The organism is Sphingobium rhizovicinum (assembly GCF_042647625.1).
GTDB lineage: Bacteria > Pseudomonadota > Alphaproteobacteria > Sphingomonadales > Sphingomonadaceae > Sphingobium > Sphingobium rhizovicinum.
This window is the reverse complement of sequence record NZ_JBHRVU010000004.1, coordinates 3,105,771-3,157,738: the sequence shown is the minus strand read 5'-3', so window position 1 is coordinate 3,157,738 and position 51,968 is coordinate 3,105,771. Positions and strand designations below refer to the sequence as shown.

The following is a 51,968-nucleotide window of genomic DNA, read 5'->3' as shown; positions in this document are numbered from 1 at the left end:
ACAGCGTCGGCCCTTGAATGGCCCGCTGGTACTGGTCGCCGTTACGGACGCCAAGGAATGTGGAAAAAGGCGTCGCGTCCGACAGGGCGTCATAGACCGGAGACGGCGCGGGCGTCCCGCCGGCGGCCAGCATCGCCGCCATGGCCACCCCAAAGCCAAAGCCGAACACCCTCATGCCGCCAGCACCGCGATCTTTTCATTCGAGCCGGTCGCCGCAAAGCTGCGGGTGCTGCCAGCCGGAAGGAAATGCGTGTCGCCATCGGTGGCGACAGGGGTCGCGCCGAACTTGACCCAAATCGCCGTATCCGTCGTGACGTGCCAGAAATCACCCGCGTTGGCGGTGATCGTGCTGACCTGATTGGAAGCGCCGGGCACCAGCTTTTCCTTCTTTGCCGGCTGCGACGGCTCGACCGGCATGGTTGCGCCGCTACTGGTGCGGGCGTTGACGGGGCCGCAGGTGACTTGAGTAATGGCCATGGGTCAATTCTCCAGTGTGAAGGGACAGATGCGCGCCACTGCCTGCGTCGCCACCAGCGCCGCCGCCCGCGCATTGGGGCAGGTGACGAGTTGATGTGCGCAGCCGGTCAGGGCGATGGGGAGGAGGAGGACGGCCAGCCGGATCATCGGGCGAACCACACAAAAATGGCCGCTGCCCCGGCGAACCACATCAGGGCGGAGATGGAGACGCCGATCAACAGACCTTTGATCATGACTTTTCCTCCGGGGGAGCCGTTGGCGGGATTTTGGCAATCAGTTGCTCGCTGACCGCTTCGACATTGTCCCGAGCCTTGAAGGTGCCGATGACGCCGATCAGGCCGGTGACGGCCGCCCCGATAAAGCCCAGCGCGGCCACGATCTGCGCCAGATGGGTGTCCGGCTCGACCACGACGCAGATGATGGCGGCTACGATCGTCATGACGACGATCGCGCCCAGCGTCGCCAGATAGGCGATGACGTTATGACGGTTGGTCATGCCGCCACCTTCCGCCGCGCATAGGCGTCCGCCAGCCGCGCGTCATATTTGTTCGCCCGATAGGCGGTGCCGTTATAGCCCTTGGCAAAGCCCGCCCAATCACCCCGCTGAAGCGCCCCTTTCAGGCCGCGCCCCTCCACGAACAGGGCGAAGGCTTCCAGTTGATCACCTTCCGTCTGCGCCTGTCGCCAGGCAAAGGACCACGGATCAGCCGCACCGCAGACCGCGAAATTCTCGCCTAATATCTGGAAACCACCATAGCTGGCCGACGCGAAGCCGGCGTCAACGTCCAGCGCGACGGCATCCACCAGCTGCCGATAGCGGGAAGCCTGCCCGCGCGGATAAAGCGCCTTGTTCCAGAAACGCGACGACAGGTGCGGATGGCTCTTGTCATAGCGATGGCTGGTCGCCTTGCTGAACCGGTGCGGTTCGAACAGGATCGCGGGCCGCCCGTCGATGAAGGCGGAACCGCTGCTTTCGACCTCATAGACGGCCCAGATTTTCGCCGGATGAACGCCAAGCCGATCAGCCGCGTGCTCGATGTCCAGCGAAGTCACCGGATAGTCCGGGCCGCTGGTCAGTGCGGCAATGACGGCGCTCTTGCTTTTCGGGCCGAACAAACCGTCGATCGCGCCGTCATAATGGCCCAGAACGGCTAGCCGCCTTTGCAGGTCGGTATGGTTCATTGCTCACTGTCCTTCTGGTGATAGCGCTCAAGCCGCGTGATACGGCGGTCGTAATCGGCAAATCGGCCGTCCTGCGCTTCGGTCTGGGCTTTCTGTCGCTCATCGATCCGCGCCAACGTCTGCTGCATGTCGGTCACGGATGACGCGACCCACAGCAGCGCCGCCATGATCAGGCCGCCGGTGACGGTCCCGGCAATTGCGCCGATCCACTTCAATGTCGGGCTGATAGCCGCGCTTCCTTCTTCCGGGATGGTTCCTTGCAGCCGGGCCAGCGCGCGTTCGATCTGCCCAATTTGCGGCGCATATTCGGCCAGCGCCATGTGCGCCGCCTGTTCGGCCATGATCTTGACCTGCGCGGCGGTCGCCGGGTCGGAGAAGGGCATGGCCTGCGCTCCGGTCAGACGGTCAGTGTCACGCCGACCATTTCAGCCAGCATGGCCATGATCGCGGTGCGCCGAAGCATGTTGGCATCCCCGCCAAGGTAGCGGTTGCTGACCACGATCGGCGCGAACTTGTGCGCCCCGCCACGATCCGAAGTGCCGCCGAAGAAGGCCATTCGCGTCTGCCCGTCATGCAAAGAGGAAGCGCGCCCGGTCGCCAGCATCGCGGGCGAGTTGAGGCCGATTTCCACCGTATTCGCGCCGCTGACCGGCACATTGTCCGCATTGAATGCGGTCCATGTGACATATTTGGTGTTGGGCAGGATCGTGCCGGCCGCCGTCGAAATGGTGTAGATGCCCTGCACGAGGCCAAAGCGGTCGCCGTTACGCGGGCCGACATACATGCGGTTCGTCTGCGCCTGATCGAACGAACTGACCACCGCGTCGTTGGTCCCGATCGTCGGCCCCGTTTCGAAGGCGGAAAAGATGGTATAGCTCGGACCCAGCTGCCAATCGGCATAGAGGTCGGATGCCGTCTCATAGCCCTGAATGGCCGGGCGATTGTTGAGCGTGGTCAGCGTCGGCGGCGTAGTGCCATGCGAGCGCAGCAAGCGGCCACGAACGCGATCGCGCAGCACCAGCGAGGAAAACTCCACCGCCCGTTCCGCCGGGTCCGCCATGAAGTCCATGTCGCCGCCGGAAAAGGCGCGCTGCTCAAGGTCGGACAGCGTGACCACATTCAGCCCAGACGGGCGGGCGAGCGAATAGAAGCTGTTGAGAACAGTGGACATTTTAGGACACTCCCCGCGCCTGAGAAATGGGATAGTTGAACAGCGGCAGGCCGGTGACAGGGCACCCCTCCGCGTCGTCGTCATGGATGGGCGACCGCAGGCCGGTGGTTGGCCCGGTCACAAGAATGGTTGTGGCCCATGGCGCCCAGTGGGCGAGGCCAAGACGCTTGTTCGCGCCCGTTGGTGTCGCGGATAGGCGCACCGCAAATTCGGTATCGCTGATCTGCTCGGCAGAAACGACCGCCGCCGACATCGCGTCGTCTGCATAAGCGTAGCCAAGCTGCCCCGGGTCGGTGACGCGGCGCGTATCGACGAACAACCGACCGCCATAGTCCAGCGTGCCGCCGGCCATGCGGGAGATCATCCAACGCCCATCAAGCAAGACCTGAGCCTGGTGCAGCGCTCGCATCCGCCTGCCCAGCAGATAGTTGCGCAGCATCTTGGCCGCATAGCTGCCAGACAGGGCGTAGCTTTCCGGCGTCATATGGTACGACCCGGTGAAGTCGCAGACATATTGCGGATGCGCCATCAGGAATCGCGGATCGTTCAGCGCCGCCATGGCCGCCGCTTCGCCGGGGCCGCAGATCGCATACATCCCGGTATCGTCGCGCCGGCGGGAGTAGTTGATCTGCTGGAGCAGCACGAGGGGCGGGACCGTCTGGCCAGCGCCAGCAGCGGCGGGAATGTCGATCTGGGCGGCGTCGGCGACGCTGGTCAGGTTTGCCAGATAGGACGCCGCGCTGTCCGCTTCGTTGTTTTCGCCTTGCCTCCAGTAGAGGACCGGGACCGAAAAATTCGGGTCGCCCGACAAGGCTTTGCCGCGCGCGATGGCGTACAGCATATTGTTCCATGCTTGCGTGCCCGGCCCGAGTTCATCGTAGGGCGTGCCGCCCTGGCCGGTAGCCGACAGAATGACAGGGGCACTGACAGCGCGCCGCAGAGTGACGGCCATCGCCACCAAGCCGGTTTCCCCGCGCGTCGACGGAGTGGGGTCATATTTCTCAAAAGCGGGCGTCAGGGATGTGAAATTAGCAGGAGGCGCGACAGCCAGATTGGCCCCTGCACGGATGCCGCCGTTGAACATCTGAATAGCGCTGTCGGGCGGGTAAGGCAGGCGGATCGCGGCAAGGAAGCCGCTGTCCACCGTGCCCAGCGCCAGCGACTGACCATGCAGCACGATCATGATGGTGCCAAGCGAGATTGTGTCGAGGAAGTAGCGAACCGTCGCCGCCCGACCGCCCCGTTTGCGATATTTGACAATGCCCGGCGCGATAATTTTCGGCTCGCCAACGCAGTCGATCATTCCAGCGGTCAGTCGAATATCCGCCGATCCGGTCGAAACGAAAACCTGCCTGACCGGCCCGCCACCGTCGTCAACGGTGTCGGCAAACGCCATCGGCGCATCGGCGCTGGCCGGCTCCATCATCGCGCCGTCCGGGCCGATATAAGCCGCGATGCCATTGTCCGCCACGACGGCCAGCACCGCGCCAGCCGGGCCACGCTGGGGCCGATTGTGCATGTCCCCGGCGCGGCGATGCATGGCGCGGCGATAGTCATACCATTCAGTCGGCTGACCATCGGCGTCGCGCGCCAACACGGTCACGCCGCCCCGGATCGTCAGCGGCTCCGGCTTGGCCCCCGCCGCAAACTCGGACGCCCCGATCCGGCCGCTGTCATCTATCCAGAGGCGGATATTGCCGTCGCTGTCCTCGATGATCGGCCAGACGCCGCCGCGACGGGCGATTGTCTTTGGCAGAGACGTCCGCAGTTCAATATCGTTGACATCCTTGCGCACCGACTGCTGCCAGGCGTCCATCGCCTCCTGCGACGCAAAGGTCCGCTCCGCGACGGCCACCCCGGCATTGTTGAGATACAGCGTCGCAAAGGCGAGGCCGGGGCCATAAGCGGTGAACCGCTGGCCGTTCGTCGTCTCGGCCAGGCCGGCGGTCACATTGGCATAGATCGACCCGGCAACCAGCGTGGCGGCAAAATCGGCGGAAACGGCGGCGCGGCCCGCTGCGCCATCGGCGGCGTTGGCCGACATCCCGGCCGCCAGCGCCGATGCGCTGGCCTCGCCCGCCTTGGCCAGGGCGACTTCCTCGCTCGCCGCAGCCGCCTCGGCAAAGGGGCGCGCGCCTTCCTCGCCCAGCCCGACAAAATAGGCCTCCATGGCCTCCGGCGTCGCCTCGCTGATCTTGCCGATCAGCAACAGCCGCTCTTCCGTCCCCGGCCCTATCGCCCCGCGCTCGATCACGACAAGCGCGCTGGGCAGCACCGTCGCCTCGCTATAGGGCAGGTCGATCCACACCGGCACTTCGTCGGTCGGGAACTCCGGGCCCACATCGACGGATACGCGCGCCGTCCAGCGGCTGACAGAGGCGTTGCCGCTCAGTTCGACAATGTCATAGCTGACCGCTTCGGCCGCCCCGATGCCGTGGATCAGAGACGCTTCCGTCGCCGTGATCGGCACCATCATCGACAGCGCGTCGCCGCTCAGCTCGGCCGCGACCGTCAGGAACGGCGTCGTGGTGCGGGACCGGCGGAAGGCGACGGCGAAGGTGCGCCCGGTCAGGTCCTGCGGCGTGCCGTCGGCCCGCGCCAGCGTGACGCGCAACACCATTGGCTCACCGGCGCGCACCAACAGCACACCGGCGGGAGAGAGTCCCGCAAGGGTCATTCGCTTTTCCTTATTTAGGAGACGTCAGTTCCAGTTGATCGCCGCGAACGCGGCCTGTTTGGCGGCGGTGCTGCCGGCGGCGCGGATCGCCCGCTTTCCCGCCACCGCTGCCGCTTCCACCTTTGCGATCTTCGCCCGCGATGCGGCCATGCCCGTTTCGAAGCGGGTGATGACGGCGGCCAGCGTTTCGCCGGTCGCCGTCGCCTCCGCCATGGCGAAGGGGAAGCGTGCCGTGCGCTGCGGCACGGTCATCCCGGCCAGCAGCGATCCGACGACATTGCGATAGTCGTAAACCTCGCCCGCTTTCTGGGCATAGGCATAGCTCTGGCCCGTGCCCTGCGTCATCACCGTGGCGCGCAGCTTTTCCCGCTGACGGTCGACCTTCGCCAGCAAAGCCGCCTCGATCGCCGCCAGGTCGCCCGCCGCATAATAGGTGGCGGGCAGCGCCTCGATGTCCGCAGGCGCATAGCCTTCAGGCCAGACCAGACTGCCATCGGCCTTCAGCCGATGCGTAGGCCGCCCGCTCATGCCGCCCACGCCACGGTCATGGTCGTCGCGCCCGACACCGGCGCCAGCGTGCCAGACCCATTCCAGCGGCGGGTCAGCAACTGAAACTCCCAGCTTTCCGCTGACACCGGCCCCGCGATCGATGCGGAGAAGGTCAGGGCCGATGACTCACTGGCGGTAGCGCCATAGGGGTCCTGCGTTTCCGCCGCCATATCGGCCCAGCTGCCGCTGCCCGGCGTGGTGCGATACTGCACCTTACCGGCCAGCTTGCCCGCGCCGCTAGTCGCCTGATAAGACAGGTTGACGTCGACCGTCACCATGCCGTCAGGCCCGACCGACACCGTCAGCGGCCCGCCATCCGCGCCGCCATAGCTGGCGCTGTTGGTGACGGTCAGGCTACTGTCGCTCGCCCCGCCCACCGCGCCGCCATCCTTTACCTTGGTCAGCTGCACCGGGGCCGTGGCGATGAACACGCCGTCATAAGTGATCGTCACATCCACCCGCGCCTCATCGGCCGACATCGCATCGATCGTCAGCACGCGGTTGTTGTCGCCACCCAGCGAGGCGACGCAGTTGACCGCGCTGATCGAATAGACGGTCAACGGGTCCTCACTGATGTCCAGCGCGCCCTGAAAGACGTAGAAGGTGGTCGACAGCGGAAACTGCCCGGCCCTAGGCACGCCGCCATTGGTCGCGCTGATCGCCTTGACCCAGCTGGACGGCGCTACCGAATATCCATCGGCCCCGCGAACCACTTCATTGGCGATGTCGTCCTTGTCCTCGCCCGTCGTCAGCGCCGGGGTCGGCGGCGCGGTGCCGGTCTGGCCCAGCGCATAGGGATGCTTGGCCGTCGTTTCGGTCGACAATGTGAAGACCACATTCATGCTGCCGGGGTCGGGCCGATGCGTCATGATCACCGCGTCCAGCCCCGCCATCCCATGTTCGGGCAGGTCCAGCGTCAGCATGTCGCCCGGCCCGAAATGGCGCATATGCGGCTTGCACGGCAGGATGATCGGCATTTCCCGGCTGTTGACCAGATGGTAGGCGGCGTGCTGCGCCACCGCATCCTTGTCCTGCACCAGGTCCCATTGCAGTTCGTCTATCTTCGGCTCGCCATCCTCATCGACATAGGTCGGCACGCTGACCAGTTCGGACTGCACATATTCCCATTTGTGCGCTTCCGACCTATATTTGGGGCGGATGCCATTCTTGCGGCTCGCCCATGGCTGCATCGCCGTCACTTCCACATCGCCATCGGCCAGATCGTCGGCCGTGACGGTGTAGATCGAGACGCGCGGCATGTTGATCTTCAGGCCCAGCCTGCCGCCGCGCCACAGCGGTTCCGCGCCGCCCGCTTCCAAAATGCGCTTCAGATTGGCCCAGCGGTCGCCGGGCTCATAGATGACACCGCCGACCTTCCAGTCATTGGCCGCGCAGACATTGGACAGGGTCGCGAAGTCGGGCAGGATAACCCCGTCAGCGGGCAGGCCCACGCCAAACACCTTCTTCCCGTTGCGGAACCGGCCCAGCACATAACTGGCCGCCTGCGAACCGGGGTCCTCATTATAGGTCCATGTCGATTCGTCATCGGCGCGGTGTGCGCCGGACCCTCCCGGCATCGTGCTGTCCAGGCGCGCATCATAGCCCATCACCCCCTGCCACACGGCCCCGGACGTCGGCCAGCCGGACGCGAAGCGCTTGCCATCCTTGTCAAACTTTCCGTTCCACAGGATCGCCGCCTTGCTCGACAGATTATAATCGCTGCCCCAGCGCGGCATGCCGGCGAAATGCGGCACCAGCGCCGTTTCGGTCCACAGGCCGCGCCGATAATCGCGATACAGGAAGCCGCTATAATAGCCCGTCGCCGCATTGCCCGTCACAGGGATTTGCGCATAGTCCATATAGATGCCTTCCAGCGCCTGACATGGACCGGCCACTGAATAGACAATCACCTGACCGCGATACGGGTTTTTCACCTTTTTCAATGTGGCGCCATAGCCGACATCATGGCGCAGCACCCCGCCCGAATAGGTGCGTCCCAATATGCACGGCGAAACAGCTTCGCGCGAAATCACCACCTGATTGATCGTGCCGCGTGCCGGCGGCTTCTTCGCCGTCATCTGCGCGCCGATCGTCGCAAGGGTGGAAGCCACTGAAGCGACCGTCGCCACGGTCGACAGGGTGGCGGCCGACACGCCTGCAACGGTGGCGGAGCCGGCCATACCCGCCGGCGCCAGCGCCACCGCCGCCGTGCCGGCCGTCGCCGCGATCAGTGCGACCGCCCCGGCAATGACGGCCACCGTGCGCAGCGTTTTAGACACGCCACGCCCCCAGCGGCACGGTCAGCGCCAGCAGCGGCTTGATCCCGCTGGCGTCATCCTCATGCCAGCCCAGCAGCTTGCCGCCCGCACTGACACAGATGCTGTCGAACGGCCCGTCGCCGTCGATCAGCGCCAGATCGCCGACCAGCATCTGAGCCGGGGCGATGCGCGGTAGCAAGCTATCAAGCAAATCATGCAGATCATCATGACCCTGCCGCAACAGCGCCTTTTGCGCACCCAACGCAGACCGGAAATCCGGGATCGAAGGCGGCTTATGGCCCATGTTGCGCAGATGATGCCGCGCCAGATGGATGCAGGTTGCGCGATCAGCCCAGCTGAACGGGCGCGAGCGATATTTGGCCAGCGTAAGCCGGGTCGCCTCTGCGCGCCTAACCAGGTCTATTCTCTGAGCCGGCGGCACTGGATCAAGCGCGCCGGGGCCCCAATGCTCATAAGAAAAGTCGTCAGACATTGTCGAACCTCGGGGCGTTGATCGCGTTGGTCGCGGACCCGCCATAGATGATGAAGGTGCCACTATTGGTGCCGGGCGCGGCTTCCGTGCCCCAGGCGACCGACACGCTGTCGACCGCATTTTCCTCGCCCCGTTCGCCGGGGTAGATATATTTGTGGAAAGTGTCGGACAGATTGTTGCCGTCATTCGCATCAAAGAAGCGCTCGCCGCGCGGCACGATCGACAGCCGCAATTCCCGCTTGCGCAGACCCGTTACAAGCGTCGCCTGATCCAGCTGACCGTCAAATTTCTGATCGGGGTCGCCAATGATCTGCCCGGTCAGATCATCAAGTTCAGCGATCCAAAGGCGCAGCCGTGATCCCTGCATGCCCGGCGCCACCAGATCGGCCGCTGCTGCGGTGCTGACCGGCAGAAAGGTCAGGGAAAAGGCGGGGACTTCATCGCCCACGCCTTCCTCGAAAGACTCCATCGACCCGATGATGCCGAAGGTCGCGTCGCGCGCGACGAACTTTTCCGCGCCCCATGGCACCCATCCGCCGTCGCACAGGCGCAGCGTGCGCCCGTCGCGCAGCTCCAGCTTGCACAGACCGGACAGGCGCAGCCGCCGCATCAGGCCATTTCCTCGACGGTAAACTGGATGCCTTCCAGACGGTTGCCGCGCTTCAACTGCCAGCTTTGTTCATTGCCGGCCACATCCCCCTCGATCATCGGCTGATCCAGATGCACCACCGCACCGTTGGCAAAGGGCACGCGCAGATGTTCTGCCAGCGTCACCGTCACCTTGCCGTCACCGCCCACTGTGCCGGCGACATGGATATTGTGCAGATAATGCTGGCCGCTCGCGTCCTCGATCGACAGCCAGAAACCCTTGCCGGCGACATAGCCGGGCGTCATCCCGCGCAGATGGATCAACCGCCCCGCCTGATCCGCCCCATCCATCACCGGCGCGCCCGATCCGCTCTGATCGACGCCTTGCAACGGATAGGGCAGGCGCAGACCTTCCTGCTTTCCCCGGACAAGATCGGCAATGAGCGCCGCGCGTGTTGCCGCCGTGCCGATGCCATAAGTCACCTGCGCACGATAATGGCCACCAGGCCGATCGATGCGCATGCTGACCGCGTTGGTCGCGCCGCGCACCGATCCGCCCACATCCACATAGGACGGCACAACGCCATTCGGCGCGGGCGTCGCGGGCAGGGTGATCATGCCAGACGCCGCCCGTTGCGCTTCGCCACCGCCTGCTGCGCGCCGTTGCTGGCGCCCACGGCGATCATCGGCGCGGCCGATGCGACCGTATCAACACTGACCCCGGCACTGATCCGCGTGACTTCGACGTCGAACATATCGCCCTTGATCACGCGGACCTGCAACCCATTGTCATTCGCCCCCATCACCCGGCGCGTCTCGCTCGCCGTCATCACCTTTGCGCCCTGCGGCAGTTCCACGATTTCCGGCCCATTTTCGCCCACCAGATGCGTGCCCGCCGACGTGTATTCATTGCCGATGGCGGACCCGCCGGCGCTCGCGCCGCTGCCCTTGAACAGGCCGAACAGACTGCCGATCGTCGGCAGGTTTCCGCCGCTGATTTTGTTCTGGATGGGGTTCACCACCGCCAGCTTCCAGAAAGCGCTGGTGACGTCCCCGATGGCGCTCAACGCGACATTCTTCCAGCTGGTCCAGTTTTCCGGGTTCAGCACATTGCCGGCGACGTCGACGCCGATGTCGCGCAGCGCCGTCATCTTGTCGACGCTGGCGTCAAGCGCCTGCGTAAAGGCGATCTGGCCCGCCTTGCGCGCAATCAGCGCCTGCGCCTCTGCGCTGGACAGGTCCAGACCCTGCCGTTGCAGGTCGATTTCATAGCGCTTCAATTCAACCGCGGCTTCGATTTCCAGCCGCGACTTGCCCCGCGTTTCCCATTCGACATTCAGCAACATGGTGCCGGCGCTGATGTCGTCGTTCATCGACTTGATCAGCTTTTGCTGATCGGCCAGCTTCTCGCCTTCCTTGGCCAGGCCCGCACGGGCAAAGGCGCTGGTGTCATAGTCATTGGCCCAGCGATTATTTTCCGTCTGGGTGCGCTGCGCCCGCTGCGCCTCTTCGCGGGCGGCCTTTTCCGCCTCGCGCTGGGCCTCCCGCTGGGCCGCCCGCGCGGCCGATGCGGCGGCGCGATCTTTCTTCGCATTTTCCTTGTCCGCCAGACCCAAGGCGTCGAGCTTCAGCCGATTGTTCCAGGCGATTTCCGCGCCGCCAACCGTTGCCTCTGCGGACGATAGTTGGTCGGCCAGCGTCCCGCGCCGTTCCTGCAACTCCAGCCGCCTCTGCGCTGCCGCGCGCGAACCTGTGCTGGCCGCGATTTCGGCATCAAGGCGGGTCAGCTGACCGCGCAATTCCTCGACCCGGACCTTGCCCATGCCCAGATCATTGGCCGTCACCTGCCCCTGCGCGCCAGCCAGCCGTCGCAGGGCGGCGGTGTAACCATCGACCTGCTTCGTCGCCTTGGTCGCACTGTCGCCGCTGGACAGGAACTCCGATCCCAGCACCGCCAGTACGCTGACCGCCGCCATGATCCCCGCGCCCCACGGGCCAGCCAGAAAACCGATGAAACCGCCCGCCGATCCGCGCATCAGGGCGATGGCGGAAACCACCTGCGGACCTTGCATGGCCAGCGCGGTCATCACGCCCTTCATCACATTGCCGCTGCCCGCCGCCATTGCCAGCTGCACGCCCAAATCCTGCATCTGGAAACCCAGCTGCTGCATGCCCGCCTTATATTGGCCTGCCGACACATTGCCGCCCCGATGCGCCAGCGTGACGACATCCAGCGCTTCTTTCAGCGCCAGCTCTTTCTGGCGCAACAGATCGGCTGACAGCGCCCCGGCGGCATGCGCTTCCCGCGCCTCCAGCAAGGCGGCATTATAACGCTGTTGCGCAGCCCACAGCGGGTCCAGTTCGGCGCGGATGCGCGCCGCAATCTGGATTTGCCGCTCCTGTTCATCCAGCAGCTCGCGAATCGCCGCCGCTGATATGCGGGCGGAACCTTCCTGCATGGAGGAGTAGGAGCCGGAGCCAAGCTGGCGCTCCATTCTTCCGCCCAGCGCAGTCGATCCGCTATTGCTCTCGATCTGCATCTGGATCGCGGTTTTCGGCATGATGGCCGCGATCTTCTGCGAAGCGGCTGACAGGCGCCGCTCGGATGCTTCGAAATCGCTGGCCGCCTTGTCGAAGCCACGCGACAGGCGATTGGCCGCCGCATCGCCGGCATCGCCGACGGCCTTGAAGTCGCGCACGACATCGTCCTTGCCCTCCGTCCCGAGACGGATGGCGACCTTTGGCTGGGCCATGCTCACTCCACGACGAAAAAGGGCGCCGACCGGCGGCGCCGTCAGCGATACGAAAATCAGATCAGGTCAGATGCGCAGTTAGTCGGTCGAACGCGCCAGCAACTGAACCGCGCGGCCGATGGCGAACAGGATCGTTCCCGACAGAAAACCGGCAGCCGACAAAAGCAGAATGATCATTTGCTGTTGTTGCAGGTCAAAATTGATCACTTCGCGCGGGCCGGACAGATAGCCGCTGGAGGCGATGGACGTATCCATAGTCAGGCCGATGAGAGCGCCGATCACGCCCGCCAGCGCCAGTAACAGGCCGATCGTCGCCATCCCGCCACCGGGACGCTGCAATACCGGCTTTTCCTCTGTCGCCATGATCGATTCCCTTTTCGGTCAGGACGGATCATCCCCTCCCGTATTGATCTCGTCCAGCAAAATCCGCTCGATGCCGGGAAGCACCTGCGCCAGCAGGTCCGTATCCACCCGCCGCGCCGACCCCATGTCTATCACCGCCCCGAAATCCAGCCCAAAAGGCCCGCCCGTGGCGGCGCGAAGCTGGCGGCCGCAGCCGGCTATGACGTCCCAGACGCCTAGGCCGTCGTCGCTGCGGAGTTCATGTTCGATGTACGGGCAGGCCGGGCGGCCTTCTTCCGGCTTCGCTTGGCACCGGCCTTGGCGCTGCGCCTGGCAGACCGATTGGCAGTAGCCTTTTCCTGCGTCGCCCCCGCCGAAATGCCATTCGGCGAGAGCGATGATGCGTTTTTTTCCAGTTCCCTCAGCACGAAGGGTCGGACATAGACCGCATCCAGCTTTTCGAAACGACCCGGTCTGGCCAAAAAGATGCGTAAATTGGCCTCAGTTACAGGGGCGATGTTACCGTGACGATCACCCACCCCCTTCCATGCGCGGATACCGGTCAGCAGGAGTGCTTCGGAAAGGGCGTCGCCAGCCTGCTCGATCAGTTCAGTCGGCAAAGTGGCCATTGGATCGTCAGGGAGGTCTATCCCTTGCCAGACTTGGGCCGCAGCGCGACGCGCCGCACGCAAGGCGATGCGACCGATCGGGTCGAACAACACCTCAACAGCCGGGAGACAATCCTTTTTCCGCTTGGCGGTGACAGCCTCTTCTACCGTGAACCACCACGGCTCCAAGGCATCCTTTTCAGCGTCGATATTTACCGCTGTATTGGACATCAGAAGCTATTCCTCTTCTTCAGACCCAGCCATTCGATGCGCACCGCGCGGCTTTCCTCGATCACCCTGTATCGGTCGCCCTCGCGCACCAGCGCCCCATTCTGCACGTCATAGCGGCGCACCGTGCCGGCATCCGCATCGGCGGCGAGCACCTTGTCAATCCGCTCGCCAGTGTCCGCATCCACCACGCGGATGCGCGCCAGCACATCGGCAGGCGTCACGCCCAGTTCCACCGACTGCGGCGGAGCCGCCTCGATCGCGTCGGTGGCCGCGCTGTCCTGTACGTCGTCCATATCGACCTCCATCAGTAGCTGGCGACGGCGTTGACCAGCGTCGCGATGATCTTGTGCCCGCCGGGCGCCGCAGCCGCCTGACAGTTGAATTCGGCCAGGATGCCGCCGGGACCGGTGACGGTGCGCTTCGTGCGGGGCAGGAAAACGCGGGGCAGGGCGAATTTCAGGCTGTTAGGCCCATTGGTCCACCCGATTTCGTCCAGATTGACCGGCGTGCCGTCACTCGCGGCATTGAGCAGGTCCAGACTGTTGAACCGCGCCGTGATGCGCAGCGCCGCCTGCACCACGCCGGGCACCACGCCGCCGATACGGCCATCGGGGCGAATGACCTCGATCTTGTCCAGGCTGTTCGACAGGGACAGGTCAGCCGACACGATATTGCCCAGCGCCACTCCGTCCCGCTTGATGACGCCGGTCGCCTGCGCAAAGCGCGGCCCCTGCTGGGCTGTGGGCGTTCCGGCGACGGAAGACGTCGTTTGCGCGCTTTCGCCCTGCGCAATCAGCGAAATGGTCGCGTTCAGCATACCGCTGCGCGCCATCGCAATCCTGATCTGGTTAACCACCGCGCCATAATGGACAGAGAAGGCGGGAACATCGGGGTGTCCGGTTTCCAGCGAGAAGCTGGGCAAGGCAGCCCCGCCCGACGTGAAGACATGCGAGTATGGGCCGCTGCCCGTCACCGCCGCCGCGCCGAAAAACCCCTTCAGCCAGTTGCCGAAGGCGGCGATGTCGACGGGCACGACGATGTCGCCATCATTGGTTGCCACGTCATAAGACGGTTCCAGACCTTCACGCCCGAAGCCAAGCTGGTCATCCTCGATCAGCGGGCGTTCCTCGCCCATCGAATGGCTGACGAACGGCAGCTTCTTGAAGCCGCTCGCCGGCGTGATGCCATAGGTCGCCTCCGCGACCGCATGCAGCACGGCATTAATGCCTTGGCCAAAACCCATGTCGGAAACTCCTGATTAAAGGGGGCTGTTGGTCGAATAGGTGGCGACGATGTCGAACATCCCGCCCTTTTGCGTCTGGCCGCCGACGATGGCGGTGTTGAGGTTGACCAGTTCGAGCGCGGTGACGTCGATGTAATTGACGAGGTCGCCCAGAAAGCGGTCGGCGGTGATGGCGTCCCCGATCCTGCCGGCCATCCGCGCCAGCACAACGCGAAGCGGCTCCGACGATGTGTAAGCGGCGATCTCGATCGGGATACGGTGCGTATAGTGATAGGACGGCGGCGACAGATCGATGTCGGGGTCCGCCAACTCGCCGTCGCGTATCCAGACCGTCCCGCGCGGATCGATGCGGCGCGGCCGATCTGCGCTGTCATCGTCCAGTGCGACGACAAGAAATTCCGGCACGGCCCTTTTGATCAGATCGGACACGGCCTTGTCGACATCATAGCTCTTCGACATGTCAGCTCCATCTGGCGGCTATGCGGCGGGCGACATTGGCCCCGCGCGCCTGAGCCGGACCGTCAAGATCGAACAGCCTGGGCATCCGCACGCCGCGCACCAGATTGAACATCAGAACCGGCTTTGCCTTGCGCGGCGCCAGCCCCCGGCGCCCATGCAGCCGGCCAGACGTCGCCTGCCGGTGTCCGCCGGAAAGGCCAGCCACCACATCGATGAAGGCCGATCCCTTGCCGCCTTCGATCACGACTTGCAGTTCGGCATTGAAATGCAGCTCAACCTCTTCGGGCGACATGCGCGTGCCGTTTGAGCGCTTGACCGATGAGGCATATGATCCACCGCGGCGGCGGGCAGGGACGTTGCGCGTCGGTATCCACAGCCATTTCGCGCCGTTGACCGGGCGGATGTGCGCGCCGCGCGCGAAGGCGTCTATGATGGCAGGGGCCGCCGACCAAATATATCCCGCAGGGTTCAGCGATCGGCCGCCCTTGGGATAGACCTCTGCCCGCCATGTATTGGCGAGGCGATTGCCCATGCCGGCGTCGCGAACCTGTTTGCGATAATCCAGCGTCAGTTCGCGCGTTTCCTCGCGCATGATCTGGGTGATATCGTCAGCGATCTCGCCTTCGATCACCTGCATCAGTTTCGTGAGCGATCCCTCCCGAAACTCCGCCTTGATCCTCATCGCGACACATCGACCGATTCAGCGCCGATCGTCCACGTCAGGTTCTCATCGTCCCCGATCGGTTCGCCGGTAAGGGCAAGCTCTTCTTTGGCCACAAACGCGTCATCGTCGCCGATTACACCGATCATGAGGGTGTCACCGTGGCACAGGTCCGGGACCTGCGACTTGCGGATCTCGACGCGGTGCGTCCCGGTGATGATCTGGCTTTCTCCCAGCCGGACCATCTGATCGTTGCGACCGCGAATGACGCGGATATTCGGGGTGCGGACCCCATAGATCGAAACATGTTCCGCCGCTTCGGAGCCGGGCGCATTGAAAATGGCGTCCAGCGCCGAAGCGAACGGGTCGAACATCACACGATCGGGACGAGCTTGACGGCGATCGTGGCGTCTCCGCTAAGGCCGGCAGCGCGGAAGATGCCGATCTTGGTGTTGCTGCCAACGACGTTGGTGACAACCTTGTTGGTGTTGTCCCAATAGGCGATCGTCTTGCGCGCCGGTGCGACGGCTGCCTTGGGCAGGGTGAAGATGCCCTCGGTGACGCCGATCACCTGCTCGCCCGACTTCGCGTCGGTCGATGCGATGCCGAACTCGACGCCGTCGAGCATGCCATCGCCGCTCTTCACGTCGTACGGCGCGACGAAGGGGACATTTACCCCGGGCTGAATGAAATTCTTCATCGGATCAGGTCCTTATTCTTCGGGGTTGGCCGCGCGATGAGCGCGGATGGCGGCGATGATGTCCGCCTTCTTGGAAGCGTCGCCCAGGTCGACACCCTCCAGTTCGGCCAGCGCCTTGAGGTCGTTGACCTTTTCGTCATCAAGCCCGTCATCCTCGTCATCGAGATCGAGAAAACCGCCATCGTGCAGGCGCTGGGCCTCCTTCTCGGTCACGGGAATCAGTCCCTCGATCGGATAGCGGATCGCGCCGTTGACGACGGCGGGGCCGTTCAATTTGATTTCCGGCATTTCGTGTCTCCAGGCCGCGTTGCGGCACCGTTCATTGTGGAAGGCATGAGGGCCGGATGCTGCCGGCCCTCACTATGCTCAGGCCGGGGCGGCGCCGGGGTTCCGGTAGAGGCCGCGATAGTCGATCGCAGCCGCGCCGACGTCCAGCCGCGCCTTCTCCTCCACGCCGTCGACGTCGAAGCCGACACGGGTTTCGGTGAAAAGCTCTTCCTGCCCATCCAGATGGGCCAGCACGATCGTTTCGAACGCATCGGGCGAAGTGGCCATGAACCACTGATATCCCGTGATGCGCGGCTCCACGACCAGTTGCAGGTTGCCGGGGTAGGGATTGACGTCGGAAGTCTTGGCGGCATTGACAGCCGTCAGGAAGACCTGCGCTGCAACCTTCTGGAGTGGGCCGACGATCAGGAATTCGGGGCGCAGGCTCAGAATATTGCCGTCGTCATTCTTCTGCTGAAGCATGGCGACTTCACCGGCCGAAACCGACAGGACGCTGATCGCGCTGCCGACCGATGCGAGGTTGCCGTGATCGGCATGGAACAGCGCCTTGCCATCGCCCATCAGGGGATTGGACAGCAGCGTGCCATAGACAAGATCGCTTTCGAGGTCCGCCGCCTTGCGGCCGAACATCGTCGGGATGCGGCCAAACAGGCCCTTGTCGTCATTGACGATCGCCTGACGGCTGATCGCAATGACGCGGCCATAGGTCTGCAAGCGATAGTTCAGACCCGTGTCGGTGATGGCACCGCGCTGGAATTCGCCCATTTCTGGGACCAGCAGCAGCGCCGGGGCATCGCCCAGGCTGATGATCTGGTTCGGCTTGAAGTCCGGAAGGGTGTCGGTGCTGATCCAGCTACGGAAGGTCTGCGGGGCCGCGGCAAACGCCTGACGAACGCGACGGTTTGCCGCCGCCGCGAGCGCATATGCGAAGTCGCTCGTGGTCAGGGCACCGAAACGCTGCATGCCAAGAGCCGCGCCGGCAATTTCGAGGCGTCCCATACCCCGGGTATCGGAACCCTCGCGACCCAGATGGAAGCGCGCCAGCTCCATCAGCGTCATGCCGCGGAAATCTCGGGCGGCAGCCATGCGCTGGGCAGCCGGGCGGCTTGCGTCGTCGTCCAGTGCGTCCGACGGGTGCGCGCGCAGCGTGACCGCGTCGGCAATCGCCTGACGGTAGCTGGCATCGTCGGTTCCGTGGGCGGCGGCGCGTGCGTCGATGCTGGGGCGCTGGCGGGATTCGATCAGCTGATTGGCGATGCGTTCCTGCATCGACGCCTCGGTCAGCGTACCCGCTTCACTGTCGCGGATCAGGTCGCGCTGAAAATCCCCGCCCAGTTCAGCCGAACGGCCGCAAAGTTCGAGAATGCGCGAAGCTGCGATCGTCGGGGTTGCCCGCTGCTGGGGCGCATCAGCATGCGGCTCTGCGCGGGTGGAGCCGTTCGGTTCCACGACGATCGTCGTGTCGCCGGCCGGCTGCGCGCCAGGCGCGGCACCGCGATTGGCATTGGGATGGGCGACACCGCCGCCCGGAGCACTCCGGATCATATCTTCTTCCTCCTGGGTGGCGCCGTGAACATTCTGCCCTTGTGCGGATCGAACCACGGCGTTCGGATCGGCGGGAACGGGGACGAGGCTCGCTTCGAGAAGCTCCCAGGCGACAGCGCGCCATGTCTCGTGTCCGGAATCGTCGGTGGCGGTGATCTGCCATTTCGTGACGCGGTATCCGATGGAGATGGCCCGCAGTTCGCCAGCGGCGACGCGGGCTTCGACCGCACGACCGGCGTCGGTGTCGTTGAACAGCAGCGTGCCGACCAACTGACCGTCTTCGATCGTAACATCGGTGATGCGACCGAGCTGCGCGTCGACAGTGTACTGGTTGTGGGTATCGAGGAGCGGACAAATCCCGGCGGAAACGCGATTGAGGTCGATCGCCTCCGCGCTGATCTCCAGTTCCTCAGTGAAATAGTAGCGGCGGACGGGTGTGCCGGCCGACAAAATGGCGCGCACGGTCCGCGCCGCCGCATCATAGCTTTCGGGCGTGACTGTGAGCGACCGGATGCCGCGACCGCCGACCTGCGGCTGACGCTGCTCAGCGCCATCGCCGTCCGGCGGGCCTTGGCGGGTCATGATGCCGGGAGGGCCGCCGGCAGGACGTTCCGGCGTGCGGACGGGCGTTTCCGGAACGCGAGGTTCAGGCGCCGCGCTCGGTTCCAGTGGAGGAGCATTGCGGCGATGGCGCGCGTCGTCGCCCCGCGGAGCGGGCTGGGATTGCTTCATGATTTAGGCTCCTGTCAGGCGGCGCGAGCGCGCGATCGTTCCATCATGCGTGTGAGGACGCGCACCAGCGCATTAAGCGAGCGGCTATCGTCGGCGGCGGGGATGGCTGCACCCTCATCTTGGGCGACCATGTCACCCTTGAAGCTCATACCGTCCGCCTTGTCTCGACCGGACTTTATCTGGGCGAGAAGTTCGTCCTGATCATATCCGCGACCGGAAAGCAGGTTTTCCCGGCTTTCCAGTCCGGCTTCCATTTCGAGAATGTCGGCTTCGACGTCACCCAGGCGATCGATCGATTCGATGGGTGGCGGGGTCCATGTGATCGGCGCAGTCTTGTCCGGCCACCGGCCGACCTCCACGCCCCAGCCGTGAAACCACGCCCATACCCGATCAAGGCAGACGGGGATGAAAGTCAGGAACTGGACACGGCCGATGGTCCGGTTGAACTCCAGCCGACCCGCCTTGTAGCTGGAGAAATTGACGTTGGAGAGGTCGCCGGTCATCTGCTCATAGGTGGTTCCGACGCCGGCGGCGGATGCGAGCAGAGCGATGCGCGCCAGATCGGTGATGCCGCCAGATCGGGGCGGATTAGAGAAGGTGATCTGCTCGCCGTCTTCCAGCTGCTCGATCATGCCCGGCACAAATTCTTCGACCGGCGCGCGTTCCCCGGCGCTCTGATCGACCGGGAGGCCGATCGTTTCGTCGTCGTCGCCATCCTTGAGCGGCGGCCGGTAACGAAAGCCCACCATGCATGCGGAAATATTGGCCTTCACGACCTCCGCTTCGATTCCCTCCTCAACATCGCCCAGACGCTTGATGACACTTTCATAGATCGAGACGCCATCGGTCTGGGCGGCATCTTCAGCGTGAAACAGGTCGATGACGTCGGCAGCGTCGAAGGCTACCGTTTCGCCGGTCCACCAGCGACCGCCGGGGCGGGTCCGGTAGAAATGATAGCGCAGAGGGTTCCAATCCTCATCATACTCGATCCCGCCCTCAATCCGCTCGCCGATCTTGCTGATCGCCAGCATGCCGCGATCGAAGGTTTGCAGTCGCAGGGCGTTTATGCCGCCACCCTTGCGGAAGCGCTTGACGATGAACACGCGACCGTCGCGGAACATGAGGCGCGCCCACAGTTCCTGCAAACCGTAAAGATCAAGGCGCCCGCGGAAGTCGCAAACCTTGATCCATTCAGCCCACGCCGTCTTAAGGGCCTTGGAGCCTTTTGGCACGCCCTTGATGCCCCAGCCGACGAAGCTATTCAGCAGCGCAGACATTGCCTTGCGGGCAAAGGGGTTTTCCGCGACGAGCTTGAGGATCGCCTGCCGGCTGACATAGCGCTTGGGCCTGGCATCATTCGGATTGCCGGTGTTGATGCCGAAGTCGCTATCCGCAAAGCGATTGCCTGCGCCGAATTTGCGCTTCGAAGTCGGGATAGCCCTGCGATCAGCGGAGGCGCGCTCAAGAACACGGCGGGCCTGTTGACGGCGCATGCCCGAGATAGGGTCGACAAAGCCGACGGCGCGATCGATCCAGTTCACAGGCGGCCGACCCTGCCAACGATAATGCGGCGCTGGCGGCGCGTGGATCGCGCCTGCGACCCCGCAAGTTCATTTGCGATGACGTCGCGAGCCTTCAGCATCTGATCGAGATTCTGATACTCGGTGCTTCGGCCGTCGGCAAAGGTGACTTTCCTGACGCCGGAACCAATCGCGGTATTGAGGCGATCGAGGTCGCTTTGCTGGAATGTCATTCGCGCCTCCTTTTCATCCATCCCCCACCCTTCCGGGCTGCGAACTTCGATGCTGGACGTTGCGGTTTCGGCGCTGCACCCTCGCGGGCAGCCGGTCCTTTGGGCGGGTGCGGATCCGACTTCTCGGGCGCAGCGGAGGTGGCATCCACGACCATGTTCAGCTTCATGCCGCGCTGGATCAGCCCCATGAGCGCGGCATAGGCATATACGCGGCAGTCCAGGGCCTCATTTGCCTTGCCCTTGGGAAGATCCCACACGGTGAAGCGGCGTCCGGCCACCACTTTGGTAATGAGCCGTTCGGCGACCATCTGGATATACCAGCCAAGGTCACGCTTTGCCTCGAAATGCATGTAGCCGGGGCCGGGCTCTTCTATTCCCAGACGCCAGCGGACCGAATCCTTCGCCGCGTTCGTGCCGACGATAACCGGCTTGAACTTGGATCGGTTGGCCGCGCTAGGTCGTGTCGTGGGCCAGACCGGCGACCGTTCGCCATTGCGCGCGCTCTGCCCCTTGACGGCCCAGACATTGCGACCCAGCCGGGCCTTGGCGAAGGCGTAGACCTTTTGGGTGTGATGACCGCCCGAATCGATGCAGGCCGCGGTGACAGTGAACTCGCGGCCATCTGCGCGCTTGAACCTGCGCAGTAATTCCTTGTCGACCCGCTTCCATAGATCTTCGGTTGCTGGATCGCCTTCCACAACCACATGATCAAGCGACCAGCTTTCCTCGCCGTGGCCCCATCCGACAAATTCAAGCTCGACACGATCGTCTTGGGTGTCGCCGCCCACGGTGATGATGCCGACCCCGTCGGGCACTTCGCCGGGCCATTGTTCGGCACGCCGCATCAACGATTCGGCGGCGATGTCCTTTGCTGCCTGCCTTTTGTGCGGGCGACCGAGCTGGGTATTGTCGAACGTAACCCGCTTATCCGGGTCATCTTTGGCTGCGATCCACTTGGCCGCAATCTTCGGCGGGGCGTCTTTCGGCCACGGACTGAACAGCTTGGATGCGGTGAATGACGCATGCTCATTATCGACGGCGCGCCGCCCGCAATCCGGGCAGATTGCTCGATACACAGCCCATCGGTCAGATGCCCACCATTCCCATGCAATATCGATCGGCTCTCGACTGGACACCGCATCCGGCTCGCGCCAGGCGCGTTCATACACCTCAAGCGGTTCGTGGCGTTTGCCGCAGCAATGGAAGGCGCGCGTCTGATGCCATCGGGTCGTCCGCAGCGACAGAAGGCGCTGCCCTTCCGACCATTCTGCGCCACAGGCTTCACAGTGGATCGCGGCGCCCGCGGTGTGATGCTCGCCCGATTCCTCGTCTTTCTCCCAGTGAACATGCTTGAAGAAGTCCAGGAATTGGCGGTGTTGGCAGTGGGGACACTCCACCGACGCCTGACGCTGATCGCCTTCGTTGTAGCTCGCCTCGATAAGACATTCGTCGGCGATTGTCGGCGATGATGTGCGGATCGAAAGCCAGTTTGCGAACGTCGCCATGCGCTCGTCCACCAGGTCGCCGGGATTGCCTTCGCGCGTGATCGGGTACTTGGAAAACTCATCCATCAACGCGACGCGCAGCGGTCGCCGCGCCAGGTTATCTGGGCTCCCGGCACCCTCCAGCGCGAGAAAGCCGCCGGGGAACGCCTTGTAGAGCAGCGTCTCGTCCGCATTGCGCGTCTTCGACTTGCCGTACCCGAAAATCGCCCGGAGAGAGGGTGTCGCGCGAATGAGCGGTGTGATGCGCTCCTTAGAGAATTTCTCGGCAGCGTCCTCCTTCGGCTGCACGATCATCATGGGGCAGGGGTCAAGCTCTGCGAAATAGCCGACCGTATTCTCAATGAAGGCGGTCTTCATGAGCTGCGTGCAGACCATGAGACTGATTTTATGCACGCCAGGCTCTGTCACGGCGAGCATGGCGCCACGCGCTACCTCGACCGTACTGGTGCGCCAGCGCCCAGAAGTACTGCCCGCTTCCTTCGCAAGCATGCGGCCCGGGCGATCGTCCGAACCATCCGCCCAGTCAGGAACGCTGATGCGCGGCGGCGGCGCCCACCCTCTATGGGCGGCGGCTCGTAATCGGTCAGCTTTCGCGTTTTGCGGTGAAATCGGCCTGCGGGTTTCCAAGGTCTGCGAGCTGCTGATGGACATGGACTGTCAGGGCCTCCACGACCTTGTCCGCATCCACACCAAGCTCCGCCGCCAGCAAAGGTCCGATCCGAGAGGGAAAGTTAATCCATGCGTCGCGCTGGCCGCGCTGCGTTTCAAAGAGCACTGTTTCGGCCTGCTCAACTTCAACGAGATGGCCCGCCGCATGGCGTGCGGCCAGCAGATGCTTGGCCGCCAATGCGTTTTCCTTTACCCGCTCAGCAGTCGCGGTGTCAGCGTAGTTCCCGGCCAGGACATTATCGAGGAAGCTTTCGACCTCCTCCGAAAACATCTCTTCACTGGCAGCTTCAACAGCTTCCGCGCTCGGTGCGGACATTTTCTTGGCCGCGCGCCCGGTGCGGACAGTTGGTGCGGACATTTTGCCAGTGTCCGCACTGTCCGCAGCGCGGCGATTCTGTTTTCGCCATCCTGTGCCGGCTAAGGCGGGATCTAGCTTCCCATCAGCCGAAATTGGCAGTTTTCCGGCTTTTATCGCGCGTCTGACCAGCTTGTCATCGCATCCATCAAGGCGCGCAAACTCGCGGACGCTGACTAAATCGGCATGTTTCTGAGGTGCGGACATATTGGGTGCGGACACCTTTCACACCTTGGAGCTGGGAATTGAATGCGCCTTCGCCCCCCGTACTTGCCGATTGGCCGGGAAGGACCCAAGGCATGGCCGTTTCGTTGCGTCGTTGCGCAACTTTGTTGCGTGTCAGCCCCGACCCCGGACCAATGCGCGGACCTCGGCGCTGATCCGCTCCCCTTCCGCGATGATGCGCTCGACGCGGCCGATCGATCGGGATGGCTCGCGCATGTCGAAGGCCAGGCTGTGCAGTTCGCCGGCCAAACGCTCCATCTGATCGGCGGGGCAGGTGCGCTGGCTCATGCCAGCCGCTCGACCGATGCCATGGCCTTGTCAAACCCAGCCACGATCAGCGCCTCGGCCTTGTAGCAATCGGTGCCGCCGTAGGGCGACGGGTTGTGCCTGACGCTATGCTTGGTGCCGTCAACCATGTGAATGGTCATCGCGGTGTAGCTGTGGCCGCGATCCCATGTGATGGAGGCGACATGCATGGGATTAACGATCAGATCGTCATTCACCTTGATCATGCCGCCTCCGGTATCGCCCGGCGATATACGCTGGCGCGCTGGTTATCTGACGATGCGATGGGAAACTGGTTGCCACAGCGGGATTTGAACCCGCGACCTTCAGGTTATGAGCCTGACGAGCTACCGGACTGCTCTATGCGGCTATGGAGCTAGGGGCGGGACTTGAACCCGCAACCTCCTCATTACGAGTGAGTGGCTCTGCCATTGAGCTACCCCAGCGGAAAGGTGTGACGCGGGCCGGGTTGGTTACCGGCTAGGACTGGTGGATTGTGCGAAGGCGCCAGTCTCACCGTAGTTCGACCAACTAACCCCGCGATGAACCGCCCCTATGGGCTTGCGGCCAGTCCGCTCCATCTTGCTTCGCCGCGTGTCTATCCACGCCGCCGCGTCACCAATCCCGATAACTGGAACCGTGCGGACACGGGGACAAACCAGCCAGAGCGGGAACTGAATTTTGAACATTGCGCTGCATGCCTATCGAACGCCCATCGGCGCCCGATAGTTTGGTCGGGGAGCGCAAGGGTCAATGCCCCAGATCGTCTAGCCCCGTCGGCTGCTATGGCAGCGGCACCCAATTAAGGTTGATCGATGCGTAACACAACCGGCAGGATGCGCCAAGCCTCTACGGTCATGGTATGAATTCCACCAAAGTCGATCACTGCGCTTGTGCCATGGCTCTCCGTGATAGAGCCCTCCAGTCCGGCCAGCGCAGAAACGTCGGACACCGTGACCCTATCGCCAGGTGCGAACGACTTGCGCACTTGCCGCAGCGCTTTGCGCCGTGCCCGTTCGGTCCCTAGGCGTTCAGCGCGGGCGCGAACAGCTTCTTCCCGCGTCTCGGCATCACGCTCCGCCTGCGTCTCGGCATCCGCGATGCTCTGGGCCTCCCGCAGCCCGGCGACGCTGCGCTCGCTCACAAGTGCGGCGTGCCCGCAGCGCTGCATCACCCGGAATGGCAGATGCGATGTCCTTGGGCTGCACGCGAAGCGGGCCAGATCATCCTCCGAGCCTTCCCGCACAAACACGAAACCGGAGAGGATCGGCACCGGCACTTCGATCTTCCGCCGCGTCTGTCCCATCACCAGCCGGCGACCTTGCCCCGGCGCTGGGCGACGCACTATGCGCCGGGGCGTCCAGGCTTCGAACCCTTCGCTCGTCAACATGTCCAGCAGCGGCAGCGTTTTCTGGCCGTTCGTCCGCAAGATACACCATCGATCCGTCACCGCTTCATCCTTCCAATATCGTCAATCACGTCATCGATGCGCTCGCAGGCATCCCTGCGCATTTCGGCCGCCAGCGTGGGCATGGCACCGTTCATTCCCTTGATCAGGAGCTTTACCGCCGTCAGGGATGCAACGACGTCGGCCGGGGTGGTGCGGCGGTTCCTCATGCCGGGATTACCCTGATCTGCACCCGCTTCCCGCGCTTCGTGATCCGGCCTCGCGCGACCTTCCGGCATGTCTCGCAACGCCGTCGCGGAAAGCGGCCCGTCAGTCCCGTCAGATCTTCGAAGGCTTCACCGCACCTCGCGCACTCCGCCTCCCAATGCACAATGTAGGAAGCTGAGCCGTCCTTGCGGGTGTAAGGCTCCAGAGCCGTCAGGAAGAACTTTTGCCGATCAATTTCCAGCACGGTGCCGGGCGTTGCCATCTCGCGAATGTCGAATTTGAGCATCTGCCTATCCTTCCCCCTCGTCGGGGTTGACATGGCGGGGAGGTCGGGGGTAAGCGCTTAGCGCGCTACCCCCGCCCGCCATCCCGACTGCCCCGCTGGTGGTAGCCCAATCCCAAAACGGAACTCCCCCCACGGCGATGAGCGCGCGGTGAAATGTCAGCGTGTCGCGCGGCGTAGCCCGGATCAGCGCCGTGTCCCGGTCAATGGCCTCTACGGGGCGACCCCGAAGCATCACAACAAGTCCTGCGACATCGATGCGACGATGTTGCGGCTGGAGCGGTGCGCCAAACACATCCAGCGTGGACCAGCCGAGCGTAATCAGGTCTGATCCCCAGTTCTGCACCGTCATCCGGGCATCCATCAGAAGCCCCCGCCATGCTGCGTCCGCCATGGCTGGCGGGCAGCCGCGCCGTGCCGCGCGGTCTATGGCTGCGGTCCAATTTGCGACACTTGCGACATCTGCGACCGGCGGAGCCATTTCCTTGCGAACACCTAGGAAATCCGCCGTTTCAGGTGTCGCAACAGGTGTCGCAGGCGGCGGATCGCCAAATTGCGACATGCCGGTGCCATCTTGATCGTCTGCGACACTTGCGACACCTGCGACAGTACCGTCGGACCAGCCGAAATCCCCGGAAAATGACTGGGCCTCTGCCGTCGCAATGGGTGTCGCAGCCGTTTGCGACACGATGCGCGCCGATGCGGCGCGATACTGCCCTTCATGTGTCGCAACATGTGTCGCATCGTCCGCGACATCGTCCCAGGCGAAGCCGGCGCTAAAGAGGTCTTCGGCCATCATTCGGCTCCCACGGGAACGACGGTGAAGGCTTCGGCATAGAATTTGGGCTTGCCCTCCAAATCGAGCATCGCGCCATCCTTGATCGGAACCAGATGGCGGTATTCGACCAAGTTATCGACCGCGCGCTTGAGCTTGGCGGCGCTGCGAACCTGCGTCGGCCCGCGCCGGTTAAGGAAGCGAAGTCCTACGGCTGGTAGATCGCGTTTTCTGATCCATTCGATCAAGGTCGCGGCATTGGCCATATCATCATCCAGCGCGGACGTGCCGTAGAGGCGCGCAGCTTCGCTGGCGTAGAACTCCATCAGCGCAATGCCTGCCTGTGTCGCCTGAACGCTAAGGCCGGCATCCAGCGCCTTTGAACCGCCTTCGAAATAGCTGATCGTCGCCGCCAGGCGCGTCGCATTCTCGGTCATCTTTGAGGCAAAATCGGCAATCTGCTCATATGGCCCGCCATGGCCGAGCTGGCGCTCGCAATGGTCGCTGAACTCAATCAGCTTCGCCTTTGCCTCTGGCGTAAGGTTGATGATCTGGAGGTCCAGGGCGCGAGTTTGCGGGTCGCGGAAGGTGAACTCGGTAGACAGTAGGCGGCCTAGCCGCTGGTGGTATTTCGCCAAGTCGGCGCGGTGCTTGTCGCTCGGCTCCACCCAGAAGCGGCTACCCTTCAGGCTCTTTGGCGCGGCGACGAGGATGCGGCTCAACAGCCCCTGATTGCGCACGGCCGGATTGCCCAACAGTTTGCCTGCAATGTCCGGCTGCACCATCAGGTGAAGGCAAAGGCGGCGACCATAGAGGATCTGGGTTCCATTCTCCTTGTCGGCGCGCACGCGCTTGATCGGCGACCCATCCCATAACTTGGACAGCATGCCCCCGGTCGCCGCCTGATTTTCCTCCTGCATCGACCAGCCGCCAAGGAACGTCGCCCCTTCGTCAGAGAATAGCCCGAGCGCTGGCATAGCCTCGGCAAACAGGCGCTGCATGCCGGGGCCGGTAGGCTCATCCACCGTCAAGAGCGGCTGGATCGGCGGGATGGGCGGCTTGCCGACGGACTCCAGTTCCCGGCGGATGTCATCGCGGGATTTGTTCGCGCCGTTCTTGGCCTTCGTGGTCGCGGCTTTGTAGGCCGCGTCCTCGATCGTGTATTCGTGCTTGCTCTGCTCGAAGTGCATCGCGAGCTGCTCCTCGCGTTCCTTCACCGGCTTGATAGCGAAACCATCGGAAGTCGATTTCCGGTCGCCTGACGCGGCGATGCTCAACAGGAACAGCGACACCGGCACGATCTTGCCGGTGATAGTCTCCACGTTCACAAACCCTTGTGCTGCAAGCGAGGCAGCCGACAGGACGGATTGCGCAGCGAGGGACAGCGGAACTTGCGCCATCGCCTCGATCGCGAAGATGGCGTCCCGCAAAGTCGGACTGAGGGCGTTGATCGGATACTCGACGGCATCGGCCATCGCGCCGCGCAGGTCGAGCGGCTGGGGAGCGGCGGGCTCCGCCTCCGCGAATTGTACAGCGAAGCCATCAGCCATGTGCCGACACCCCGCGCAACTGGTCGTTCCAGTCGTCATAGCGGCGATCCGGCCAAACGAAGGAAACCTCCAGCCCACGCTCTGCCAGGGCTATTGCCGCCTTGTTCGCAGCGATGCGGCCAGCCGTATTGTTTTGGCCCGCGATAATGACGCGCCGTACCGACGCAGGGTAATCGACGGCGGGCATCATACTGGTTCCGAACGGAACCCAAACGGGCAGGCCCGGCCCTTCCTGCATGATGGACAGGCCATCCTCTGGCCCTTCGGCCAAGATGATGGTGCGTTCGCCATGAGCCAGCTGCAAAGCCGATCCCTTGATCGTGCCGAGGCTCAATTTGCAGTCCTTCTTCCCCAGCCGGGGATCGTCATTCTTGAAGAATATGCGCTGGATGCCGACGATCGCGCCGGTGCCGTCCTGCGCCCCGCAGATCACGGCGGGGCGCTTGCGGCCCCATTCCCCGGTTTCCTTGTTGCGCCACGACGGCACCATGCCGAACCGGACGCATGGAGGCGGCGCGATGGTTATGGCGCGGGCGCGAAAGTAGATTTCGCCCGGCGTGCCCGCGATCGGCTGGGCCTCCGCGTAAAAGCGCCTAGCGTCCTTCTCTTTCTCCAAGTCCTCCAGTTGCGCTTCTGCCTGCGCCTTGGCGCGCTCTGACGGCGTCCATGTCGGAAGATCATCGCTCGCCAGCCGTTGATAGGCTTCACGGAAGCCACAGCCCTCCCGATCCATGACAAAGCGGATGATGTCGCCGTGCGCGCCGCAGCCAAAGCAATGATAAAACTCTTTGGCGTCGTTCACCGTAAAGCTGGGGGATCTCTCCTGATGGAAAGGGCATAGGCCAACCAGATCATGACCAGCCTTGCGCAGCTTAACGGCCCGGCCGACCACACTCGACACCGGCACGCGCGATTTGAGTTCATCTACAAGGCGACGAAATTCAACGTCGCTTAGGCGGTCCCTTCGGCTACCGGCATGGCGCCGTTCCCCCGTCATGGCGATCACTCCGCCTCGGTTGAGGCGGGAATCAACTCCAGAGGATCAACAGCTACGTTTAGCCTGTCGGCCAAATCCAGCACTTCACGTTGGCGCCTAGGGTGCAGAATGTCGCGCTCACACCAACCTTGAACGGTGGTAACATTTTTATGGTTCAGTTCGCGCGCTACTGCACTGATGCCGCCGAGGCGGTCGATGACGGATCGGATGGACATAACGGTCTGTTTACGCTCGCACCGTAAAGAACGTCAACGTTTAAAGCGTAACGTCAATGAAGTAAGAGGGCGTATGAGCACGAAAACCACTGGCGAAATTCTCGGCGAACTCCGCGATCGGTCTGGGATGACACTTTCCGAGATTGCGAGGGCAGCGGGTTACAAAGGTCCGTCGAGTGTCCAGATGATGTTCAGTCCGGACTACTCAGTTAATCCGCTTAACGCATCGATCGCAGAGCGGTTGGCGAAAGCCATGGTCGGGAAGGGCGCCCCGCCGATACGAGTAGAAGAGTTGTTTGCACTGTCGCAGCCGCAGGCTTGGACTCATACGCAATACATAAACTGGGCTCGCGAACAAAAGGATGAGCCGCGGGTAATCCCAACCACCGATCCAAAGCCGCCGACTGCGGCCCAGATCATGTCACATGAAACAGATTTGTCAGATGTGCCGCGGGGCATGGCTGCATTTATGGCACGTGATATCGAGGTTTTTGGGTCTGCATTGGCCGCAGATATTGAGTTTGACGACAAGGGGAATGCAGCGTTTGTAGAGCAGACGCTGTTTGAGATGGGTGAGGTGATCACCTATGCGCGAAGGCCGCCAGGAGTATCTCTTAATGCGAAGATATATGCGCTTTACGTTTCTGGATCATCAATGGAGCCGCGATATCGGCCAGGCGATCCATTGTTCGTAGACACCCGCAGGCCTCCAGCGATAGGCGATGATGTCGTGGTGCAATTAGTCAATTCTGACGAAGAGCCGCATATCTCAACTGGGCTGATCAAAACGCTTGTCAGGCGGACGGGATCGCATCTGGAGTTGGAGCAATATCGACCTGAAATCCGATTTTCAGTGCCGATGGAGCGTGTCGCCCACATCCATCGCGTAATACCGACGAAGGAATTGTTCGGCATATAACGTTTTAAACGTAATATTTACGTTTGACACGTAACAGGAGAGCATTTACGTAATGCCTCATCACCTGATCGCCTGCGGGCCGAAGACGGTGATGCAGGCAGGGCGTCCGCGTGGGCAACCCCTGTCATTTAGACACGGAGACCCCAGAAATGGCCGACGCCACCACGGCGCGGAGCGATGACGCTTCGCGGAACGAAGAACTGCGCCTATCAGACGTAAGCACGATATGTGGATTGATCGGCCAGGCTGATCGCTATTGCATGTCGGCAGAGCGCCACCAAAGCCGCGCTTTCCGTGGCTTCCGGTCGATCTACCAGAAATCATACGATGCTGTTCGTGAAGGACATCTGGGACTGCTCGATGCTGTTCCTGACGGTTCAGACCGTGACCTTGTGATCCTGGCTGGCCACGCCTGCCTGATGGCGGATCAGATCAAAGACATGGATGTGGGCGACAACGCCGATGCCGCGCGCCTGCTTTCCGCTGTCCACACCGCGCTTATCAGCATCAGCGGCTCGATCGCAGGTCGGTTTCCGGCCGAAGTGAAGGAGGTTGCCGCTCTTTGGCCCGAGTTGGGCCAGTCGATCCGGAACGACGTGGCCGTGATGCGCGACATGATCGCCGATCGGGAGGGCCGCTAACATGGCCCGCCCCCGTAAGCAGCCGCGCCAGCGGGACATCATCGACGTCAACCGTGCATGGTCGGTCTATCTCGGAAGACGGTCGGATGTCTCCTACTGGGTCGCCAATGTCCGTCACGCCACGGTCCACCTCGCATTTCTAGCGGCGCGCGTGATCCAGCCGACGGGGCCGATTTATCTGATTGAAGATGAGGGCCGCTGACATGGCGATCCGCGCGCAAATCCACCACGTCCTGCTGAACCGCCAGCAGATCGAAGACGAGATTGAACACCTGATCAGTCTTTTGGATGCCCATGACGGCGACTGCGATCTTGAGGACGATGATCCGGCCGGCGGGAACGTCGAAGACGAACGGCAGGATCCGATGCATTATCGGCTGCCGCCGAAGTACGGCGCCGACCAGACCGCGATGATCAACGAGCGCGATATTCTGCGCGACTATCACCGTCAGATCATGGGGGAGGGCGCGCCTTATGCGTAGCCTCCGCAACTTCATCGCCGCCATCGAGCCTTGGTATGACTGGGGATATTGGGGCGGCACGTCGACCAAAGATGAGCGCGGCGGAGACGGATGGCGCTTCGAAATCGAATGGCTCGGCTTCCAGATTTTCATCGCTTTCACGCGCTTCCCCAAGGAGAAGTGACATGACCACTCGTCGTCAAGTTCTGGCAGCGGCCATTGCCGCGCCGATCGTCGCCACCCCCGCCGTGGGCGCGCCACCGATGTTTGCCTGCGGCCCGATCAACGATCCAGCCGCCGACTATTGGGAAATCGAAGCGCGTTTCAACGGCAGCGCGGTGTCTGAAGATCAGTTCAATTTCGCAATGGAGCGTCTCGACCGCTGGCAGCCAGCCGATGCGGAAGGCTTTTTGCGCAAATTCGCAGCCATGGTTGGCAGCAACCCTGCGTGGGATGGCTTTCCGGCCGAAGGCCGCATGCTTGCCCTGGCAGCTGACGCCAACCGCCTTGTCGGGAGGGCCTGAGCCATGGCCTTCGCATTCAAGCGCTGGGACAATCTCGACGTGGGAACTGAGGTTTTCGAGCTGCCGTCGATGCCGTTCGGCACCGATTTCCGCCTCATGAGCCTGATCAGAGATTATACGAACGCCATCACCGAAGACATGGAAAGCGAGCATTACAAGGTCGTGGCGAATGAAATCGCCGAATTCCCTGCTTCATCCATTTCAGACATCATCGCCAAGATGTTGATCCGGCTGCACGTAGAGCATGCCGGACTGGATGATACGACCTTGGTATTTGCCCCGATCGGGGAGGACGGCCTTCGCCGCCTCATGGAGGCCCAGCCAACACTAGCCGACCTATATCGGCAACTTCCGAAGGGCTGGACCGAGGCATTGGGCGCAGTGCGGGCTGCCCTACTCGTTGAGCGCGATTATGACCGCCGCGTATGGGGGCCTGCCAACGAGGTAGAGAAGGCCGGTGGCGCGCGGGTGCCTGACGCGATCAACGGCGAGGCCGAACGCCTGCAAGATATCCGCTGTAACGCTGAGGATTATCTAATCCGCATGCCGGCAAAAACTCTTGCTCAATTCGCGATCAAATATCTGATCGGGTTTAGCTGGGGCCGCGAGCGGGGCGATCATGTCGATCTCTGCAACGAGGCCCGCCGCCTCCTTGGGGTCGAAATTCCCGACGATATGGGTGAGTTGGACCTTCTCCTGAGCAATCTCAACTGGTCGGAGGGCTGAGGCGATGTCTTGGATCATCCTCAAGCAGCCGCATCCGCTTGATGCCATCTGGTCGCAGGCCATGGAGGCAGTTTCCGATGCCCAGCATGCTGTAGACGCCCAGCCTGAAGACTTCTCGGATGCTCAGAACGACGCGCTCTGCGCCGTGCTGCTCAAGGCTATCGCCGTGGTAATCGCGCTGCCGGCGCGGGATCTTTCGGACAGCTTGGTGAAGCTGGACCTGTCCGGGCTGGGCGAAGATGGGCCGCTATCGGACTTCGATCATCACGAAATCATGCGGGAAGCATGTGCGCTCGCCGACGCCGCGATCGTACGCGGCGGAAAGCTTCTCAAAGCCGTGCCCAACCTTCTGGAGGGCGTGACGCTATGACACAGGCTCTCAACTATACCACGAAGGCGATCGTGCAACTGATGGACTATCCCTGTCCAGGCGCGCCGGGAACGCGCGCCGGCATGCGCTACATCGCGGAGAAATTGCGGCAAGCGGAAGTCTTCATCCTTGGCGATAATGGCGAGCTGTTGGACCGGTCGAAAGCCCGGCCGGAAGTGCCCGGGATGCTCTTCAAGCCGCCGTTCCCGGTTGTCGCTCTCGAATATTCGTCGGCCACCAAAGAATGGGGTAGCAGCGAATATACTGCCGCGCCTTCGACTCGGCGGATAGCTCTGGCGTGGGAATGGCAGGACGACTTGCCGCCCATGTGCCAGGCGCTCGCACCCCGTATTGACCGGCCCGGCGTCGTCATCGCTTCGATCCCCTATTACGATGCTCAGCGGGCGTGGATGCCTGTCTCCGCTGCCGGGTTCGTGCCTTACGATGGAGACTATATCCAGCCGATCGCGACCAGCCCTTTTCGTGATGCGATGGTGAGCGAAGGGCGGATAACGACCAAGCAGGCGGCGCAACGCGCATTCGAGTGCGAGTCTGTCCCACTCTTACCCGAGGCAATCCTTGGGATGTTCGCGGAGCATGGCCGAGACGCAAGCATGGATTATCTGCGCGCCGACCTCATGGACGAGGCGAACGCCTATATCGACCTTTGCATGGCCCTTGCCTGCAAGAACGTCTCCGCCGTTCGTCACCCCGCATCCAGAGCGTTGAACCGCGCCCGGATCGGTTCAGGCAAGCCGAAGCTCAAAGACTTTCATGTGCTGGAGGTTCGGGGCGCTGGCGGACTACCGGGGGCCGGGTCGGGCGGTGGCGTTTCACCCCGTTCGCATCTGCGCCGAGGCCATATCCGCAGGCTGGATGCGAACCGGGTGACATGGGTCAACGCGACCATAGTCAATGGGCATGGTGGCTTTGTCGACAAGCAATATTCAGTGGGGAGCGCGCGATGACAGCCCTGCACGACTGCTCCAGCTGCGCATACTGGCGTGCGGGGGCGCCAGGTAACATGAGCCAGCCGGCTTTAGACGAGGCTTATGGAGAACTGGGTACATGCCAGAACTTCATGCCGCAGATCTTCCTTGTCAACGGCGTCCCGGAATCTCACCAGCCGGTGACGCACTCGACCCGCTGTTGCGGTGAATGGACCTCCGCATGGCCTGATGACGGCGATCCTGATGGCGATGGTGAGCCTGTGCCTAGGCCGGAACCCGACCTGAGCAAGGTCCGCCGTCTCTTCCCCAATCCTCCCAAGCCCGTTGCCGCATAGGAGCGCGAGTCATGCCGACCACCGAAACTGAAGCCCGGCGCGATTACACCGCCGAAGAGACGACGGCTTACGAAGCCTATCTGTCTGCGGTCGCTGAACACAACATCGTCTGCGCCCGGCCCGGTGCCACGACCCGCGACAAGATGGATGCGGCCTTTGCTGCCGGCCGGGCTTTCGACCGCTTTTGCCATGTTGCCGATCTGCCGTTGGCGTCTCGCTCGCTGCCAGACGTGCGCCGTATCGAGGTCCTTCAGGACGCGCTTGCGAAGCTGATCGAATCCTCCCGCAGCGCATGGTCCATGATCCGCGCCGCCGACATGATGGGCGTCATCGAGCACCACGCCGAAGGGGTGGACCACAACGACCATGACGCCTGCGTTTGCCTGATACAGGATGCGGAGGCCGTTCTTCGCCGCGCCATCGAGCAGGCGGACGCCGCATGAGCGCGCCGACGATCAAATCCCGTGAAGCCTATCCCTATGCCGTCGTTCGCGCCGGCGGGAAGTTGCCCCGGTTCCGCTATCAGGAAGTCGGGGAGGCGGGCGAGGAAGCCGAACGCCAGAGCAAGCAGCGGCCGGGCGCGACCTTCATCGTCATGAAGGAGATCGCGCGCGTCTCGACCAAGAACACAGATCCAGCCGCAATCCCCCCGGCGGCTGGCGGAGCCGGGCGGCATCGTGCCCCTAAGCCGTCCGGCTCCAAAGGTGGTGCATGATGCTGGTCCGGTCCGGCACTAAGCCGACGCCCGTCACCCCTGTCGCGGTAGTTGCCGAGCATGTGCCGGTGAAGATCGCCGCGCGCCCTGCCAAGAAATGGCCGGTCGCCAAGGGCAATCCGCCGTCTGTCGAGAACCGCAGCCCCACCGAACTGCGCCTTGACGACAGCTATCAGCGGTCGACGGACAACGGTGCCAGCCGGGCGCTGATCAAGCGAATTGCCACCGGCTGGGACTGGCGCATGTGCCTGCCGCTGGTGGTGTCAAAGCGCGACGACGGTTCGCTCTGGGTCATAGACGGGCAGCATCGGCTGGCGGCGGCGCTCCTGCGCGGCGACATTCCGTTCCTGCCCTGCGTCATTGGCGTCTATGGCAGTGTTGCCGACGAGGCGGCCATGTTCGTCGCCATGAACAGAGCGCGCAAGCCGATGAACCGTCTGGACGACTTCCACGCGGCGCTTGCCAGCGGCGACAGCGAGGCGATCGAGGTCGCGAAGCTCATCACCGACGCCGGCTTCACCGTCTCGCGTAAGACGGGTTCGCAAAGCTGGGTATCGGGCGAGGTCGCCTTCACCAGCGCCATCGCCAAGGTGCTGCGCAAGCACGGGCCGACGGTCTGCGCGCTGGCGCTCACCACAATGGCGGAGGCGTTTCCGGGCGAGGTGCTGAACGCCGGTTCGAGCATGTTCCTTGCCCTGACCAAGCTGTCCATCAGTCCGCCTGATGGCTTCGATCATGACCGCATGTTCCGGGCGCTTCTCAAGCGAAATCAGCGCGAATGGGCCAGCTTCCTAAATGAGGTGAAGGGTGGCGGTGACGAGCGCGGGCTTCAACTACGCAAGGTGTTGCTCATGGCTTATGAGGAAGAGCCGGAGGTGGCCGATGCCGAAGGTTAGGCACCGACCGCCATGGCGGCATCATGACGGAAGTCCCGCTATTCCGCTCGTGATCACAGACCGCATGGGTTTCGTACAGATCAGGGAAGATGGTGTTCGCGGGCGTTGCCGCTTTGCGCGAGCTATGGACGTGGACTGGGATCGAGTGACTCACTGGAGGCTCGGACGCCGATGATCATAGAAATCCCCGTCTACCACCATCCCGACGGCTCACGCACGATCGGCCAGCCGGACCCGCGCCACGGCGTCAGGCTGGGAGGGATCGCGATGGCGGTGCTGAACCTCAAAAATTGGGCACAGGATCCGAACATAGCGGAATCGCAAAGGAAATCGGCCCGAAACCCTCAGAAATCCAGGCTTTCAGAGGTGGATTTGGTCCGAAAGGAAATCAGTGGAATCGCCCCGCTGGCCCCACTGCTCAGCACCAGCCGAACGCCGCAGAAATCAGCCGTTTTTACCCGGCCGGTTGCCCTTGCCAGCACCACCCCCTGCGACTGCCTGTCCTGCCAGACGGGACGGCCTGATTACCCCTGTCTTCTGGAGGGCGACGATGCCTAAAGCTCGCGGTGGGCGGCCATGGACCAAACATTTTGGCCTCCCGCAGATCCCTGTTGTGATTACGAACCCTCGCGCGCTTGTGCAGGTTAAGGAGGACGGGATACGCGGCCGGTGCCGTGTGGCTCCGGCAAATGATGTGGACTGGGAGCGGGTCACTCAATGGAGATGGGAAGATGTCGATCCCGTCCGCGAAGATTGTCCTGTCAGCCTGGAAGCCATGTCTGTCCAAGAATGCGCCGCAGAAAGGCGGCAGATCGCGGCGGACCTAACTCGCGCAAAGGATGCTCTGATATTCACCAAACGCTCTAATGACAGGGACGCCATCCGCGATCTTGGGCGCGATATTCATTCGTTGGAGCAACGGGCTGCGGCTGCAAAAGTGCGCGAGTTTCAATTGATGGCGCAGGCGAAAGGTGACGCTCTCAGACGGGCAGTCAAGGAGATTCTACCGCCCGAACTCCGGCGCCAAGTGCGTGAACGAGCGAAGGAAATTGAGCAGGAGATGCTCAATGGCTGAGATCGTCTATTACCCCGACGGCCCTCCCGCCTCGCATGTCGAGATATGCAGCGGTGTGCAGCACGGACCGGCGAAATTGACTGGCGCACGCGGCACCTGGCTCGACGTGAAGGACTGGGGCTTCATGACCTTCTGGGTCGACGTTGTCGATACCGAGGGCAATCGCCTGACCATCCATGACGGCCGCAGCTACGAGCAGGCCATCATCGAAGCTGAACAGGCCGCCCAGGAGTGGAAGGTCGAAGTTAGGGATATGGTGGAAACGAAATGACCGACCTTCTCGATATCGCCGCCCGACTGGAGGCGGCCTGCGACATCACCGGCAAGCCGAGCGGTCGGCACATGGTGCCAAGCATGACGAAGCTGGCCGAAATGCAAACTGCCATGGGTGCCAAAACGGGCGATCGTGAGGCTGGCGAACTGGGCGAAGTTACCGCCTGCCTGACTGCCTGCATCGACAATGAGGCGAAACTGTTCGACGCGCTGGCGCTGGTGGCAAAGGAGGCGGTGGACGCTTTGCGATCGCATGGCGTTCCACGGCCCATCAGCGCAGCGCCGGATGATGACCGCTGGATTTTGGGCTACGATCCGACAGCTACCGTAGGCCCGCCGTGGTTGCTTGTGGCTCGCTGCGATGGCGGCTGGCATGATGAAGCGTTCCATGAGGCCAATCCGACCATGTGGGCGCCGCTGCCCGATCCCCAGCCGGAGCCGACAGGATGGCGCCGGGCGGAGGGGACGATCCGCATCATCAAGGCGTGGTCGACGGATATCCCATGGCTCACCCACTTGGTTGAGGTTATCAAGCCAGACGGCACGCCCGATGGTGAGCGCGAGCCTGATATGGCTACCGGGATAGAGGATGCGCGCCGTCGCGCCACGGCGTGGGCAGCAAAGCTGGGGCTCCCGGTTGACGAAGTGGATGACGGGAATGTCGTCCCGTTCAAACGGGCGGAGCCGAACCAATGATGACCATCCTCCGCCGCCTAGATGCCTGGCTTGCCAAGACGCTGTTCCACCCGCCGATCATCCTCGCCTGCCAGCTTACGCGGCAGACGCAGCACGCTATGCACCGCGCGCTGTGGTTCTTGGTCGCCTGCCATCTGACCTATTACTCTCAGGGCGGATCATGGGGCCTGCTGGCGTTCGTCTGGTTCTACACTATCTGGATGTTCGTCTGGGCGGCTGCTTTCGCCGATCACCCATCATTCTCGTTTGGGGTCTTCCGTTTCGTGATCTGGCTTGGCTTCGGCATGGAAGCGCTGGGGACAATCGGCACGGGGGAGATACGCGCTATCCAGATCAGAGAGGTCATGATCCTGTTCGCTGAGTACGCGGCGACCATCCGATCCATTCCGCCGCGCCGGCCGCGCGAAAAGCGGACCAGCGCCAGGGAGGCGTTCAATGGCCAGTAATCCTGATCGCCTCATTTCGCTTGCAGAGGTCAAAGAGTTGACCGGGCTGGGAAAGACGATGATCTATCGTTTGATCAGGCGGGGCAGTTTCCCACAACAATATAAACCAGGGGGCTTTGCAAGTCGCTGGAGTGAGTGCGAGATAATCGCATGGCGCGAATCCCAACGCGCGGCAGGTTGAGGAGCGACGACGAGTGTCAGATCCAAGCGATTTGGAAGAAAAAATTGAATCCGCCTCTGAGGCTTTCGCCGCGGAAATAGGCGGGTTGGCGACGAGGTCGTTCGTGCGCGAAGGCATACTTAAGCAGGCGGTAGTTTCGGTCATTTGGGCGCTGTTCCGTGAAATGCCAGAAGAGCGTGACGCTTTGGCAGATATTCTTGATGATTGGCCGTCAATCATTCGCGACGCGAATGTCGAAGATAAGCGGCAGCAAAACGCTCGCTCAGGGGAGGATGGCCAATGAAATTTTTTCAGGACACTAAGGGTCGGTGGTATCCGGTTGAGCGAATCAAGCGCATTCTCCCGCCACGGCAGGCGGAGGGTGCGAAGCCCGAAACATCGAGGGTTGAGCTTGATGGAGACGACACTGTCGAAATCTATCCGTATGATCTTGATAGAATCCAGCAGGGCGCTTTTCAAATCATGCCGGCGGCAGCAGGGACCTATTATCTATACGCTGGAGATACTCGGGACGAAGAAGTTTATCGCGTAGCTATCATCGCATGGGCGCTGTGTTATGATGGTCAAGTTCGGCCAGTTACTATTGATGGAGTAAATGATAATTTCATTGGTAACGCCGATACAGTGCTATTGCCTGACGGCAGGGTCCATGTTTTCGAGCAAGAGTTCGCCAATCAATCGCGCTGGGCTGATTGGAAATTCAAACAAAGCTAAACTCGTCCCGGCCCGGTCGCCGCATAGCGGATGGGTTGTCCCAGATGGATTTCAGGCTCCCAGAATCCGTCCATCAGAAGGTCCGCCCATTCCTGCGCCAGCTCGCGGCGCCGGGGCATGTAGGCAGCGCGATTATAGGCACCCTCAGACTCTGATGCGCCCTTCGGGATATGCGCCAGCATCAGGTCGATGATGGCACGGTCGGGCGATGCCCCGACCTGCCCGGCCTCACGCCAGACGCGATCGGCCCGCTCGTTCATTATGGTTGAGAAAGCTGCGCGGAACCCATGGGGAACGTGCCGGCCGGCATAGCCGGAGCGAATCAGCAACTCGCGAAGCGTATTCTCTGACATCGGCCTGTGCGGGTTTCGCTCGCCAGGGAATATCAGCGGCATTGCGCCGGTCACCCGCCTTGCCGTCTCCAGCACGGACACAGCCTGATGGGGCAGGGGGACGACATGGTCGCCATCCACCTCTGCTTTTCGATCCTCGTCGCCCTTCATGCGGGCGGCCGGGATGATCCATGTGGGATTAGGCCCATCCAGATCGTGCAGCTCATCCCAGCGCGCGCCGTGGACTTCATTCGGCCGGACTGCCGTCAGGGCGATGAACCGCATGGCCAGCTTCGTCGTGGCCCGGCATCGCTCGCCCTCGCAGTCAACGAGCAACTGCCGGACGGCGATGATTCGGGCGTCGTTGTCGCGCTTGCCGTCCACGATCGATGGTTGTTTGCGGGCCTTGGGCTTGTCCTTCAGGTTCGCACCCAGCCCGGCCGCCGGATTATGCTCGCACAGGCCGCCGCCGATGCCATAGGCGAAGATCCCGGCGCAGCGCTGGCGCAGCCGGTGCGCCGTCTCGATCGCGCCGCGACGCTCGATCTTTTGCAGAACGTCGAGCAGCTTCGGCGCGCGAATCGAGGTGATAGGAAGATCACCGATTTCCGGGAAAATATCGCGCTCCAGGCTGGTGATGACGTCCGCGCTGTGAACAGGGGACCATGGCGCCGCCGCTGTCGTCCAGAAACGGGCGGTGCGGTGCGACCATTTGCCATCATGGGCGGCGCGATACTCGCGCAGCTTGTCCATTGACCAGCCGCTATTGAGTTCGAACCAGCGTTCCCCGACCAACTGGAAGGTGTTGGCGCTTTCTTCGGCGCGAACCTTGGTGGCGATGCGCTTTTCGACGGCCGGGTCTTTGCCGTCGCGGAGCATCGCCTTTGCCGCGTCCCGCTTGCCCCGTGCCTCAACCAGCGTGACGCCGGGATAGGAGCCGAAGGCCAGCGTCTTCTGGGCAGGCTTGCCGTTGCCGTTCAGGCCATAGGTGTAATTCATGCGCCAGTGCTTCCCGCCGGCGCGCGACACCTGAAGGTAGAGCTGTCCCGAATCCGAAAGCCGGTAATCCTTGTCCCGCGCCTTGGCTGCCTTGATCTTCGCGTCGTTCAGCATCTCGCCCTCGATACCATGGATGTCATGGTCCGATACCATGTCATCTACCATGCTGGCCGGTGAACGCCCATGAACGAAAGCGGAACGCCGGGTGAGGCGAATATGCGCAAAAACCCCGGAAAATCAAGGTTTGGTGAACGTATGCGAACCGTGGGGGATGCAGACTTGGCGGAGCGGGAGGGATTCGAACCCTCGATACGCTTTTGACGTATACTCACTTTCCAGGCGAGCGCCTTCGACCACTCGGCCACCGCTCCGCATATCGCTGGAGGCGGCTCCCTATCGCGGGCCGGGCGGCGAGGCAAGGGGCATTGCGCAGGGCTTTACATTATCCCGCGCGCCCTGTCTGATCGCGGCATGACCCATCGCCTTCGCGCCCTGCTGCTCGCCGCCCTTGTCGCAACGCCCGTCTTCGCCGCTGATCCGCCTGCAACGCCCGCCGGGGTCGTCGCACAGGCGCCGTCCAGCGCCTGGCAGGCGATCCCGGCGGAAGATCTGCTGATCATGACGATCGAAGGGGGCAAGCGCATCGTCATTCAGTTGGCGCCGGCCTTCTCACCCCGCCATGTCGCCAATATTCGCGCGCTGGCGCAGGCGCATTGGTGGGACGGCACCAGCATCAACCGGGTGCAGGACAATTATGTCGTGCAATGGGGCGATGCGACGGAAAAGAAGCCAATGCCGCCCGGCCTGTCGCCGACCAGTCCTGACGATTATGCGCTGTCGATCACGAACCGACGGCTCGCCGTCACGCCGCTGCCCTATGCCGATGCCTATGCGCCCACGACCGGCTTCGTCGGTGGCTGGCCGGTGGCGATGGATGGTTCCGCCGCCTGGCTGCCCCATTGCTATGGCTATGTCGGGGTGGGACGCAACCTGTCGCCCGATGCGGGGACAGGGGCGGAGCTTTACACGGTGATCGGACAGGCGCCGCGTCAGCTGGACCGCAATATCGCTGTTGTCGGCCGGATCATTGACGGGATGAGCAGCCTGTCCAGCCTGCCGCGCGGATCGGGCGACCTGGGCTTCTATACGCCGCAGGAGCATCAGGTGCCGATCCTGTCGCTGCGTCTGGCCAGCGACCTGCCCGAAGCGCAGCGGCCGCATTTCCAGCAGATGGACGTCGCCTCCCCCAGCTTCGCCGACTATCTGCGCCTGCGCGCCAACCGGAAGGATGATTTTTACGATCGTCCGGCGGGCGGCGTGGATCTGTGCAACGCGCCAGTCCCCGTCAGGCTCACGCCTTAAGCGGCGCGGACGGGTTTCGATCGGCCCGGAGTGGGCGATAAAGTGACAAAAGAGGCGCAAAATGCGTATGAAAATGTCACCTTATGTCACTTTTGCCCTGTGCGCATGGGCAACCCTGCATGGCTCAATGGCCAGCGCTTATTATACTGACGATTGAAGGAGCCGATCGCAGGATAGAAGAGGACGATCCCGTAGGACAGGTCATGGCCGTAGCGCCGGGATAGAGAGAGGTCGAGCGTCGCCGGCGCATGTGCCAGACGAATTGTCAGTTTCCGATTCCCCGCAGCCGATAGCCGCGCCAGTCGCGGATGCGGCGGATGGCGAAGCTGGTGCGGATGGCCGAGACGCCGGGCAACCGCGCGAGGCAGTCGCGATGCACCGCATCGAAGCCTTTGAGGTCGGCGGCCGCCACGCGCAGCAGATAGTCGGCCTGTCCCGCCATCAGATGACATTCCAGTATTTCGGGGAAGTCGGCGACGGCCGCCTCGAACCGATCCATCGTCTCATGGCTCTGGCTGGTCAGCGAAATTTCGACAAAGGCGTGGAGGTCAAGGCCCAGCGCGGTCGGATCGAGCCGGGCGGCATAGCCGGCGATCATCCCGCCATCCTCCAGCGCCTTGATCCGCCGGTGGCAGGCGGAGGCGGACAAGCCGATCAGCTCGCTCAGTTCCTGCATAGATCGTTGCGAATCCTTCTGCAACGCCTCCAGGATCGCGACATCAAATCGATCCATGCAACAAAATCCCGTAAAATTGCTTCTTTTCAGGATAGCATCCTGATCCCGTCGGTCCAATGTCCAAAATCAGGGAACATTCGCAGCCCGGCCCGCGCTATGATGTGCGGCATAAGGGCGTGCCGTGCGCACGCCTGACTTTTCGGAGAGTCATGATGATCGTCGGCACTGTCAAAGAGATCAAGAATCACGAATATCGCGTTGGCCTGACGCCTGAGAGCGTCCACGAACTGACCGCCCATGGCCATCGCGTGCTGGTGGAAACGGGCGCTGGCGAAGGCATTGGCGCCAGCGATGCGTTTTATGAAAAAGCGGGCGCGGACATCGTCGCCACCGCCGCCGAAATCTTCGCCACGGCGGAGATGGTCGTGAAGGTGAAGGAACCGCAAGCCGCCGAGCGCGCCATGCTGCGCCCCGGACAGATTCTCTACACCTATCTGCATCTCGCGCCCGATCCCGATCAGACGCGCGATCTGATCGCCAGCGGCGCGACCTGCATCGCTTATGAAACCGTGACCGACGCATCAGGCGGCCTGCCGTTGCTGAAGCCCATGAGCCAGGTTGCCGGCCGCATGGCGATTCAGGCGGGCGCGACCGCGCTTGAAAAGGCGCATGGCGGCCGCGGCGTGCTGCTGGGCGGCGTGCCGGGCGTGCTGCCCGCCAAGGTGGCGGTGATCGGCGGCGGCGTCGTCGGCTTCAACGCGGCGCAGATGGCGGCGGGTCTGGGCGCGGATGTCACCATCCTCGATCGCAGCCCCGAAGTGCTCGAAAAGCTGGGCATGTATTTCGAGGCGCGGGCCAAGACCCGCTTCTCCAATCGCGCGAACCTGGCCGAATGCGTGGCTGAGGCGGATCTGGTGGTCGGCGCGGTGCTGATCCCCGGTGCGGCCGCGCCCAAGTTGGTCAGCGCCGACATGCTCAAGACCATGAAGAAGGGCGCGGTGCTGGTCGATGTCGCGATCGACCAGGGCGGATGTTTCGAAACCAGCCATGCCACCACACATGCGGAACCGACCTATATCGTCGATGGCGTCGTGCATTATTGCGTCGCCAACATGCCGGGCGCGGTCGCGCGCACCAGCACCTATGCGCTCAACAATGTGACGCTGCCCCATGCGCTGCGCATCGCGGAACTGGGCTGGAAGGAAGCGCTGCGCCGCGACCCGCATCTGCGCGAAGGGCTGAACGTGTGGGACGGCAAGGTGACGTATCGCGCCGTCGCCGACGATCTGGGCCTGCCCTACACCCCTGCCGAAGAGGCGATCGCCTGATCGGCCCATTTCCGGTTTCCCGGCGTCCCGACAGGCGCCGGACAATAAAGGCGCCAGGGTCCCTTGATGCTGGCGCCTTTTATTTTGCGCCAATTTTTGCGCCATTTTTGCGGCTGTCGGCCCAGTGTTTCCCGACATTATTTCCTGGCATTGTTTCCCGATCGCGTCCGACTTTGGGAGAAGGGCTTGCGGGTTCCTGCCCCCCGTTCGTCTAGGTCGGCAAGGGGGACATGACCACATGCCCCCCATGCATCCTGGTTTCGCCGAAGAGAGGCATGGTTTAACGTCATGGTCGATATTCCCACATTCGCCGCCTTGATCCGCAAAGGCGATCGCCGCAACATGCGCGCTGGGCGCATTGTGCTGAAAGGGGCGTGCTGATGTCCGGTGATGTCATGACCTGGCTGGTGCCGCTCATCGCCATGCTGGCCGCTGGCCTGCTTGCCGGCTTTGCCGCTGGTATTTTCGGCATTGGCGGCGGTTTCGTCGTCGTGCCGGCCCTGCTTGTCGTGCTGCCGCTGCTGGGCGGGACCAAGGACGCCATCGCCCATGTCGCGATCGGCACGTCGGCCGCGACCATCATCGTCACCTCGATCCGGTCGTTGCTGGCCCATGCCAAACGCGGCGCGGTGGAGTTTGAAGTGCTCAAAACCTGGGCGCCCTGGATCATATTGGGCTGCGGCGCGGGCGTGCTGCTCGCCAGCCATGTCGATGGCACCACGCTCAAGATGATCTTCGGCGGCGGCGTCATCCTCATGTCGCTCAACTTCCTGCTGCCCAAGGTCAGCGGCAAGGTGCTGAGCGACACCATGCCCTCGGGCATCGTGCGCATGGGCATTGCCGGCGGCCTTGGCACCTTCTCCTCGCTGCTGGGCATTGGCGGCGGCACCATCGCCATCATGGTGATGACGCTGTGCGGCCGCACCATCCACCGCGCCATTGCGACGGCTTCGGGCATCGGCACGCTGATCGCCATCCCGACCACCATCGGCTTTGCCATCATCGGCCTGAAGGAAGGCGGCCTGCCCTGGGGGTCGCTGGGCTATATCAACATCCCCGCCACGCTGGCGATCGCCTCCATGTCGATGCTCACCGCGCCGCTGGGCGTGGCCGCAGCGCACAGCCTGCCGGCCGGTCCGCTCAAGAAGATTTTCGGCGTCTATCTGCTGATCATCGGCGCACTGATGCTGCGGGCCGGCCTGAAGGTCTGAACTATTCCATAAATGGGTCGCAATCCTCCGGCGGCCGCCAGCGACGGGCTAACAGCCTTTGTCACTGGCGGCCTTTGTCGTTATGGCTAAGGCGGTGGAATTATGGGGCAGAGCGATCAGATTAGCGTCTTGCTGGTAGAGGATGATGATGCCGCGCGCGCCAACATTGCCGCTATCCTGACCGGCGCGGGCATCAATGTCGAACAGGCGGCGGATGGCGCGATCGGCCTGCAACGCGCGGGCGGGGGCAGCCATGATGTCATCATTCTGGATCGCATGCTGCCGCACCTGACCGGCATTGACATTGTCACCCGGTTGCGCGTCGCGGGGGTCGGCGCGCCGGTGCTGATGCTTTCTGCCCTTGGCCGCAGCGAACATCGGGTCGAGGGGCTGGAAAGCGGCGTCGACGATTATCTCGCCAAACCGTTCGAACCCGATGAACTGGTGGCGCGCGTCCGCGCCCTCTGGCGGCGCGCCAACCGCGGCGGCAATCATGATCCGGTGCTGCTGTTCGGCGATCTGGAATGCCATGTGAAGGCGCGCACCGCCTTTCGGCAGGGGCGGCACCTGCCGCTGTCGCCCAAGGAGTTTGAACTGTTCCGCTATCTGATGGACCATGCCGGCGAAGTGGTGACGCGCGAAATGCTGCTCCGCCATGTCTGGAAGCTCAGCTTCGATCCGCAGACCAACGTCGTCGACGTCAATGTCGGCCGCCTGCGCCGCAAGCTGGAGGAAGGGTTTGACAGCCCGGTGCTGGAAACCGTCTGGGGCACCGGCTATCGGCTGATTGCAGCAACTGGCGCCGGTCTTGCCTAGACCGGACCTGCTCCGGTCGGTCTTTGGACGGGTTACGCTTTCCGCGCTTCTTGTCAGCCTGTTGTCGACTCTGGCGCTGTTTCTGGTGGTGCAGAAGATTGTCGAGGATGACGGCCGGGCGATGCTCGGGCGGGAGGTCGATACCGATCTCGCCGGTCTGGCCGACATCTATGTCAGCGGCGGCGACGCCGAACTGAAGGACCGCATCGGCGATCGGCTCGCGGTCAGCCGCGAGGATGGCGAGCGCAGCTGGTACATGCTGGCCGACGCCAATGGCCGGCGGCTGGCGGGCAATCTCGAACAATGGCCTTCGATCGCGCCGGAAGTGTCCGAAGCCCGCTTTGTCGACCTGCCCGATGGTGATCGCATGTTCGGCCGCGCCACCCAATTGGGCCCGCGCGCAAAGCTGCTCGTGGGGCGCAGCAATTATCGGGGGGAGGCGTTGCTGACCCGGCTGGCGGTGGCGTTTTCCGTCGCTGGCGCAGGCATTGCGCTGCTCAGCCTGATTGCAGGCCATTTGGCGGCTCGTCGCCTGCGCGCACGGGTCGGCGTGGTCAACGCCACTTTCGATGCGGTGCGCGCAGGGCGGATCGCGGCGCGGGCGCCTGGCGCTGGGGACAGCGACGAACTGGCCGAACTGGCGGCCAACACCAACGCCATGCTCAACCAGCTGGAGCGGCTGGTGGAGGCGCAGCGCGCCGTGTCGGACCAGACCGCGCATGAGATTCGCACGCCGCTGATGCATCTCGACACGCGCATCCTCAAGGCGATGGAAAGCACAACCGACGATGCGCTGCTGCGCACGCTGGAACAGTCGCGCGGTGAAATTCGCGGCGTCGTGCGGTTGCTCGATTCGCTGCTCGATATTGCCAGCACGCAGGCGATGCGCGGCGATCCGCGCGGCCTGGCCGATGTCAACCTTAGCGATATTGCCGAAAGTCTGGCTGATCTCTACGGCGCCAGCGCGGAGGAACTGGGCATCGGCTTCCATGCGCGGATCGCACCGGGCGTACATTTTCGCGCCGATCCGATGCAGATGACGCGGGTCATGTCCAATCTGCTCGACAATGCGTTCAAATATGTGCCGAGCGGCGGGTCCGTCCTGCTGGAGCTGTCGCCCGGTCCCCGCATCGTCGTGCAGGATGATGGTCCGGGCATTCCATGCGTCGATCGGGAGCGCGTGTTCGAACGCTATGTCCGGCTTGACGGCGCGCGGGGCGGGGGGCATGGCCTTGGCCTGTCGCTTGCCAGGGCGATTGCGGAGCGCCATGCGCTTTCGTTGCATGTGGATGACGCCGCGCCCGGTGCGCGCTTCGTTATTCAGCCGGAGGACCGTGATGATTAGGCTGCTTGTGCCTGCATTGATGCTTGCCGCTGCGCCGGCTGCGCCCGGCGCTGATCATTTGCCCGACGATCCGGTGCTGCGGCTGCTGATGGCGGGGGACGCCGCCCGTGCGACCGGCAATGGCGCGTTGCTGCTGGACAGCGCGCAGCAGCTCAAGCTGCTGGGCGCGCAGCCGGCCGAAGGGCAGGAGGATCTGGCTGCGGTCTGGACGCGGGAAGCCGGCGCGCACGGCCGGACCGAGCCGGCCTTCGCCTTTCGCGGGCGGGCATTGGGACCGGCCTATCGCAAGGGATCGCTCGATGCCGGCGGCAGCGTCACCATGCGTCAGCTGTTTCTGGCCGGGCAGCGCGCGCAAATATCGCTCGCCCCGTCGGGGCATGCGCCCCGCCTGTCGATCCGGGTGCAGGATGCCGAAGGCAGCACCCTGTGCGCCAAGGCGGTCGGCGGCCCGCAGGCCGATTGCGCCTGGTTGCCTTTGTTCACGGATCGCTATGACATCGTCATCGCCAATGGCGGCCCGGAACCCGTGGCTTTCTACCTGATCGTGCGCTGATCCGGTAACCCTTTGCCTTGACTTTATAAAGTCGGGAATTTCGGGATTTTCTGCGGCTCGTTCCGTCGCTCTCCCCGTGCGCTTCGTCCATTCTGCACATCCGTTCAGGCGCAAAGCGCCGGGGTCGGCGCGTTGTGGAGGCATATGGTTCTTAAATAGCAGGAAGGAGAGAACCCATGATCCGTTCGAAGCTTCTGGCCGCCGCGCTTTTGAGTGCAGCCCCTGCGGCCGCTTTCGCCCAAGGCCCGGTCGTCAGCTATGAGGAACAACTTGCCAGGGTCGAGGATCAGCTGGTCTATCCCGCGCCGATCGCCGGGGTCGAAAACGACTATTGGTTCAATTATCAGACCGATCTTGCCGAAGCGCGCAAGGAACTGACCAAGGATTTGCGCCATTCGTCCGATGCGGAGGATAATCGCGACGCCTGGGACGAATATCGCGCCGAACTGGCCGACGCTCGCGGCGATTATGCCAAGGAAATGACCGAAAAGGGCTATCCGGTCGGGCAGGTGCGCGTCCTGACCGACAATGGCCGCTAGAGCATAATCCGTTCATTCTGAACCGGACCACGCTCTACTTATCTTTTGTTTTCCGCATTTTCCGAGCCAGCAGATGATGCCATCTGCTTCGAAAATGCTCTAAATCTGGATAGAGGGGAGGGGCTTGCCTTCCCCTCAGTCCGCATCGGGATCGCGGAAGTTCAGTCGCCGCGTCACCGTATAATCCAGCACGCCGACCAGCAGATAGCTGATCCCCTGTTTCAACAGGGTCAGGAAGGCGCGGCTGGCGCGATGCGCTTCCAGGCTGATCGCCCGGCTCCGCCCTGCCTCCTTCGTTATGAAGGCGCGCATGGCCGTCGCGAAATCCCGATCCTCCACCCGCAGCATCAGCTCCAGATTGAGGAACAGGCTGCGCATGTCGAAATTGGCTGAGCCGATGAACACCGCATCATCGATCACGATCAGCTTCATGTGCAGCTTGCATGGCTGATATTCGTAAATCTCCACGCCCCGCCGCAACAGGGGGCCATAGAGCAGCCGCGCCGCCGCGATCGTCGCGCCATTATCGGACTTTGCCGGCAGGATGATGCGCGCGCCCGATCGCCGCGCCGCCCGCGCGATCCGCTTCAGCATGCCGCGACCGGGCGAGAAATAGGCGGCGATCATGTCAACCCGCTGCGCCTGTTCCAGATCATGCTTCACCACCTGCGCCCAGGGACTTAGCCGTCGGGTAGGCCCGCCGATCAGCCAGCGAAAGGGTTCGGCAGGATCATGATGCGCCATGGGATGCCATTGCCGCACCATATGGCGCAACGTGCGGAACCGCTGGCCTTTGGTCGACACCCATCGCCATAGCTGGCCGTACCAGCGGCTCATCGCCTCCACCTGATCGCCCTCGATCCACAGGCCGATGTCGCGCCAGCAATCGTCGGCGGGTATGCCGAAATAGCCGTCCTCGACATTGAAGCCGCCGATCAGCAGCCGGGCGTCATCGGCGATCGCCATCTTCTGGTGGTTGCGAATCAGGTAGCGGGTCGATCGCCGCGTGCCAAAGCGGTTGAAATGCCCGCCCGCCTCGATCAGCGGGGCAAAGAAGCTGTCGGGCGTATCCGATGATCCAAACCCGTCGACCATCAGCGTCACGGCGACCCCGCGCGCGCGCGCCGCGATCAGCGCATCGCGAACCATCGTCCCGCTGCCATCGCCGGCAAAGATATAATAATAAAGTTTCAGGCTTAGCCGCGCCCCGTCGATCAAGGCGATCAGCGCCTCGCGCAGCGCCGGACCTTCGGTGATCAGGTGCAAGCGGTTACCCGCCAGCGTGACGCGCAAATCCTCTCCATGGGGGCGGGGCGGGGCGGGCTGGACGGTCGCCATGGCCCTTCATGCCCCGTTTAGCGGGCATGCGCCATGGCTTTATGGCCTTTTTATTGACTCTTTGCGGAGGCGCTGCTAGGCGGCGAGTTCACGACTTTCCTTCCGTTTTTGCAGGAGGCCCTGTTTGGCCCGCGTCACCGTCGAAGATTGCGTCGACAAGGTTACCAACCGTTTTGACCTCGTCCTGCTCGCCGCCCAGCGCGCGCGGGAAATTTCCGGCGGCGCCGAGCTGACGCTCGACCGCGATCGCGATAAGAATCCGGTCGTTGCGCTGCGTGAAATCGCTGAAGAAACCGTTCTGCCCGCCGATCTGCATGATTCGGTCGTCGCGTCGCTGCAAAAGGTGCAGATTGACGATGACGATACCCCGGACGAGATTGGTTCGATCGCCCAGTCGGCGGAGGCGCTGCGCCTGACCGCCGCCGCGCCGCCGCGCAACCAGAATATCGGTGGCGATTACGACGGCTGATCGACGAACAAGTTTGGAGAGGGAATGAGGCCCGGCCCGCGCAAGCGGGACCGGGCCTCGATCATTTCCGGTGCCATGGGTTCCGGGTACAGGGGATACCGGATCGGCCGGAAAGGAAAGGGGCGGCCCTGTCGGCAGGCCGCCCGTCCTTGATCAGTTTAGCACTTGCTGTTGCGGTCGATTGCCCGGCCCGCCAGTGCACCCGCGCCCGCGCCGATGATGGTGCCCGGCGCACGGTCGCCGCGCGTATCTACCGCCCGGCCCAGCAATGCGCCGGCGACGCCGCCCAGCAGCAGGCCGGTGGTGCCGCCAGACTTGCGGCAGCGATAGCCGCGATCGTCGCGATAGCCGCGGCGATAGTCACCGCGATAATGATCCCCGCGATAGTCGCGATGATAGCCACGGCGATCATGGTCGCGGGCATAGGATGCCGAAGGGATCACGGCGGTCAGCGTGGCGGCGGCCATGGCGGTGGCCAGAAAGGCTTTGCGAATGTTCATCTCACTGTCTCCTCAGACCCGGTTATCGATGTCGGGAGCAGATATGGCATCGCCTGCTTGTGCCGATCCTGAACCACGCTGTTATCCGCCGTTCAGGATCGCGATCGTCGGGCTATAGCGACAGGGCGCGCTGGCCCGCAGGTCCGGGCGGCAACGCCCAGTCGATCGCGCCCCGGCCCGTCTCCTCCAGAAAGGCGTTCGCCTTGGAAAAGGGCCGCGATCCCAGAAATCCGTTATGCGCCGACAGCGGTGAAGGATGGGCGGATTTGATCACCAGATGGCGGCTTTGATCGACGAAAGCGGCCTTGCGCTGGGCATAGGCGCCCCACAGCAGGAAGACGACCGGCTCCTCCTTCTGTGCGACCAGCCGGATCACCGCGTCGGTGAACAGCTCCCATCCCTTGCCCTGATGCGACGCTGCGCGCGCCATCTCCACCGTCAGCACGCTGTTCAGCAACAGCACGCCCTGCTGCGCCCAATGCTCCAGAAAACCGTGATTCGCGCGCGGGATGCCCAGGTCGGCCTCCATCTCCTTATAGATGTTGACCAGCGACGGGGGCGTGCGCACGCCCGGCTGCACCGAAAAGCACAGGCCATGCGCCTGTCCTTCGCCATGATAGGGGTCTTGCCCCAATATCACGACCTTCACCTGATCCAGGGGAGTCAGGTCCAGCGCGCGGAAATATTCGCTGCCCTTGGGGAAGATCCGCTTGCCCGCCGCCTTCTCCGCCTGAAGGAAGGATTTCAGCGCCTGCATATGCGGCGCGGCGAATTGATCGGCCAGCGGCGCGCGCCAGCTTTCGTGCAGCTTGATCGTCTCGGTCATGGCGCCCTGCATGGCCTGCGCCACAAAGCCCTGTCAACGCGCCCATAGGCGGTTAATGGCCTTGCCTCGTCCGCTGCAATCCGCGACTAGGGGGCATGTCGCTTCCCCGTTCGCTGTCTGTGCTTGCCGCCTTTGGCCTGTTCCTTGCCCCCTTGCCCGGCGCCGACGCCTTCGGTCCACCGCCCAAGCCGCTGCTTCAGCAAGGCGCGGAGGCCAAGCTGCTGGCCGAATTTGCCCGCTTCGCGACATTGTCGGACGGGACGGTCGGCATCGCCGTGCGCGATCTTCAGACTGGCGAGACGCAGTCCTATAATGGCGACACGCTCTTCCCCATGGCCAGCGCCTACAAGGTCGCGGTGGCCGGCCGCATTTTCTCCCTGATCGACGCAGGCGCATTGCGGTTGGACGACAAGCTCGCGCTCGATCCCGCGCTGGCCAGCGAGGGCGGCATCGCCTGGATGTTCTCCCGCCCCGGCGCCAGCCTTTCGGTCGACCGGCTGCTGGAACTGATGCTGCAAAAGAGCGACAATAATGCGACCGACGTTCTGGTCGCGCGCGCCGGCGGGCC

At 63.1% G+C, this 51,968-nt stretch carries 72 protein-coding genes and 3 tRNA genes (2 of these 75 cut by a window edge); 29 read left to right on the top strand and 46 right to left on the bottom strand.

What is annotated here, in order from left to right; genetic code table 11:
- The 40 genes from ACFOKF_RS16645 to ACFOKF_RS16455 all read right to left on the bottom strand — a co-directional run.
- Nucleotides 1-175 carry the 5' end (the start) of a hypothetical protein gene (locus tag ACFOKF_RS16645; protein WP_380797063.1) on the bottom strand. The gene continues 2,438 nt to the left of window position 1, outside the view, so the window shows 175 of its 2,613 coding nt (coding positions 1-175); its start codon is at nt 173-175; the stop codon falls past the left edge of the window.
- Complete coding sequence (locus ACFOKF_RS16640) at nt 172-477, bottom strand: hypothetical protein (protein ID WP_380797062.1); 306 nt, start codon at nt 475-477, stop codon at nt 172-174. Before ACFOKF_RS16640 ends, ACFOKF_RS16645 begins: the two co-directional genes overlap by 4 nt.
- 3 nt (nt 478-480) lie before the next feature.
- Nucleotides 481-624, bottom strand: coding sequence for a hypothetical protein (locus tag ACFOKF_RS16635; RefSeq protein ID WP_380797060.1), 144 nt, complete (start codon nt 622-624; stop codon nt 481-483).
- An 82-nt stretch (nt 625-706) separates the two neighbouring features.
- Nucleotides 707-973 (bottom strand): hypothetical protein, encoded by a 267-nt coding sequence (locus ACFOKF_RS16630; protein WP_380797058.1) that lies wholly within the window; start codon nt 971-973, stop codon nt 707-709.
- Nucleotides 970-1,659: an N-acetylmuramidase domain-containing protein gene (locus ACFOKF_RS16625; RefSeq protein WP_380797056.1), complete on the bottom strand. Its 690-nt coding sequence runs from the start codon at nt 1,657-1,659 to the stop codon at nt 970-972. Before ACFOKF_RS16625 ends, ACFOKF_RS16630 begins: the two co-directional genes overlap by 4 nt.
- Nucleotides 1,656-2,042 carry a hypothetical protein gene (locus ACFOKF_RS16620; RefSeq protein ID WP_380797055.1) on the bottom strand — a complete coding sequence of 129 codons (387 nt, stop codon included), beginning with the start codon at nt 2,040-2,042 and terminating at the stop codon, nt 1,656-1,658. The genes ACFOKF_RS16625 and ACFOKF_RS16620 overlap by 4 nt, the downstream gene beginning before the upstream one ends.
- A 14-nt stretch (nt 2,043-2,056) precedes the next feature.
- On the bottom strand, nt 2,057-2,830 hold the full coding sequence (locus ACFOKF_RS16615; protein ID WP_380797053.1) for a hypothetical protein: 774 nt from the start codon (nt 2,828-2,830) through the stop codon (nt 2,057-2,059).
- A gap of 1 nt (nt 2,831) precedes the next feature.
- Nucleotides 2,832-5,507, bottom strand: a complete 2,676-nt coding sequence (locus tag ACFOKF_RS16610; protein ID WP_380797051.1) for a hypothetical protein — start codon at nt 5,505-5,507, stop codon at nt 2,832-2,834.
- A 24-nt stretch (nt 5,508-5,531) separates the two neighbouring features.
- Nucleotides 5,532-6,035, bottom strand: coding sequence for a hypothetical protein (locus tag ACFOKF_RS16605; protein ID WP_380797048.1), 504 nt, complete (start codon nt 6,033-6,035; stop codon nt 5,532-5,534).
- Nucleotides 6,032-8,335, bottom strand: coding sequence for a hypothetical protein (locus ACFOKF_RS16600; RefSeq protein WP_380797046.1), 2,304 nt, complete (start codon nt 8,333-8,335; stop codon nt 6,032-6,034). Before ACFOKF_RS16600 ends, ACFOKF_RS16605 begins: the two co-directional genes overlap by 4 nt.
- Nucleotides 8,328-8,807: a DUF6950 family protein gene (locus ACFOKF_RS16595; RefSeq protein ID WP_380797045.1), complete on the bottom strand. Its 480-nt coding sequence runs from the start codon at nt 8,805-8,807 to the stop codon at nt 8,328-8,330. Before ACFOKF_RS16595 ends, ACFOKF_RS16600 begins: the two co-directional genes overlap by 8 nt.
- Complete coding sequence (locus ACFOKF_RS16590) at nt 8,800-9,417, bottom strand: hypothetical protein (protein WP_380797044.1); 618 nt, start codon at nt 9,415-9,417, stop codon at nt 8,800-8,802. Before ACFOKF_RS16590 ends, ACFOKF_RS16595 begins: the two co-directional genes overlap by 8 nt.
- Nucleotides 9,417-10,013 (bottom strand): hypothetical protein, encoded by a 597-nt coding sequence (locus ACFOKF_RS16585; RefSeq protein WP_380797043.1) that lies wholly within the window; start codon nt 10,011-10,013, stop codon nt 9,417-9,419. Before ACFOKF_RS16585 ends, ACFOKF_RS16590 begins: the two co-directional genes overlap by 1 nt.
- Nucleotides 10,010-12,148, bottom strand: a complete 2,139-nt coding sequence (locus ACFOKF_RS16580) for a hypothetical protein (protein ID WP_380797042.1) — start codon at nt 12,146-12,148, stop codon at nt 10,010-10,012. The genes ACFOKF_RS16585 and ACFOKF_RS16580 overlap by 4 nt, the downstream gene beginning before the upstream one ends.
- 78 nt (nt 12,149-12,226) lie before the next feature.
- A complete protein-coding gene (locus tag ACFOKF_RS16575; RefSeq protein ID WP_380797041.1) occupies nt 12,227-12,511 on the bottom strand; it encodes a hypothetical protein in 285 nt (94 codons plus the stop codon).
- 18 nt (nt 12,512-12,529) lie between these two features.
- Complete coding sequence (locus ACFOKF_RS25660) at nt 12,530-12,712, bottom strand: DUF7697 family protein (RefSeq protein ID WP_449325398.1); 183 nt, start codon at nt 12,710-12,712, stop codon at nt 12,530-12,532.
- Nucleotides 12,713-12,726: 14 nt separating this feature from the next.
- A complete protein-coding gene (locus tag ACFOKF_RS16570; RefSeq protein ID WP_380797040.1) occupies nt 12,727-13,329 on the bottom strand; it encodes a hypothetical protein in 603 nt (200 codons plus the stop codon).
- Nucleotides 13,329-13,622 (bottom strand): hypothetical protein, encoded by a 294-nt coding sequence (locus tag ACFOKF_RS16565; protein ID WP_380797038.1) that lies wholly within the window; start codon nt 13,620-13,622, stop codon nt 13,329-13,331. Before ACFOKF_RS16565 ends, ACFOKF_RS16570 begins: the two co-directional genes overlap by 1 nt.
- An 11-nt stretch (nt 13,623-13,633) precedes the next feature.
- The gene (locus tag ACFOKF_RS16560; RefSeq protein ID WP_380797036.1) at nt 13,634-14,572 is read right to left on the bottom strand and encodes a phage tail tube protein; all 939 of its coding nucleotides are present in this window, start codon (nt 14,570-14,572) and stop codon (nt 13,634-13,636) included.
- Nucleotides 14,573-14,587: 15 nt separating this feature from the next.
- Nucleotides 14,588-15,031: a hypothetical protein gene (locus tag ACFOKF_RS16555; protein ID WP_380797034.1), complete on the bottom strand. Its 444-nt coding sequence runs from the start codon at nt 15,029-15,031 to the stop codon at nt 14,588-14,590.
- A gap of 1 nt (nt 15,032) precedes the next feature.
- Nucleotides 15,033-15,713 carry a DUF6441 family protein gene (locus tag ACFOKF_RS16550; RefSeq protein WP_380797032.1) on the bottom strand — a complete coding sequence of 227 codons (681 nt, stop codon included), beginning with the start codon at nt 15,711-15,713 and terminating at the stop codon, nt 15,033-15,035.
- Nucleotides 15,710-16,066 (bottom strand): head-tail joining protein, encoded by a 357-nt coding sequence (locus tag ACFOKF_RS16545; RefSeq protein ID WP_380797031.1) that lies wholly within the window; start codon nt 16,064-16,066, stop codon nt 15,710-15,712. Before ACFOKF_RS16545 ends, ACFOKF_RS16550 begins: the two co-directional genes overlap by 4 nt.
- Nucleotides 16,066-16,392 (bottom strand): DUF2190 family protein, encoded by a 327-nt coding sequence (locus ACFOKF_RS16540; protein WP_380797030.1) that lies wholly within the window; start codon nt 16,390-16,392, stop codon nt 16,066-16,068. Before ACFOKF_RS16540 ends, ACFOKF_RS16545 begins: the two co-directional genes overlap by 1 nt.
- A gap of 12 nt (nt 16,393-16,404) precedes the next feature.
- Nucleotides 16,405-16,680 (bottom strand): hypothetical protein, encoded by a 276-nt coding sequence (locus ACFOKF_RS16535; RefSeq protein WP_380797029.1) that lies wholly within the window; start codon nt 16,678-16,680, stop codon nt 16,405-16,407.
- Nucleotides 16,681-16,758: 78 nt separating this feature from the next.
- Nucleotides 16,759-18,957, bottom strand: coding sequence for a prohead protease/major capsid protein fusion protein (locus ACFOKF_RS16530; RefSeq protein ID WP_380797027.1), 2,199 nt, complete (start codon nt 18,955-18,957; stop codon nt 16,759-16,761).
- A gap of 14 nt (nt 18,958-18,971) precedes the next feature.
- Nucleotides 18,972-20,498, bottom strand: coding sequence for a phage portal protein (locus ACFOKF_RS16525; RefSeq protein WP_380797025.1), 1,527 nt, complete (start codon nt 20,496-20,498; stop codon nt 18,972-18,974).
- Nucleotides 20,495-20,710 carry a phage head-tail joining protein gene (locus ACFOKF_RS16520; protein ID WP_380797023.1) on the bottom strand — a complete coding sequence of 72 codons (216 nt, stop codon included), beginning with the start codon at nt 20,708-20,710 and terminating at the stop codon, nt 20,495-20,497. The genes ACFOKF_RS16525 and ACFOKF_RS16520 overlap by 4 nt, the downstream gene beginning before the upstream one ends.
- A complete protein-coding gene (locus ACFOKF_RS16515; RefSeq protein ID WP_380797021.1) occupies nt 20,707-22,866 on the bottom strand; it encodes a phage terminase large subunit family protein in 2,160 nt (719 codons plus the stop codon). The genes ACFOKF_RS16520 and ACFOKF_RS16515 overlap by 4 nt, the downstream gene beginning before the upstream one ends.
- Entirely contained in the window at nt 22,799-23,461 is a 663-nt protein-coding gene (locus tag ACFOKF_RS16510; RefSeq protein WP_380797020.1) for a hypothetical protein, read from the bottom strand. The genes ACFOKF_RS16515 and ACFOKF_RS16510 overlap by 68 nt, the downstream gene beginning before the upstream one ends.
- A 117-nt stretch (nt 23,462-23,578) precedes the next feature.
- Nucleotides 23,579-23,752, bottom strand: coding sequence for a hypothetical protein (locus tag ACFOKF_RS16505; RefSeq protein WP_380797019.1), 174 nt, complete (start codon nt 23,750-23,752; stop codon nt 23,579-23,581).
- Nucleotides 23,749-23,976: a hypothetical protein gene (locus ACFOKF_RS16500; protein WP_380797018.1), complete on the bottom strand. Its 228-nt coding sequence runs from the start codon at nt 23,974-23,976 to the stop codon at nt 23,749-23,751. Before ACFOKF_RS16500 ends, ACFOKF_RS16505 begins: the two co-directional genes overlap by 4 nt.
- Nucleotides 23,977-24,042: 66 nt before the next feature.
- A tRNA-Met gene (locus tag ACFOKF_RS16495) sits at nt 24,043-24,119 on the bottom strand.
- A gap of 1 nt (nt 24,120) precedes the next feature.
- Nucleotides 24,121-24,195, bottom strand: a tRNA-Thr gene (locus ACFOKF_RS16490).
- Nucleotides 24,196-24,551: 356 nt separating this feature from the next.
- Nucleotides 24,552-25,178, bottom strand: coding sequence for a hypothetical protein (locus ACFOKF_RS16485; protein WP_380797017.1), 627 nt, complete (start codon nt 25,176-25,178; stop codon nt 24,552-24,554).
- Between the two features lie 17 nt (nt 25,179-25,195).
- Complete coding sequence (locus tag ACFOKF_RS16480) at nt 25,196-25,366, bottom strand: hypothetical protein (protein ID WP_380797016.1); 171 nt, start codon at nt 25,364-25,366, stop codon at nt 25,196-25,198.
- Complete coding sequence (locus ACFOKF_RS16475) at nt 25,363-25,650, bottom strand: hypothetical protein (protein ID WP_380797014.1); 288 nt, start codon at nt 25,648-25,650, stop codon at nt 25,363-25,365. Before ACFOKF_RS16475 ends, ACFOKF_RS16480 begins: the two co-directional genes overlap by 4 nt.
- Nucleotides 25,651-25,654: 4 nt before the next feature.
- The gene (locus tag ACFOKF_RS16470) at nt 25,655-26,446 is read right to left on the bottom strand and encodes a hypothetical protein (RefSeq protein ID WP_380797012.1); all 792 of its coding nucleotides are present in this window, start codon (nt 26,444-26,446) and stop codon (nt 25,655-25,657) included.
- The gene (locus tag ACFOKF_RS16465; protein WP_380797010.1) at nt 26,443-27,972 is read right to left on the bottom strand and encodes a YfjI family protein; all 1,530 of its coding nucleotides are present in this window, start codon (nt 27,970-27,972) and stop codon (nt 26,443-26,445) included. The genes ACFOKF_RS16470 and ACFOKF_RS16465 overlap by 4 nt, the downstream gene beginning before the upstream one ends.
- Nucleotides 27,965-28,969 (bottom strand): CHC2 zinc finger domain-containing protein, encoded by a 1,005-nt coding sequence (locus tag ACFOKF_RS16460; protein WP_380797008.1) that lies wholly within the window; start codon nt 28,967-28,969, stop codon nt 27,965-27,967. The genes ACFOKF_RS16465 and ACFOKF_RS16460 overlap by 8 nt, the downstream gene beginning before the upstream one ends.
- 5 nt (nt 28,970-28,974) lie before the next feature.
- Nucleotides 28,975-29,184 carry a carph-isopro domain-containing protein gene (locus ACFOKF_RS16455; protein ID WP_380797006.1) on the bottom strand — a complete coding sequence of 70 codons (210 nt, stop codon included), beginning with the start codon at nt 29,182-29,184 and terminating at the stop codon, nt 28,975-28,977.
- A 73-nt stretch (nt 29,185-29,257) separates the two neighbouring features.
- On the opposite strand from ACFOKF_RS16455, the gene ACFOKF_RS16450 reads away from it, so the two are divergent.
- The 20 genes from ACFOKF_RS16450 (at nt 29,258) to ACFOKF_RS16355 (ending at nt 39,106) form a co-directional block, all read left to right on the top strand.
- Entirely contained in the window at nt 29,258-30,103 is an 846-nt protein-coding gene (locus ACFOKF_RS16450; RefSeq protein WP_380797005.1) for a LexA family transcriptional regulator, read from the top strand.
- A 149-nt stretch (nt 30,104-30,252) separates the two neighbouring features.
- The gene (locus tag ACFOKF_RS16445) at nt 30,253-30,744 is read left to right on the top strand and encodes a hypothetical protein (protein WP_380797003.1); all 492 of its coding nucleotides are present in this window, start codon (nt 30,253-30,255) and stop codon (nt 30,742-30,744) included.
- A gap of 1 nt (nt 30,745) precedes the next feature.
- Nucleotides 30,746-30,946: a hypothetical protein gene (locus ACFOKF_RS16440; RefSeq protein ID WP_380797002.1), complete on the top strand. Its 201-nt coding sequence runs from the start codon at nt 30,746-30,748 to the stop codon at nt 30,944-30,946.
- Between the two features lies 1 nt (nt 30,947).
- A complete protein-coding gene (locus ACFOKF_RS16435; RefSeq protein WP_380797000.1) occupies nt 30,948-31,226 on the top strand; it encodes a hypothetical protein in 279 nt (92 codons plus the stop codon).
- On the top strand, nt 31,219-31,389 hold the full coding sequence (locus ACFOKF_RS16430) for a hypothetical protein (RefSeq protein WP_380796999.1): 171 nt from the start codon (nt 31,219-31,221) through the stop codon (nt 31,387-31,389). Before ACFOKF_RS16435 ends, ACFOKF_RS16430 begins: the two co-directional genes overlap by 8 nt.
- Before the next feature lies 1 nt (nt 31,390).
- Nucleotides 31,391-31,729, top strand: a complete 339-nt coding sequence (locus ACFOKF_RS16425) for a hypothetical protein (protein ID WP_380796997.1) — start codon at nt 31,391-31,393, stop codon at nt 31,727-31,729.
- Nucleotides 31,730-31,732: 3 nt separating this feature from the next.
- Nucleotides 31,733-32,455: a hypothetical protein gene (locus ACFOKF_RS16420; protein WP_380796995.1), complete on the top strand. Its 723-nt coding sequence runs from the start codon at nt 31,733-31,735 to the stop codon at nt 32,453-32,455.
- Between the two features lie 4 nt (nt 32,456-32,459).
- Nucleotides 32,460-32,825, top strand: coding sequence for a hypothetical protein (locus ACFOKF_RS16415; RefSeq protein WP_380796993.1), 366 nt, complete (start codon nt 32,460-32,462; stop codon nt 32,823-32,825).
- A gap of 32 nt (nt 32,826-32,857) precedes the next feature.
- A complete protein-coding gene (locus ACFOKF_RS16410; protein ID WP_380797888.1) occupies nt 32,858-33,793 on the top strand; it encodes a hypothetical protein in 936 nt (311 codons plus the stop codon).
- 328 nt (nt 33,794-34,121) lie between these two features.
- Entirely contained in the window at nt 34,122-34,553 is a 432-nt protein-coding gene (locus tag ACFOKF_RS16405) for a hypothetical protein (protein ID WP_380796992.1), read from the top strand.
- Entirely contained in the window at nt 34,550-34,825 is a 276-nt protein-coding gene (locus ACFOKF_RS16400) for a hypothetical protein (RefSeq protein WP_380796990.1), read from the top strand. The genes ACFOKF_RS16405 and ACFOKF_RS16400 overlap by 4 nt, the downstream gene beginning before the upstream one ends.
- The gene (locus ACFOKF_RS16395) at nt 34,822-35,721 is read left to right on the top strand and encodes a DUF6551 family protein (RefSeq protein WP_380796988.1); all 900 of its coding nucleotides are present in this window, start codon (nt 34,822-34,824) and stop codon (nt 35,719-35,721) included. The genes ACFOKF_RS16400 and ACFOKF_RS16395 overlap by 4 nt, the downstream gene beginning before the upstream one ends.
- 171 nt (nt 35,722-35,892) lie before the next feature.
- Entirely contained in the window at nt 35,893-36,279 is a 387-nt protein-coding gene (locus tag ACFOKF_RS16390) for a hypothetical protein (RefSeq protein WP_380796987.1), read from the top strand.
- Nucleotides 36,272-36,796, top strand: coding sequence for a hypothetical protein (locus ACFOKF_RS16385; protein WP_380796986.1), 525 nt, complete (start codon nt 36,272-36,274; stop codon nt 36,794-36,796). Before ACFOKF_RS16390 ends, ACFOKF_RS16385 begins: the two co-directional genes overlap by 8 nt.
- Complete coding sequence (locus ACFOKF_RS16380; RefSeq protein ID WP_380796984.1) at nt 36,789-37,067, top strand: hypothetical protein; 279 nt, start codon at nt 36,789-36,791, stop codon at nt 37,065-37,067. Before ACFOKF_RS16385 ends, ACFOKF_RS16380 begins: the two co-directional genes overlap by 8 nt.
- Nucleotides 37,064-37,765 (top strand): hypothetical protein, encoded by a 702-nt coding sequence (locus ACFOKF_RS16375; RefSeq protein ID WP_380796982.1) that lies wholly within the window; start codon nt 37,064-37,066, stop codon nt 37,763-37,765. Before ACFOKF_RS16380 ends, ACFOKF_RS16375 begins: the two co-directional genes overlap by 4 nt.
- Nucleotides 37,762-38,211 (top strand): hypothetical protein, encoded by a 450-nt coding sequence (locus ACFOKF_RS16370; RefSeq protein WP_380796981.1) that lies wholly within the window; start codon nt 37,762-37,764, stop codon nt 38,209-38,211. The genes ACFOKF_RS16375 and ACFOKF_RS16370 overlap by 4 nt, the downstream gene beginning before the upstream one ends.
- Nucleotides 38,201-38,392 (top strand): helix-turn-helix transcriptional regulator, encoded by a 192-nt coding sequence (locus ACFOKF_RS16365; protein ID WP_380796980.1) that lies wholly within the window; start codon nt 38,201-38,203, stop codon nt 38,390-38,392. The genes ACFOKF_RS16370 and ACFOKF_RS16365 overlap by 11 nt, the downstream gene beginning before the upstream one ends.
- Nucleotides 38,393-38,405: 13 nt before the next feature.
- Nucleotides 38,406-38,675, top strand: coding sequence for a hypothetical protein (locus ACFOKF_RS16360; RefSeq protein WP_380796978.1), 270 nt, complete (start codon nt 38,406-38,408; stop codon nt 38,673-38,675).
- On the top strand, nt 38,672-39,106 hold the full coding sequence (locus tag ACFOKF_RS16355) for a hypothetical protein (RefSeq protein WP_380796976.1): 435 nt from the start codon (nt 38,672-38,674) through the stop codon (nt 39,104-39,106). Before ACFOKF_RS16360 ends, ACFOKF_RS16355 begins: the two co-directional genes overlap by 4 nt.
- Here the strand turns inward: ACFOKF_RS16355 and ACFOKF_RS16350 are convergent.
- Entirely contained in the window at nt 39,103-40,602 is a 1,500-nt protein-coding gene (locus ACFOKF_RS16350) for a tyrosine-type recombinase/integrase (protein WP_380796975.1), read from the bottom strand. The two genes, ACFOKF_RS16355 and ACFOKF_RS16350, sit on opposite strands and share 4 nt — an antisense overlap.
- Before the next feature lie 115 nt (nt 40,603-40,717).
- Nucleotides 40,718-40,808, bottom strand: a tRNA-Ser gene (locus ACFOKF_RS16345).
- A 100-nt stretch (nt 40,809-40,908) separates the two neighbouring features.
- Between ACFOKF_RS16345 and ACFOKF_RS16340 the strand changes: the two genes are divergently transcribed.
- Entirely contained in the window at nt 40,909-41,799 is an 891-nt protein-coding gene (locus ACFOKF_RS16340; RefSeq protein WP_380796974.1) for a peptidylprolyl isomerase, read from the top strand.
- Between the two features lie 265 nt (nt 41,800-42,064).
- On the opposite strand, the gene ACFOKF_RS16335 is transcribed toward ACFOKF_RS16340, so the two are convergent.
- Entirely contained in the window at nt 42,065-42,532 is a 468-nt protein-coding gene (locus ACFOKF_RS16335) for an Lrp/AsnC family transcriptional regulator (protein WP_380796973.1), read from the bottom strand.
- A 155-nt stretch (nt 42,533-42,687) separates the two neighbouring features.
- Here ACFOKF_RS16335 and ald point away from each other — a divergent pair, with 155 nt between their 5' ends.
- The 6 genes from ald (at nt 42,688) to ACFOKF_RS16305 (ending at nt 48,267) form a co-directional block, all read left to right on the top strand.
- A complete protein-coding gene (gene ald / locus ACFOKF_RS16330; RefSeq protein WP_380797841.1) occupies nt 42,688-43,803 on the top strand; it encodes an alanine dehydrogenase in 1,116 nt (371 codons plus the stop codon).
- Between the two features lie 380 nt (nt 43,804-44,183).
- The gene (locus ACFOKF_RS16325; RefSeq protein WP_380796972.1) at nt 44,184-45,014 is read left to right on the top strand and encodes a sulfite exporter TauE/SafE family protein; all 831 of its coding nucleotides are present in this window, start codon (nt 44,184-44,186) and stop codon (nt 45,012-45,014) included.
- Between the two features lie 102 nt (nt 45,015-45,116).
- Nucleotides 45,117-45,830, top strand: a complete 714-nt coding sequence (locus ACFOKF_RS16320) for a response regulator transcription factor (protein ID WP_380796971.1) — start codon at nt 45,117-45,119, stop codon at nt 45,828-45,830.
- Nucleotides 45,823-47,175, top strand: coding sequence for a sensor histidine kinase (locus ACFOKF_RS16315; protein ID WP_380796970.1), 1,353 nt, complete (start codon nt 45,823-45,825; stop codon nt 47,173-47,175). The genes ACFOKF_RS16320 and ACFOKF_RS16315 overlap by 8 nt, the downstream gene beginning before the upstream one ends.
- Complete coding sequence (locus ACFOKF_RS16310; RefSeq protein WP_380796969.1) at nt 47,168-47,728, top strand: hypothetical protein; 561 nt, start codon at nt 47,168-47,170, stop codon at nt 47,726-47,728. The genes ACFOKF_RS16315 and ACFOKF_RS16310 overlap by 8 nt, the downstream gene beginning before the upstream one ends.
- A gap of 176 nt (nt 47,729-47,904) precedes the next feature.
- Nucleotides 47,905-48,267, top strand: a complete 363-nt coding sequence (locus tag ACFOKF_RS16305) for a hypothetical protein (protein WP_380796967.1) — start codon at nt 47,905-47,907, stop codon at nt 48,265-48,267.
- A 135-nt stretch (nt 48,268-48,402) separates the two neighbouring features.
- Here ACFOKF_RS16305 and ACFOKF_RS16300 read toward each other — a convergent pair whose 3' ends face one another.
- Entirely contained in the window at nt 48,403-49,605 is a 1,203-nt protein-coding gene (locus ACFOKF_RS16300; protein WP_380796966.1) for a phospholipase D-like domain-containing protein, read from the bottom strand.
- A gap of 124 nt (nt 49,606-49,729) precedes the next feature.
- Here ACFOKF_RS16300 and rpoZ point away from each other — a divergent pair, with 124 nt between their 5' ends.
- Entirely contained in the window at nt 49,730-50,074 is a 345-nt protein-coding gene (gene rpoZ / locus ACFOKF_RS16295; RefSeq protein WP_007708529.1) for a DNA-directed RNA polymerase subunit omega, read from the top strand.
- Between the two features lie 158 nt (nt 50,075-50,232).
- Here rpoZ and ACFOKF_RS16290 read toward each other — a convergent pair whose 3' ends face one another.
- On the bottom strand, nt 50,233-50,574 hold the full coding sequence (locus tag ACFOKF_RS16290) for a glycine zipper 2TM domain-containing protein (protein WP_298401008.1): 342 nt from the start codon (nt 50,572-50,574) through the stop codon (nt 50,233-50,235).
- A 112-nt stretch (nt 50,575-50,686) separates the two neighbouring features.
- A complete protein-coding gene (gene ung, locus ACFOKF_RS16285) occupies nt 50,687-51,400 on the bottom strand; it encodes a uracil-DNA glycosylase (protein WP_380796965.1) in 714 nt (237 codons plus the stop codon).
- A gap of 95 nt (nt 51,401-51,495) precedes the next feature.
- Between ung and bla the strand changes: the two genes are divergently transcribed.
- A protein-coding gene (bla, locus tag ACFOKF_RS16280; protein ID WP_380796963.1) for a class A beta-lactamase crosses the window boundary here: on the top strand, nt 51,496-51,968 show its 5' end (the start). It continues 583 nt past the right edge of the window; the window shows 473 of its 1,056 coding nt (coding positions 1-473); its start codon is at nt 51,496-51,498; its stop codon lies off the right edge, out of view.

Bases quoted from the DNA above. Each gene is read 5' to 3' on its own strand.
- ACFOKF_RS16635 (WP_380797060.1), bottom strand. From the start codon at position 624: ATGATCCGGCTGGCCGTCCTCCTCCTCCCCATCGCCCTGACCGGCTGC.
- ACFOKF_RS16395 (WP_380796988.1), top strand. From the start codon at position 34,822: ATGATGCTGGTCCGGTCCGGCACTAAGCCGACGCCCGTCACCCCTGTC.
- ACFOKF_RS16430 (WP_380796999.1), top strand. From the start codon at position 31,219: ATGCGTAGCCTCCGCAACTTCATCGCCGCCATCGAGCCTTGGTATGAC.
- ACFOKF_RS16425 (WP_380796997.1), top strand. From the start codon at position 31,391: ATGACCACTCGTCGTCAAGTTCTGGCAGCGGCCATTGCCGCGCCGATC.
- ACFOKF_RS16305 (WP_380796967.1), top strand. From the start codon at position 47,905: ATGATCCGTTCGAAGCTTCTGGCCGCCGCGCTTTTGAGTGCAGCCCCT.
- ACFOKF_RS16580 (WP_380797042.1), bottom strand. From the start codon at position 12,148: ATGGCCCAGCCAAAGGTCGCCATCCGTCTCGGGACGGAGGGCAAGGAC.
- ACFOKF_RS16480 (WP_380797016.1), bottom strand. From the start codon at position 25,366: ATGAGGAACCGCCGCACCACCCCGGCCGACGTCGTTGCATCCCTGACG.
- ACFOKF_RS16570 (WP_380797040.1), bottom strand. From the start codon at position 13,329: ATGTCCAATACAGCGGTAAATATCGACGCTGAAAAGGATGCCTTGGAG.
- ACFOKF_RS16465 (WP_380797010.1), bottom strand. From the start codon at position 27,972: ATGGCTGATGGCTTCGCTGTACAATTCGCGGAGGCGGAGCCCGCCGCT.
- ACFOKF_RS16470 (WP_380797012.1), bottom strand. From the start codon at position 26,446: ATGATGGCCGAAGACCTCTTTAGCGCCGGCTTCGCCTGGGACGATGTC.
- ACFOKF_RS16290 (WP_298401008.1), bottom strand. From the start codon at position 50,574: ATGAACATTCGCAAAGCCTTTCTGGCCACCGCCATGGCCGCCGCCACG.
- ACFOKF_RS16445 (WP_380797003.1), top strand. From the start codon at position 30,253: ATGGCCGACGCCACCACGGCGCGGAGCGATGACGCTTCGCGGAACGAA.
- ACFOKF_RS16475 (WP_380797014.1), bottom strand. From the start codon at position 25,650: ATGCTCAAATTCGACATTCGCGAGATGGCAACGCCCGGCACCGTGCTG.
- ACFOKF_RS16550 (WP_380797032.1), bottom strand. From the start codon at position 15,713: ATGAGGATCAAGGCGGAGTTTCGGGAGGGATCGCTCACGAAACTGATG.
- ACFOKF_RS16390 (WP_380796987.1), top strand. From the start codon at position 35,893: ATGATCATAGAAATCCCCGTCTACCACCATCCCGACGGCTCACGCACG.
- ACFOKF_RS16605 (WP_380797048.1), bottom strand. From the start codon at position 6,035: ATGAGCGGGCGGCCTACGCATCGGCTGAAGGCCGATGGCAGTCTGGTC.
- ACFOKF_RS16620 (WP_380797055.1), bottom strand. From the start codon at position 2,042: ATGCCCTTCTCCGACCCGGCGACCGCCGCGCAGGTCAAGATCATGGCC.
- ACFOKF_RS16340 (WP_380796974.1), top strand. From the start codon at position 40,909: ATGACCCATCGCCTTCGCGCCCTGCTGCTCGCCGCCCTTGTCGCAACG.
- ACFOKF_RS16625 (WP_380797056.1), bottom strand. From the start codon at position 1,659: ATGAACCATACCGACCTGCAAAGGCGGCTAGCCGTTCTGGGCCATTAT.
- ACFOKF_RS16400 (WP_380796990.1), top strand. From the start codon at position 34,550: ATGAGCGCGCCGACGATCAAATCCCGTGAAGCCTATCCCTATGCCGTC.
- ACFOKF_RS16530 (WP_380797027.1), bottom strand. From the start codon at position 18,957: ATGAAGCAATCCCAGCCCGCTCCGCGGGGCGACGACGCGCGCCATCGC.
- ACFOKF_RS16515 (WP_380797021.1), bottom strand. From the start codon at position 22,866: ATGTCCATCAGCAGCTCGCAGACCTTGGAAACCCGCAGGCCGATTTCA.
- ACFOKF_RS16575 (WP_380797041.1), bottom strand. From the start codon at position 12,511: ATGGCGACAGAGGAAAAGCCGGTATTGCAGCGTCCCGGTGGCGGGATG.
- ACFOKF_RS16325 (WP_380796972.1), top strand. From the start codon at position 44,184: ATGTCCGGTGATGTCATGACCTGGCTGGTGCCGCTCATCGCCATGCTG.
- ACFOKF_RS16535 (WP_380797029.1), bottom strand. From the start codon at position 16,680: ATGCCGGAAATCAAATTGAACGGCCCCGCCGTCGTCAACGGCGCGATC.
- ACFOKF_RS16460 (WP_380797008.1), bottom strand. From the start codon at position 28,969: ATGACGGGGGAACGGCGCCATGCCGGTAGCCGAAGGGACCGCCTAAGC.
- ACFOKF_RS16565 (WP_380797038.1), bottom strand. From the start codon at position 13,622: ATGGACGACGTACAGGACAGCGCGGCCACCGACGCGATCGAGGCGGCT.
- ACFOKF_RS16595 (WP_380797045.1), bottom strand. From the start codon at position 8,807: ATGTCTGACGACTTTTCTTATGAGCATTGGGGCCCCGGCGCGCTTGAT.
- ACFOKF_RS16440 (WP_380797002.1), top strand. From the start codon at position 30,746: ATGGCCCGCCCCCGTAAGCAGCCGCGCCAGCGGGACATCATCGACGTC.
- ACFOKF_RS16630 (WP_380797058.1), bottom strand. From the start codon at position 973: ATGACCAACCGTCATAACGTCATCGCCTATCTGGCGACGCTGGGCGCG.
- ACFOKF_RS16455 (WP_380797006.1), bottom strand. From the start codon at position 29,184: ATGTCCATCCGATCCGTCATCGACCGCCTCGGCGGCATCAGTGCAGTA.
- ACFOKF_RS16505 (WP_380797019.1), bottom strand. From the start codon at position 23,752: ATGAGCCAGCGCACCTGCCCCGCCGATCAGATGGAGCGTTTGGCCGGC.
- ACFOKF_RS16375 (WP_380796982.1), top strand. From the start codon at position 37,064: ATGACCGACCTTCTCGATATCGCCGCCCGACTGGAGGCGGCCTGCGAC.
- ACFOKF_RS16435 (WP_380797000.1), top strand. From the start codon at position 30,948: ATGGCGATCCGCGCGCAAATCCACCACGTCCTGCTGAACCGCCAGCAG.
- ACFOKF_RS16380 (WP_380796984.1), top strand. From the start codon at position 36,789: ATGGCTGAGATCGTCTATTACCCCGACGGCCCTCCCGCCTCGCATGTC.
- ACFOKF_RS16355 (WP_380796976.1), top strand. From the start codon at position 38,672: ATGAAATTTTTTCAGGACACTAAGGGTCGGTGGTATCCGGTTGAGCGA.
- ACFOKF_RS16320 (WP_380796971.1), top strand. From the start codon at position 45,117: ATGGGGCAGAGCGATCAGATTAGCGTCTTGCTGGTAGAGGATGATGAT.
- ACFOKF_RS16350 (WP_380796975.1), bottom strand. From the start codon at position 40,602: ATGGTAGATGACATGGTATCGGACCATGACATCCATGGTATCGAGGGC.
- ACFOKF_RS16585 (WP_380797043.1), bottom strand. From the start codon at position 10,013: ATGATCACCCTGCCCGCGACGCCCGCGCCGAATGGCGTTGTGCCGTCC.
- ACFOKF_RS16405 (WP_380796992.1), top strand. From the start codon at position 34,122: ATGCCGACCACCGAAACTGAAGCCCGGCGCGATTACACCGCCGAAGAG.
- ACFOKF_RS16610 (WP_380797051.1), bottom strand. From the start codon at position 5,507: ATGACCCTTGCGGGACTCTCTCCCGCCGGTGTGCTGTTGGTGCGCGCC.
- ACFOKF_RS16450 (WP_380797005.1), top strand. From the start codon at position 29,258: ATGAGCACGAAAACCACTGGCGAAATTCTCGGCGAACTCCGCGATCGG.
- ACFOKF_RS16415 (WP_380796993.1), top strand. From the start codon at position 32,460: ATGTCTTGGATCATCCTCAAGCAGCCGCATCCGCTTGATGCCATCTGG.
- ACFOKF_RS16335 (WP_380796973.1), bottom strand. From the start codon at position 42,532: ATGGATCGATTTGATGTCGCGATCCTGGAGGCGTTGCAGAAGGATTCG.
- ung (WP_380796965.1), bottom strand. From the start codon at position 51,400: ATGACCGAGACGATCAAGCTGCACGAAAGCTGGCGCGCGCCGCTGGCC.
- ACFOKF_RS16545 (WP_380797031.1), bottom strand. From the start codon at position 16,066: ATGTTCGACCCGTTCGCTTCGGCGCTGGACGCCATTTTCAATGCGCCC.
- ACFOKF_RS16590 (WP_380797044.1), bottom strand. From the start codon at position 9,417: ATGCGGCGGCTGCGCCTGTCCGGTCTGTGCAAGCTGGAGCTGCGCGAC.
- ACFOKF_RS16365 (WP_380796980.1), top strand. From the start codon at position 38,201: ATGGCCAGTAATCCTGATCGCCTCATTTCGCTTGCAGAGGTCAAAGAG.
- ACFOKF_RS16385 (WP_380796986.1), top strand. From the start codon at position 36,272: ATGCCTAAAGCTCGCGGTGGGCGGCCATGGACCAAACATTTTGGCCTC.
- ACFOKF_RS16540 (WP_380797030.1), bottom strand. From the start codon at position 16,392: ATGAAGAATTTCATTCAGCCCGGGGTAAATGTCCCCTTCGTCGCGCCG.
- ACFOKF_RS16500 (WP_380797018.1), bottom strand. From the start codon at position 23,976: ATGATCAAGGTGAATGACGATCTGATCGTTAATCCCATGCATGTCGCC.
- ACFOKF_RS16555 (WP_380797034.1), bottom strand. From the start codon at position 15,031: ATGTCGAAGAGCTATGATGTCGACAAGGCCGTGTCCGATCTGATCAAA.
- ACFOKF_RS16300 (WP_380796966.1), bottom strand. From the start codon at position 49,605: ATGGCGACCGTCCAGCCCGCCCCGCCCCGCCCCCATGGAGAGGATTTG.
- ACFOKF_RS16310 (WP_380796969.1), top strand. From the start codon at position 47,168: ATGATTAGGCTGCTTGTGCCTGCATTGATGCTTGCCGCTGCGCCGGCT.
- ald (WP_380797841.1), top strand. From the start codon at position 42,688: ATGATCGTCGGCACTGTCAAAGAGATCAAGAATCACGAATATCGCGTT.
- ACFOKF_RS16615 (WP_380797053.1), bottom strand. From the start codon at position 2,830: ATGTCCACTGTTCTCAACAGCTTCTATTCGCTCGCCCGCCCGTCTGGG.
- ACFOKF_RS16370 (WP_380796981.1), top strand. From the start codon at position 37,762: ATGATGACCATCCTCCGCCGCCTAGATGCCTGGCTTGCCAAGACGCTG.
- ACFOKF_RS16560 (WP_380797036.1), bottom strand. From the start codon at position 14,572: ATGGGTTTTGGCCAAGGCATTAATGCCGTGCTGCATGCGGTCGCGGAG.
- ACFOKF_RS16520 (WP_380797023.1), bottom strand. From the start codon at position 20,710: ATGACATTCCAGCAAAGCGACCTCGATCGCCTCAATACCGCGATTGGT.
- ACFOKF_RS16640 (WP_380797062.1), bottom strand. From the start codon at position 477: ATGGCCATTACTCAAGTCACCTGCGGCCCCGTCAACGCCCGCACCAGT.
- ACFOKF_RS16420 (WP_380796995.1), top strand. From the start codon at position 31,733: ATGGCCTTCGCATTCAAGCGCTGGGACAATCTCGACGTGGGAACTGAG.